The organism is Acinetobacter legionensis, from assembly GCF_048552295.1.
Lineage (GTDB): Bacteria > Pseudomonadota > Gammaproteobacteria > Pseudomonadales > Moraxellaceae > Acinetobacter.
Window position 1 is genome coordinate 1 of the sequence record NZ_JBIMCW010000030.1, and the last position, 48,024, is coordinate 48,024.

Genomic DNA, 48,024 nt, shown 5'->3' on the forward strand with positions numbered 1-48,024 from the left:
GTGCCAGATTGGTGACCACTGCCTTAAATCAACTTGAACAGATCAAGGGGCAATATGCCCTATGTTCAATGTGTATCGGTGTCGGGCAAGGGATTGCGTTAGTTATTGAAAAAATTAATTAATTGTAAATAAAAAGTCATATCCTGCTTTATGTAGGATATGACTTTTTATTTAAAAATTTTACAAAGAACAATTCATTATTATCCTACTTGCTAAAATAGAGATTTTTTATTTTTATTCTTCCAATAATGAAAATATATTTTTCTAAATCAGTGTTTTTAAAATAAAAAAAATCGTTAGGATAAAATTATGTTTGATAACGAAATGTAATTAATATGGAAGATATTTTGATTAAACTTCTGGAAGATGAGAGATTTAAATCTATCGTTGAGAAACGATATGAAGATTTTTCGAAATTAGCTCACCCAGATATGATTTATACACATACAAGTGGTGTAACGGATACCAAAGAATCATATTTAAATAAGTTATTTGGAGGGGTTTACGATTACAAATGGATTACCCATCCAATTAATAAAATTAAAGTTTTTGGTGATCTTGCCTTAGTTTTTGGAGAAATGCATTCTGAACTTGTTGCAGGTAGCATTGAGAAAAAACTTCATAATAAATCCTTAGCTGTTTGGAAAAAAGAAAATAACAAATGGTTATTTTATGCTTATCAGCCGACCCCACTACCTTAAGAGAGAAAACTATGAATACTGATTTTATTTATGATATTCCTCAAAGCAGAGTCATTTTTGGTGCTGGTTCTATCCAATTTCTTCAAAGAGAGATTGAGCTATTAGGTGCAAAAAAAACTTTAGTCTTGTGCACACCAGAGCAAATTGAATTAGCCGAAAAAATTTCTTCAATTTTAGGGGATGTTTCAGTAGGCATCTATTCGAAAGCTGTAATGCACGTACCCATTGAATCAGCTAAAGAAGCTCGAGAAGTAGCTAAAGAATTGGGCGCCGATTGCGCTATTGCTGTTGGTGGCGGCTCTACAACGGGTTTAGGTAAAGCTATTGCTTTAGAATATGATTTACCTATTTTAGCAATTCCTACTACATATGCTGGTTCCGAAATGACTCCAGTCTATGGAATTACTGAAAATGGTATCAAGAAAACAGGGAAAGATCCTCGCGTCCTTCCTAAAACAGTTATCTATGACCCCGAATTGACACTAACTCTTCCACTAGAAATGTCAATTACTAGTGGAATTAATGCGATTGCACATGCTGCTGAAGGTTTATATGCACAGAATGGTAATCCAATTATGTCACTATTGGCTGAAGAAGGAATACGTGCTTTAGCCGATGGCCTACGTAAATTAAAAAATAATGCTCAGGATGTTGAGGCAAGAAGTTTATGTCTTTATGGAGCATGGTTATGTGGGTATGTCTTAGGTAATGTCGGTATGGCAATTCACCATAAGCTTTGCCATACATTAGGTGGAAGTTTTAACTTACCGCATGCTCCTACACATACTGTTGTACTACCTCACGCTATTTCATATAACGAGAAAGCTGCGCCAGAAGCAATGCAACGTATTAAAAGAGCACTAAATGCCCCTACCGAAAGTACAGCAGCAAAAGCTTTATTTAATCTAATAAAAGACCTTGACGGTCCCCTCTCACTCGCATCATTAGGTTTAACAGAACCAGATTTGGATAAAGCAACGGATATCGCTTTAGCAAATCCATACTGGAACCCAGAACCTATCGAGAAGAATGCGATCCGTCATTTGCTACAAAATGCTTATAACGGAACTAATCCGAATTAAGTAAATCCCCGTGTCATCCCTCTATCCAACCCTACTTAATTTATAAGTGGGGTTAGATAAACTCATGCTTAAAAAAAGGAATTTAAAATGAAAAGAACCCCATGGATTGTTGGAACAACAGTTTTTTTATTATCTCAGATTGCTTCTGCTGCGGATTTTAGCGGCTATTTCCGTACCGGAATGGGGGTAACTGACAATGGAAAGACACAAGAGTGTTTTCAACTCACTGGAGCACCTTCCAAGTATCGTCTTGGTAATGAATGTGAACAATATGGAGAGCTTGCTGCTTCTCAAAATTTATTGACCCTTTCAGACAACTCCAAAATTAATCTTAATGCTATGGCAGCATTTTATAACCAATATGGTCAAGCCTTAACATTTAATGGTGAAAATGGTTTTACTCGCTTGCCCCAAATTTATTTAGATTGGACTAATGTTTCCTTTCTAAATGGGGGTAATTTCTGGGCAGGGCGACGTTATTACAATCGTAACGATATCAATATGTCAGATTACTTCTATTGGAACCAAAGTGGTACAGGATTTGGTATTGATGACTATAAAGTGAAAGACTTGTCTTTAAGTTATGTGTTTTCCAGAAAGGATAATTTATTCCAGAAGGAATACATAAACCGACATGATTTTACCGTTAAAGGTATCGAGCTTAATAGTACCAACAAGCTCAATACGGGTTTATCGGTTGTCGACGGAGATCATACAGGTTGGGCATTAACCCTTCAGAATATCACCACTAATGTTCTGAACGGTAAGAATACAGTTGCGCTGCAGTATGGTGAAGGTTCTGGAATGGGGTTAAGTTATACAGGTAATCCTGAGCTTAAACGAGATAACTCCTCACTAAGATTTATCGAAGTTCTGGATTGGGAAACTGACAATAAGAAGTTTAATGGGCAGGCCCAGTTCCTATACCAAAAGGATCAATTCAAAAATCAGGATGATAGCGAATGGTTCTCGATAGGTTCTCGTGTCGCATATGTCATCCAAGATCACTTTAAGATTTCAACAGAAATTGGATTTGATCAGATAGATAATAATAACCGAAACCGTAATTTAACCAAATTGACCTTTGCCCCAACTTGGTCAATGAAAGGAACCGGTTTTTATGACCGACCTGAGTTACGTTTATACTATACCTATGCATTTTGGAATGATAATGAGCAGAAGCTGAGAGATTCACTTTATGTTGATAGCAGTTTTAATAATCTCAGCAATGGTTCTAATTTTGGTATTCAATTAGAGTCATCTTGGTAAATATTAGAACTGAAACTATTCTAAATTTTGTGTAAGTGCTTAATTTTCATTTATCCTTCAGAGGATAATTACATAAGGTACTTCACATGGCTGAAGCAACAATCAAAAGTATGGCTGCTGAATTGGCTAAAGGTCTAAAAACTCCAAAAGACTTAAACCAAATAACAGCAGCTTTTAAAAAATTCATGATTGAAACTGCAGTCAATACAGAACTTTCAGATCTTGGACTGCTCACTGCATCCTTCCATTCAGTTGAACAAATCTCACCTCTACTTGCACCAGTCTAAAGAGCTATATGTCATATACTTTTATGATGTTTAGAAAACCCAAATATAGGTAACCAAGCAAGCACCTGTTTAAGTTCGAAATCAGATAATACTCTTGTGCGTTTACTAGAGGTAAGTTTTATTCCCGTTTGCTTTAAACTAGATTTGGCTAGCAAAGCTGGATTAGCAAAACTCTCAGAAAAACAACCTAAACCGATTGCATAATCATAGGCAATGATTAACTCTGATAACCGACACCCTGCTTGTACCTGAGCTCCACGATCAATAGTTTTTTAATAAAATCGACAATGTCCTTTCTCATTACACGGTCAGCTTGTTTATGACCTAAAACCGTAACTACATCAGCATATAAAGTACGTCTTGTTTCAATTTGTTCTTTGAGTTTTCGTGCCCCAACAAATGATAGGATAGTTATCCAGTGTAATTTTTTTCAATGAATTATCTATTGGGCTCCTATCGCGGTAGACGAAACTTTTCAATCTAGTCTTTCCGCAAATCACTATCAAATCATAATATTCACCAATATCACTCTTTACGGCATTCTCCTCTTCATTTTATCAATAGTACGAGCAGATAATGCCACTTTCTTTTTGTTGCTAATTTCCGCACTCATCTTCTGATTCCTTTTTGTGAATCAGCCTCAATTTGTTAAGATGGCGATCGAGAGAAATCAATTTGTTTCCTCACACATTGTTGACTCAATTTTGGCACTAATAAAAGTAAACTAAAGCTATGCTTTTTCCTTTACTTAGGTCAGATTTGCACAGAAGTTGTTAGAATTGGTTAGATAGCCAAACTTTCAAAATAAACTTATTTATTATTTAAATTTAGAGATTTAATATACATGAATAGCATGGAAACAATGGCTGACTTATCCTCCCACACTCCAATGATGCAACAATATCTAAAAGTCAAAATGCAGCATCCACACTCTTTAATGTTCTATCGCATGGGCGATTTTTACGAACTGTTTTTTGACGATGCAAAAAAAGCCGCAAAACTTTTGGGGATTACCCTCACTCATCGTGGTAAAGCCAATGGTGAACCTATTCCAATGGCGGGTGTTCCATACCATGCGGCGGAAGGTTACTTAGCTCGTTTGGTTAAAAAAGGCGAAGCTGTCGTTATCTGTGAGCAGATTGGTGAAGTGACTGGTAAGGGTCCTGTCGAACGCGGTGTGGTACGAATCATTACCCCTGGAACATTGACCGATGATGCCCTCTTAACCGCAACCCAAGCATCTAATCTTGTTGCAATATGCTTTCAACAAAATCAAATTGGGATGGCACTGCTGGATTTAAGTGCGGGTATTTTTAAAGTTCAACAGCAAGATTTCAAGTCTGAGAGCTTGGCAATTGAATTGGCACGTTTAATGCCAAGTGAAATATTGGTGGATGAAGATATTGTTGACCCCAATATTATTGAAGACATTAAAAGACAAATTGAATGTCCAATTACCAAACGGCCAAATGTCGATTTTAATTTAAATAATGCACAAAAAACCTTATGTGACCAATTCTCAGTTTCTACACTTTCTGGTTTTGGTATTGACCACTTACCACTGGCTAAGGCAGCTGCTGCTGCATTGATTCATTATGCCAAAGAAACTCAAAAAACGGCATTACCGCATATCCGCTCAATTAAATTAGAACAAAGCTCGGATTTTATTGCACTTGACCCAGTTACACGCCGCAATTTAGAAATTATTGATCCTTTGTTTGAGCATGGTACGTCACTGTTCAGCTTGATCAATGACTGCCAGACTGCAATGGGTGGACGATTGCTAGCACGTACATTGATGCAACCGATCCGTGATACTCAAATTTTAGATTCACGTTTAGATGCGACAGATACTTTACTCAAAGGCTATCATGAAAGTCCTGTTCGCTTAGTTTTAAAAGAAATTGGGGATATTGAACGTGTTTTGAGTCGCATTGCGCTTGGCAGTGCGCGTCCTCGTGATTTGGTACAGCTTCGTCAAGCTTGTGCACAAATCCCGTTCCTAAGAGATGCTATTCGACCTATTCTTGAGACGCAACAATCTAAATTGATCATTCAATTAAATGAAGAATTAGGCGATTTTAATGGGTTACATCAACGATTGCTGTCCGCAATTGTTGAACACCCGCCTGTATTATTACGCGACGGCAATGTAATTGCAGAAGGCTTTGACGCTGAGCTTGATGAATTGCGTAAAATCCGTGATCACGCAGGTCAATTCCTGATTGATTTAGAAATCCAAGAACGAGAAAACACGGGCATCAATACCCTGAAGATTGGTTATAACCGTGTCAGTGGGTACTATATCGAACTTACCCGTGCTCAAGCTGAACAAGCACCTGATCATTACATCCGCCGTCAGACGCTGAAAAATGCCGAACGTTATATCACGCCTGAGTTAAAATCCTTTGAAGATAAAGTTCTTTCAAGTGAATCGCGTGCGCTTGCTCGAGAAAAACTACTCTTTGAAATGTTGTTAGACGAGTTAAGAGCTGATATTGGCAATTTACAAATGATGAGCGCATCAATTGCCCATATCGACTTATTGGCAAACTTTGCTTATCAAGCCCGTTTGAATAATTGGAATCGGCCAGAGTATAGCCCAGAAATCGGGATTAAAATTACAGCAGGTCGTCATCCTGTAGTCGAATCACTCAGTAAAACGCCATTTACCCCCAATGATACCCTACTCGATTTCAATCATCGAATGGCGATCATTACCGGGCCGAATATGGGCGGAAAATCAACCTTTATGCGTCAAACTGCACTCATTAGTTTACTAGCCTATTGTGGCAGTTTCATTCCTGCTAAAACGGCTAAGTTAGGACCGATTGACCGTATATTTACTCGAATTGGCTCTGCTGATGATTTATCTACAGGTAAATCTACCTTTATGGTGGAAATGACAGAAACTTCTCAAATTTTACATCATGCAACCAATCAATCTTTGGTACTTATGGATGAAGTTGGTCGTGGTACAAGTACTTATGATGGGCTATCTCTAGCTTGGGCATGTGTGCTTGATCTGACCAAACGAATCAAATGTCTATGCCTCTTTGCCACGCACTATTTTGAATTAACTGAGCTTTCAAAAGAAGTGGCTATTGATAACTACCATGTGACGGCCAAAGAGTTAAATGGTAATTTGATTCTATTGCATAAAGTGCAACAAGGTCCTGCCAGTCAAAGTCATGGCTTACAAGTTGCTAAACTTGCAGGAATTCCTGCAGGAGTGATTAAAGAAGCCCAAAAGCGGTTAAAGATTTTAGAGAAACAACAACAGCAACAGTTGCAATCCGTTGTGCAAAATGACTTATTTGCTGAAGTTGAAACCGTTGAACCTGAAAAGTTTGAACAAATCATTGAAATTGAAAAAGTCGTCGAAGTTGAAAAGTCATCCCCTATACTCGATGCTTTAGCAAATATTGATGTCGATGATTTAACGCCTCGCCAAGCACTTGATCACCTCTATGCATTAAAAGCGGCACTAAATGCATAAGCAATAACAACTACCCAGTCTAAGCAGGTTTAAAATTCCTTTACTTAGACTGGAAATAACTTGAGTCTATTGATCTTTAAATACCAATCTAGACGATAATTAAAAGCACTTCATACTAGGTGATTGAGTGCTAAGTTTTAGGAGAATAATATCAATATTTCACTCAAGCCCCTGCAGCTTTCTGACATAGACTTCATTTGGAAGCACATTGATCGACGTGAATTAATCACTCAAATGTATCTACAACAAAAGCAAAAATTACATTTAGTCGATTGTTTTTATGATGTGCAAAGTTGGGATGAATATCATTTAGCAAATGATCCCCCTGTATTAAAGCAACATCTTATTCAAGGTGGGCTATGTGTGGGTGCATTCAATCAATTGAATAGATTAATTGGTGTCCAACTGGTATCTAATCAAGTCATCGCAGATTATCCAGAAGCAAAGCTATTACAGTATTTTTATGTTGATGCAAATCATCAAGGCCTTGGTCTTGGTACACAGCTGATGCATTCAGCGATAAAATCAGCCGATCAACTTGGTGCAAAACAATTATATATTTCAGCAACACCAACCCAGCGCACTGTCGACTTTTATCTTAAACAAGGCGCGCTTGTCTTAGAAAAACCTGATCAGCAGTTATTGGAATTAGAACCTGAAGATATTCATCTTATCTATACGTTGTGATGACATTACTGATCCTGAAAATACAGTTCCAAATAATTCTAAAAATGATAGCTGACTAAAAAAACAACACATAAAAGTAATTACCCCATTTCACTTATGTGATTTAGTCTCATATTTATGTTCTTTTTTGAATATATTTAGCATTTTTTCACCTATGGCGACATCAAAATAATAGCGCCTATTTTTAAAAATGTATAACTCATCACAAGTTAGAAGAATTTTCTATAAAAAAAATTGATTTAGCAGGTTCTTCTATATTAAATATCAATAAAAGCAATTGTTAGTTTGCGACGTTTTCCCTAAAATACAGCATTATTAATTAGAACCATATTTTTAGGTAGCTGACGCCATGACCTTTGTTGTCACTGAAAATTGTATTAAGTGTAAATATCAAGACTGCGTAGAAGTATGTCCAGTAGACTGTTTTTATGAAGGTCCAAATTTCCTAGTTATTAGTCCAGACGAATGTATTGACTGTGCGCTATGTGAACCTGAGTGTCCTGCAAATGCAATTTTCTCTGAAGATGAACTCCCTGAAGGTCAAGAGGTATTTATTGAATTAAATGCTGAACTTGCTCAAAAATGGCCAAACATTACTCAAATCGGTGATCAACCTGAGGATCGTGAAGAGTGGAATGGTAAAGCCGATAAATTACAATACTTAGAAAAATAAGTATTGTATAAAAAAGATCAGCTTAGGCTGATCTTTTTGCATTTTAATATGTAAATTGTACATTTATTTGCAATTTATCCATATTACACGCACCAAACTAGACTAAAATAACCCGTTACTTGCTTTTAGCTAATATTGAGAATGAAATTTATTTTGAAAGGTTTACTTGCTGTCGGTGTTACTACAATGATTCTGGCTGGATGTACATCTTCCCCTCAAAAGAATCCAACAATTAGCACGTCGCATGGTCAGCGTATTTACATTCCCGAAGAAAAAATTACGATTGAGCGACCAATTCCTCCTAAAACGATGCCTTCATCTTATCGCCAATGGTTGATCTATGGAGACAATCAGTCACGTGCACGTGATTATGAACGTTTCCTTGAACAAAATAATGCTGGAAATATTATTCCTAGTTTCGAGTTATTTAAAACTGCGCGTGATTGGGACAAGTGTGGTAAGTCTGAATATATGATTCCAAGCCGTGAGCTTTGGAGTAATCAATTACCGACATTAAAAGTATTTAAATATTTGGTTGCATCTAAAGTTCTGACTGATTTTACCGTAACCTCGGTATATCGAGACTTACCTTTAAACCAATGTGCGGGTGGTGCTGGATCTTCACGTCACTTATTCAATTCAGCCATTGATTTCCGTATTGGGCCGGAAAATCCGCAACCTCAAGATTATGCGTATATTGAACATACAAAATTCAAATTATGTCAGTTCTGGTCGCAGTATGGCCAAAGTTTAAACATGGGCTTAGGCTTATATGCTTCAGGACAAATCCATATTGATACTCAAGGTTATCGTACTTGGGGACCTGATCTTACCCGTAATAGCTCAATGTGTAATTTTTAACGCCCCATACTCAATAAAAGAGATCGATGAGATCTCTTTTTTATGAACAAGCATTTGATCATAAATAAAGCTTATGTTTCTGTATGAACTTTAAAAACTAGGTTATCAATTCGTTTTTTGTTCTTTTGGATTCTAGATGGTTATTCTACCGTGGGGCGACATGGATGTCGTTGTTGGGTGGAGGTACAAGATGTACCTCTCACCCAACAAAAGATTTTTGTCATCTTTTCATCTCTGAAAAGTGAGGCATCGCCTACGCAAAGGTATTTAAACTTTGAATGTAAGATGTAGCATTGCAAGCTTATTTATAAGCAAATAATTCATTCTTACAGGCAATTGATTTAATTAAAAGAGATTATATTCTTGCTTCTAAGTTTTTGACAGATTGACTATATTTTAGATCAAAACACCCTTAAATAAAAAACGCCCAATGAAATACATTGGGCGTTTTTTTAAATAAAATCAATCAATTTCAAGCATCAAAATCAACTGGATATCAATCTAGTCAATTGCAGGCGTATAAGTACCATCAGCAATCGCATCTTTAATTCGGTCAGCTTCTTCTAACACCAAGGCAAGAAGATTCTTAACGTTTTCTAAAGTTGCAACTGGACTTAAAGTCGTCATTTTCAAAGATTGAAGCTGTCCAACTTTAGTTACACCGATATTGGCTTCACCGCGCGCAAATAATTCATCTGCAACGTTTTGGTTCAAAGTATCAAGCAATTCAACTGGATAATTATCAGGTATTACACGGAATAATACCGATGCAAATTGTGGATCAACCAGCATTTCCAAGCCAGCAGTAGCATTAATGTAATCTGCTACTTCACGAGTTAGCTTAACGCCATGGTCAATCATTGAACCATAAAGCTCTTCACCTAGATTTTCAATCGTCATCCACAATTTCAACGCATCAAAACGACGTGTAGTTTGTAGAGATTTAGACACTAGATTCGGTACACCATGTTCTTCATCATAAGCAGAATTTAAATATTCAGCTTCATAATGCATGAAACGATAGTTTGCTTCATCTTTCAACAAGAAAGCACCACATGAAATACTTTGGAAATAATGCTTATGGAAATCCAATGTAATCGAATCAGACAATTCAATACCATCAAGCATTGAACGGTAGTCATTCGATAAGATCAGTGCACCACCCCATGCTGCATCGATATGCATCCACGCGCCGTATTTATTGGTGATTTCACGCACTTTCTTCAATGGATCAATCGCACCAGCGTCGGTTGTCCCAGCAGTCGCAACAACACAAGCAACAATTTTGCCTTCAGCCTGTAAATGCGCCATGGTTTTTTCTAGCGCATCAACATCCATCTGTGCATTTTCATTGACTGGAACAGTCACAACTGACTGGAAGCCCATGCCCATCATCGCCATGTTCTTTTGTACAGAAAAATGTGCATTTTCAGAACAGATCACTTTGACATTACGCATGGCGTCACTTGGAACACCATCACGTTGCACAGACCAAGGCAGACCATTTTCGTCTTTCCAGTTCTTGGCAATACACCAGTCACGTGCTAACAATACACCCATCAAGTTAGATTGGGTACCGCCAGAAGTGAATACACCTGCCTGACCTGCACCATAACCTACTTTTTGACGCAGCCAGTCGATCAATTGAACTTCCATCAAAGAACCTGCTGGGCTTTGATCCCATGAGTCCATTGATTGGTTAGTCGCATTGATCAACACTTCAGCAATTTGACTTGTCACCATAGTTGGGCAATGCAAATGTGCCAAAGAGTGCGGATGATGTACTTTTAGACTTTTGTTCAGGAAAAGCTCAACCATACGCTCAAGCGATTGGTGTAAACCTAGACCTTGTTTAGATGGTGCAAAAGAAATCGCTTCACGAAGTTCTTTAATGCTCCCACCTGTGTACATTTTGTCATTTTGCAACCATGCTGCGACCGCTTTAGTCGCCTCACCCATTGCTGACTCATAGTCAGCAATAGATTGAGCATCATTGCAGAGTAACGCTTTACGATGTTCTGCAAAATCTACCATGAATTAAGCGCCTCGAACTGCAATAAGAGCCTCTGCAACTGCTTTCTTAAAGCGCGCAATAGCTTCTTCACATTCTTCTTGGGTAATGATCAATGGGCAAAGTAAACGAATCACTGTACCGCTACGGCCGCCCTTTTCTAACAATAATTTATTGTTAAAACATGCTGTTTGAATTGCAGCAGCCAATTGTGAATCCGCAGGAAGAGAACCCATATGATCCGCTTGCTTACGTTCATCCACAATTTCGATACCGATCATTAAACCGCGACCACGAACATTACCAATACATGGGAATTCTTGCGCTAATTTTTTCAATTCAGCTTGTAAGAAATCACCACGTTGTTGCGCATTTTGTGCAAGATTTTGCTCTTTAATGGTATTGATCGTTGCAAGACCAGTACCCATTGCAAGTTGGTTACCACGGAAAGTCCCTGTGTGACCTGCAGGTTGCCAAGCATCGAACTTCCGTTTAATACCCAAAACAGCCAATGGTAAGCTACCACCCACTGCTTTTGACATCACCACAACATCAGGTTCAATACCAGCATGTTCAAAAGCAAACATTTTGCCTGAACGTGCAAAGCCCGCTTGAACTTCATCCAAAATCAAAACAATGTTATGACGCTCAGTCACTTCACGGATTTTTTGCAACCATTTCGCTGGTGCAGTAACCACACCGCCTTCACCTTGAATTGCTTCAAGAATCACAGCTGCAGGTTTAGTTACTCCGCTTTCGACATCTTCAATGAAGTTTTCGAAATAATAAGTTAAGGCATCAACACCTGCTTCACCGCCAACACCCAATGGGCAACGGTATTCATGCGGGTATGGCATAAATTGTACGCCTGGCATTAAGCCATTTACCGCATTTTTAGCAGATAAATTACCTGTCATCGCTAACGCGCCATGAGTCATCCCGTGGTAACCGCCAGAGAAACTGATAACTGTATTGCGACCTGTATAGGTTTTCGCCAATTTAATCGCTGCTTCTGTACCATCTGCACCAGATGGGCCACAGAATTGTAAGCAATACTCTTCTTGCCCACCCGGAAGTTGTGCAAGCAATGCTTCAGTGAAAGCATCTTTTAAAGGCGTTGTTAAATCTAAAGTATGTAAAGGGAGACCACTCGCTAAAGTGTCTTGAATACTTTTAATCACCGCAGGATGGTTATGGCCTAATGCCAATGTTCCTGCCCCAGCTAAACAATCGAGGTACTTTGTACCTTCAACATCGGTAACCCAACAACCATGTGCTTCCGCTATCGCTAACGGTAATTTACGTGGATAACTACGAACATTCGATTCCATCTGACTTTGGCGAGTCAAGTAGTATTCGTTTGTGGAAGTGGCAGCAGGATTTACAGAAGTAACGCTCATATCGAATTACCATCTCTGATATGGGTTGAAAGAAATAAGTCGGGTGACTTGTGGTCCTTTGACTCGGTGCTTTATAGAAATCTAGTTAGAGTGCTTTTAATCTTCATAACTAGGAGCGCGATAATACAGTTTTTTACAAGAAAATAAATATCTTTTATGTACTTATCCACACTCCATTTATCGAAAAAAACATTTAGCTAAATCTAATTAGTTATTATCATCATACTATGTGACAAAGCAAAGAAAAGCCGATAATTAAAATGAATTTCTAAATCTAGCTCAATTCCACAAATTTCCATTACAACGAAACTCGATAAGCTTTTAATTTTTAAAAAATTTTAAACAAAATAAAATTGCAATTTATATGCAAATTATTACAAATGCACCACAAAATCTGCCATAGTTTTCCGCAAACCAGATTTATGATTAAAAACAGATTCAATTTAAACAATATATCTTTAGGTCATAAATTTTAGTCAAACAATTTTAAGGATTCATTATGCGTTATTTAGCGTTAACTACTTTACTCTTGGGAACTACACTGAGCACAATGGCGATGGCAGCAGAAAATGACCCGTTAAATTACAATATTGTCAATGTTCAAGCAGATGCGACACGTCAAGTGTCTAATGATGAAATGCATGCAGTACTTTTTATTGAGAAAAACAACAAGCAACCTGCTGAGTTATCTTCTCAAATAACCCAATTAATGAATCAAGCCATTAGCATTTCAAAAAAGTATCCACAAGTTAAAGTCGAAACAGGCTCACAAACTACTTACCCAGTTTACGACAATGACAATCAAAAACTGAAAGAATGGCGTGGTCGTGCAGAAATTCAAATTGAAAGTAAAGATTTTAAAGCAGCAAGCCAGTTAATCAATGAGTTGCAAAACAGCTTTCAAACACAATCAATTAATTTCACAGTGTCTGATGAACAACGTAAAAAAGTTGAAAATGAATTGATGGTTGAGGCTTCAAAGAATTTCCAACAACGTGCGCAAATTTTAACGCAAGCGTGGAATAAATCATCTTATAACTTGGTCAATATCAACATCAATACTAGCAACTCTTATCCACAACCTGTTTATGCAGCGCGTGCATCTATGGCTAAGTTTGAAGCTGCCGATGCCGTTGGTGGTCAGAATATGGCCGCTGGCGAATCAAAAATCACAGTCAATGCTAATGGTTCGATCCAGTTTAAATAAGTTTTTGATCAGGGTCTGTAGACATTTCATAAATGGCTTGCGTTGTAGACGAATTGTCAACAGACCCTAATATAAAGACCGTGCTTATGCACGGTTTATTGCTATTGCGCTTTATAAATTTGCCATTGCAAAATAAAAAAGTGAATATTTGATTAAAAAATCTATTAATTTGAATTAAACAATAGTTTTAAATGATAATCATCCTGATTTAAAAATATGTTTGAAGAGATTAAGATACGCACAATTCCAAATGCCTATTTTTTTTATGAAAATTTCAAGCCAAAGAACACCTGACTTCACTCTGTTTAAACCCTCACATCTCAGCCTTGCAATTGCTGTTTCACTTAGCTTTATATCCAATGCTGCCTTTGCCGAAGACAATCAAGAAACGTCAACACAAACACTTAAAACAATCACCGTACAAGCTGAAGGAAACTGGCTTGAAGCTGCCAATGCTGAAAAAGTTCACAAGCATGCAGGTGCACGTACCATTATCGATCGCAAAAAAATGGACGAATCTGCGGTAACCTCTATCCGTGATGCGTTAAAACAAGTGCCAGGTGTTCAGGTTCAAGACAGCAATGGCACAGGGGGTAGTGATGTTTCTCTCAATCTAGGTGTCCGTGGCTTAACCTCTCGCCTATCACCTCGTTCTACAGTATTGATGGACGGTGTCCCTCTATCCTTCGCACCTTATGGTCAACCACAATTGTCTATGGCACCTGTTTCAATGGGCAATATTGAATCTGTAGACGTTGTTCGTGGCGCAGGTTCAGTCCGCTTTGGGCCTCAAAACGTGGGTGGGATTATCAACTTTAATACCCGTGCAATCCCTGAAAAACTATCAGGCTCTGTTGGTTTAACTACAGAATTCGCCACAGGTACCGATCAACTCAAGTACAGTCCAAACCTCTTTATCGGCGGTACTATGGATAATGGTTTAGGCCTTGCGCTACTTTATTCAGGAACCAAAGGAAATGGCTATCGCGAAGCCAATAACGACATAGATATCGATGACGTGATGTTAAAGTCGTCATATCAATTTACAGATGCGGATTCGATTGCACTTAATCTGCATCACTATGAAGGCCGTGGCGAAATGCCCGAAGGCTTAACAACTGCAGATTATGCCAAAAACCCATACCAGTCGAACCAATACCGTAACTATTTTGCAGGTCGTCGTTCAGATGTTTCTGTTAAATATAGCCATAAAGATGAATTAAATAACTTTGAAATCCTTGGTTATTATGTCGATTCATTTCGTACCAGTGATCTGGAGTCTGCTGTAGAAGGTACTGCAAATAGTCGAATTAGTAACTCTCCACGTGATTATAAATATTTTGGCATTGAACCGCGTTATTCACGTGCCTACACTTTGGGCAATATGAATAATGAAGTCACGGTAGGTTATCGCTACTTGCAAGAAGACAGTTCAGAGTTTTCTGGTCGTACAGCACAATATAACACTGTTACAGGCACACCGGGTGAACGCCTTGCCAACACGAGCAGTGAAGGTGGAACTAAAGCCCATGCTGTGTATATTGATAACCGTTTTGGTCTCGGTGCATTGACCCTTACTCCAGGTGTTCGTTTTGAGTCAATTAAAACCCATAATGATTATACCGCGTACCAAAATGGTAAATTCATAAATACGGTGCATCCAAAAATTAATTCTGATGAGTTTTTACCAAGCCTTGCAGTGCAATACAATTTCAATGAACAATGGAATGTCTTTGCTAATGCAGCGGTTTCTTTTGGTCCTCAGCAATATAACCAGTTGGCTAAAGTCGAAAGCAACAAAGCTATAACCACTTTAGATGGTCTCCATCCTGAAAAATCCAACAACTATGAAATCGGTACCAAATACCTAGGCAATGGTTTAAATGCAGAATTTACAGTGTTCTATTTAGACTTTGATAAAGAATTATTACTTGAACGCCCTGATAATATTGGTACGGGCATATGGACCAATCTAGGTGCAACCAGTCATAAAGGAGTAGAGCTTGGTCTAAGTTATGACTTTGGTAATCTCTACGACTCGCTGCAAGGCTTAAAAGTCTACAGTAACTATACATTTACCAAAGCAGTGTCTGAGGCAGGTAAATTTGATGGTAAGGACTTACCTTATTATTCAAGACATGTTGGAAATTTAGGCCTTGGTTATAGCTTTGACAAATGGTCTGTCAATGCTGATATGTTTGCTCAATCTAAACAACATGCGCCGGGATCAGGCAATGTTTACCAAACTGTTGAAACAGCAGATGGCCGTAATGGTGATATCCCTGGTTATTCAACTTTTGCGGTACGTACAGCTTATGATTTTGGTCAAGATTTTTACGGTTTAAAAGTGGCAGGCGGGATTAAAAACCTATTTGATCAAGAATATTTTACTCGTTCCTCTGACTCTACAGGTGGTAAATATGTAGGACAGCCGCGTACTTTCTATCTACAAACGTCTGTTGATTTCTAATTTTTGAAAAACGTGTAAATTTACAAAGCATTTAAAACGAAAGCGCTAATCTCATAGATTGAGATTAGCGCTTTTTAATTACTTTTATTTGAATATATTCTATGATTATTCTCTTGAATAACAGTTAGAACAATCTGTAATGGAATACGAGACAATACTTCTGAGTTTAGGCTTCTTCGCTTTTTGTGCTGGTTTAATTGATGCTGCGGTGGGTGGAGGTGGATTAGTTCTACTCCCAGCGCTAATGCATGCCTTTCCCAATCAAAGTCTCGCCACAGTTTTTGGAACCAATAAAATCATTGCCATGGCAGGTACTGTATCTTCTGCATTTGCTTACTTTAAGAAAGTTACGATCAATTGGAAACTTATACTACCGACAATGTTGGCAGCATTTATATTTTCTTTTTTAGGTGCAATGTCCGTTTCGTTGATTCCTAAAGAGTTGATGCGTTATATAGTATTCTTTTTACTTATCTTGATTGCAATCTACACCTTTGCCAAAAAAGACTTAGGTAAAATCCATACTGTTTTACAGACGGGTAAGAAAGAAATTGCGTTAGGTTTATTTTTTGGCGCCTTAATTGGATTTTATGATGGAATTTTTGGCCCAGGGACCGGCAGTTTTTTGCTCTTTCTGTTTGTGAAAGTATTTGCTTTTGATTTTTTAAATGCTTCTGCATCTGCAAAATTGGTCAATGTCGCCACTAATATTTCTGCCATGTTCTTCTTTATTCCTTCTGGTCATATTTTATGGATGGCAGGCATCATTTTAGCAGTTTGCAATGTTTTAGGCTCTCTTGCGGGTACTGCTTTAGCATTTAAATATGGAAGTGGTTTTATTCGTATTTTCTTTTTAATTCTACTGGTATTTTTAATTAGTCGCATGGGCTATGACTTATTTATCAATTAGTCATTCATACTAAATATACAAATTGAAAGAAGCCCGCCAAAATTCTATAGTTAAACCACCTAATTATTCATAGAATTAATTTTAATCAATTCATTGAGCATAAATAAAGCTTATGTTTTTGTATGAACATTGAGAAACTGTTGATTATTAATTCGTTGTTGTGCTTTTCAATCATAGATGGTGATCCTACCGTGGGGCGACAGGGATGTCACCGTTGGGCGGGGGTATATGAGCAAAAATAAAGCACTGCTTTGTTTGCAGCGCAAGAGCCCTGTTAAACGAAAGATTTTTGTCATCTTTTCATCTCTGAAAAGTGAGGCATCGCCTACGCAATGGTATTTAAACTTTGAATTTAAGGTGTGGCATTGCAAGCTTTTTATAATCAAACAATTTATTTTTCCATGCAATTGAATTAATTTAAAATATTAATTAAGAAGAATTATATTCTTGTGTCTGAGTTTTTGACAGGTTGACTATATAATTAATGATCAAATGCTTGGTCATAAAAAATGTTCAATAAACATTTTTCCAAAAATTTAAATCTTTTCAGCTTTATCTAAAAAGTATTGTGTGGCTTCAGTTAAATCCATATCTAATTCATTGGCAATAATGGCTAACCACCAGACACATTCACCTAACTTATGCTGCAACTCTTGCTGAGCATCGCCTTTGTGGAACCACTTCCCCGTCTGCGCCATCACTAATCTCCCAACCAATCCAGCATCAGATAAAAATGCCAACGCATCCTCTTGCACTGTCCATTCAGCATGATGATTTATTCGCTCTAGCTCATGATAACGTTCTCTGATTTTTACTGAACGTGCTACAACCTCATCAACCGTTATTTTATGATTCATCATTTTGCTCGTTTAAAAATTAGAGCTTACTTAATTTTGTAAAATTGATTCGATTAGAAATGTAATGCGTTCAAAATTGAGTGTGTAGCAATAATCGCCATTGATATACTTTTTACTAGTAAAGCTTTCAAACATAATTTTATAAAATGATTTTTCTAAAAAAAGCTAAGTAAAATCAGGACGCGCCCAGCGTTCACTCATATGCCAATTGACCAGATCAATAGCTGCATCACTTTCTAAAAACTCATTTTCATCTTCTAAAGCATCTTTATTCAACTGATATAAGTCATTGTCTAAATCATCTGAAAATTGTTGAAGAAAATTGGTAATTGAGTTAGCGACCAAAATCCCAACATCATATTCATGATCAATAAAGATCACTTGTCCAATTTGACCTACGGCGGTGGGTACTAAATCCACATACAAACCTGTTCGCCCACCATCGTGCGCAAACTGAACCCAATCTCGATGGTGGGCATTGGTTGGATTGATTTGTGGGTCAGCATGTTGAAGTACAAACAACTCATCAACGAGATCTGCAAGATCGTCGCGTTTAGTTTCAATATTAGTGAGCGATAAAAATTCCATGCCATAAAATAAACTGCCTAAATTTTCCTCTTCATTCATCCCATTATGCCAACAGTACAACTGTTTAAAATCATCAGGTAAGTGTTTAGAAAGCCTTTGTTCAAATTGTTCTATATCAGCAATACTTGCCGCGGGATTAAGTGATTGATTTGCAATCTTTGCCGCATGTTGCACTAACCAATTTTGTATATTTTCTAATTGTTTTTGAATCATGTTCTTCTCATTAACCCTAGTAACAGTCAAATAAACTTTACTGAAAAACCCAATCATTAACAATAAAAAAGCCACTTAAAAGTGGCTTTGGCTTTAGGAAATCAACTACTTTTTAAATGGAAATGCATATTTCACAATACGTCCAAGGACTTGACCATACTGCTTAAACAAACTTGCATTGTTGTAGTTTAAACCATACTTTTTACACACCGCTTCAACTTTGGGCGCCATTTTGCGATAGCGACGAGCAGGCACTTCGGGGAATAAATGATGCTCGATTTGATGGCTTAAATGTCCGGTCAAAATATGAAATGCTTCTGAACCGGTTAAATTCGAAGAACCGCGAATTTGGCGCATATACCAATGTCCACGACTTTCATCCTGTAAAACAGTTTTAGGGAATACTTCAACATCTTTGGTAAAGTGACCACAGAAAATGATACTAAATGTCCAAATATTACGGATACCGTTGGCGACTAAATTACCTGTAAATACAGGTAAAGCTGCGGGGCCAGCAATCAGAGGGAAGAACAGATAATCTTTAAAAAATTGTCTACCAATTTTCTTCTGAGTCGGCTTCCACTCTTCTTTAAACTGCGCCCAAGTTTTGCGTTTATAAACCAATTTACCAATTTCAAGATTTTGAATCGCAACGCCCCATTGGAACAATAGACAGAACGGAATTGCATATAAAGGCTGCAATAAAAAACCCGGTTTCCAGCGTTGTTCTGGGAATAAACGCAATAAACCATAGCCGATATCATCATCCATCCCTTTGATATTGGTATAGGTATGATGCTTATAATTATGGGTCTGGCGCCAGTTGTCAGAGGTTCCAACAATGTCCCATTCGTAAGTTGTACCTTTAAAGCGTGGATCATTCATCCAATCATATTGCCCATGCATAACATTATGACCGAGTTCCATGTTTTCCATGATCTTGGCAAAGCTCAGTAAGCCTGTACCAAGTAACCATGCAGGTGGAAACCAACCCGCAAATAAGCATGCTCGGCCTAAAATACTGCTATAACGAATCGCGGCATATACTTTTTTGATATATTTGGCATCTTTTTCGCCAATATCATCTAACACTTCTTGCTTAATTGCATCCAACTCACGCGCTAAAGCATCCAGCTCAGTTTGGGTCAGTTCACGGTTTTTGGTGTTTTTAAAATATTGAATTTTAACTGGCATATTCATGATAAAACTCGCTTAAAGATCAATAACTAAATCAGTTTTGGCAGTATTCACACAAATTCTCAGTAAATTATTCGGTTCAAAATTTTCTTGACCATTGACTAAGTTTTTTGTGGCACCCTGTGCTTTATTACACGCGCATTTATTGCAAATCCCCATTCTGCAACCATGTTCTGGTTTGATATTTTGTTGTTCTAAGCCAACTAAAATGGCTTGACCTTTAGGGATTACAACCACTTTATTGGATTTGGTTAAAGTGACATTGATAAAGCCTGTGTCATCAGAAATCGCTGGACTTAGACTAAATGCTTCGCTTTTAAGTACTTTGGCCTGTTCAAACAATTGTTCAGCTGTTGCCACAAAACCTGAAGGGCCACATACATACACTGTGCTTTGCTCAAGATTTTTAATAATATGTAAATATTCATTATTTAAACGTGCATCCGCAGGTACTTCTTGGGTATAAAATACATCAAATTTAAAATCGGGATGTTGTTGGGCTAATTGCTCAAACTGTTGTTTAAAGGCAACGTCTGCATTTTTTTTAACCCAATACATTAAATGTACTGGTTGACGATCAAGCTGCTGGTTCGCTGCCAATGCCTGAATCAAACTATACATCGGTGTAATACCGCTGCCCGCAGCGACCAGAATCAATGAACTGACAACTTGAGGCAATAACATATCACCATAAGGTCGGCCAAATTCAATCACCTCACCCACTTGGGCATGTTCAAATAACCAGTTACTCACAACGCCTTTTTCTACTTTTTTTGCCGTGAGTAATACATGTTGCGTATCTAATTGAGTCAGACTATAGGTACGTTCATAACGACGACCATTGATTTCGACAGTGATCGGATGATGTTGCCCTGCTAACCCCATTTCAAACAAGCGGTTAATTTTGATGGTTAAGCTGATCGTATCTGCGGCGGATTGTTCTTTTTCAACAATTTTCCCCAAAGCTTGTTGAACTGACCATAATGGATTAATTTTCTGTAGCCAAAAATTAGTCGCATTATTACCTAATACCATATCAAATATAGTGTTTACGGGAGATTTTTGCTTTTCAATAGCGTGCATACTAGGCTCACCATCTGAGTGATTTTTAATTATTATACACATGTATATATATTTGTATATACGTGTGTATTGTATCTAGACATTTCATTTATGTAATGACAAAGGCTATAATGAAAAAAATATTTTAACTATTTGATACTTTATGAATCCAACGTCCGTATTACCTCAGAACCCAGCTACCCTTCAAGATCAAATTCATGAGCTTGAAAAAGTTTCTGTACGTACTGTTGGACGCAAAGCGACTATTACTAAAGAAGAATTATTCCAAGCTGCCTTAAATCTGATTGGACCGCAAAAAAGTATTTCCTCTTTAAGTTTAAGAGAAGTTGCCCGTGAAGCTGGGATTGCGCCAAATAGTTTTTATCGTCACTTTAAAGATATTGATGAGTTGGCGATTGAACTGATTGATCGTTCAGGTGTGGTGCTCCGTCAAATTTTGCATGAAGCTCGAATTAAGGCAATCAGACAAAGCAGTATTATTCGTAGTTCAGTTGAAGTATTTATTGAACAACTCGATGCCGATGAAGGTAATTTGAGCTTACTCCTGCGTGAAGGTTATACAGGATCAAAACAATATAAACTTGCTGTAGACAAACAACTTAATTATTTCCAACAAGAACTCCAAGAAGATTTGATTCGAATAGAACGCATCAATCACAGTAAATTAACCCATCCTGATTTAGTCGCCAAAGCTATTACTCAGTTGGTATTTAATATGGGTGCCAAGGTGATTGATTTGCCGATTGCTGAACGTAAAGAAGTCGCTGAACAAACCATGGTGATGATTCGTATGTTACTCGAAGGCTCACGTCATTTAGACGAAGCGCAAATTAAATAATACCTATTCTTTCATAGCCTATTAAATACAAGTATCAGTACCCTATGATCAATCACAATCAACAAAACATTCGTGTAGGCATACTTGGTGTGACTGGTCGCATGGGACAAATGCTGGTTCAGGCCTGTCTCAATGCAGGACTAAACATTACTGTTGCTACAGCAAGAGTTGCAAGTGCAGCGATTGGTCATGAACTAGGTCAGTATCTCAATCTAGCACCATTAAATGTGCTTATTTCAGGTCGTTTGGAAGACATCATTCAGCATTGTGATGTGGTGATTGATTTCACTACAGCAAAGGCATTATCGCAACATTTAAAAATTTGCCAGCACGCTAAAAAACCGATGATTATTGGTATCACTGGTTTATCTGAGCAATTAAATCAACACATTGCTCAAGCCGCGCAAGATATTGCTATCGTTCATTCAGGCAATTATTCCATTGGCGTCAATCTCAGTGTTGATCTGGTTCGAGTTGCTGCCCAATTATTAGGTGCAGGATTTGAAGCTGAAATCATCGAAGCACACCATCGACAAAAAGTAGATGCGCCATCAGGCACTGCATTGATGTATGCAGAAGCGATTGCTCAAGTCAGAGCGCAATTGCTCAGTAATTTAGCGGTCTATCAACGCCATGCTGTGGTAGCTGAGCGAGTACCCCAACAGATCGGTTTACAAGCTATACGTGGTGGTGACATTGTTGGTGAACATAACACGATATTTTATGGTCATGGGGAACAGGTCGAAATCAAACATATTGCAAGCAATCGGATGAACTTTGCGACTGGTGCAATTCGAGCCGCAATGTGGTGTATTTCTCAACCCGCTGGCTTATATAACATGCATGACGTGATTCATTTGAACCACTCACTTTAATAGCGTTCTATGTACTATTCAATATACTGCTCAATGTACGCAGCATTGAAATTTTTCTGATCAATCTCACGATAGTGATCTTTTATCTTTATAACGTTTTTAAAGACTTTTCACACAGTATTCAGGCCAAATATTTTCACATTGAATTAAGCTTTGTATTTAAAAATAGCTATCTCGCCGCGAGTTAGAGTGATATAAATCTAACTTGGTATTTTTATATTCCCCTATACATCAATTGTATAATTGAGCTCTATTCACATGAAACTGTTAAATGATCGTCAAAGTATTATTGCAAGTTACTTACTCATGCTGATCTTTTTGTCTTTACTGATTCCCTTGCATCTTTTAGCGTCATTTTTTGCAGGTTTTGTTGTTTTTGAAATTATCAATAGTTTAGGTAGCATTACGGAGAGATATATTGATGGTCAAAGAGCTCGCTTGACCATCAGTATTATTCTAGCCATCTTTATTATTTCTTTGATTGTGCTCAGCATCACAGGCTTAATCAGCTTTGTTCAACATGATTTGCAAGGTGCGGGAATCAATGCCATCAGTGACCAAGTCGATAAAACCTTACAAAAGCTACAACTTGAAGTGGCACAATATATTCCCGGATTTATTCCTTATTCACTCACTGAATTAAAAGATCAAACTTTTGACTTAATCAAAGATAATTTATCAACCTTAAAAAGTACCGGAACAGGCTTTTTACATAATTTAGCCACCATGTTGATTGGTATGATTGTGGGGATCCTTGTCTCATTAAACCAACTGCGCCCACAGCCGGATCAGCCAGAATTTAAACGTGCCATGATCACACGTATTGAAAATCTTTCGTCATCTTTTAAAAATGTGGTGTTTGCTCAGTTTAAAATTTCTTTAATCAATACATTTTTATTTTTGATTTTCTCTCACCTGATCCTCCCTGTTTTTGATATACATTTACCTTTTGCCAATACCTTAGTGATCCTGACTTTTATTTTTGGATTAATTCCAATTGTCGGAAACTTACTCTCCAATACTATTATTGTTATGGCAGGTTTAACCATTTCAGTATCTACCGCAGGTATCGCATTACTTTATCTAATTTTTATCCATAAACTAGAATACTTTATTAATGCCAAAATTATTGGCACAAAAATCCATGCAGCATCATGGGAAGTCTTATTGGCAATGTTAGTCTTTGAGTCGTTCTTTGGCTTAGCGGGTTTAATTGTTGCACCCATTTTCTATGCCTATATCAAGTTAGAACTTAAACAAGCCGAAATGATTTAAAGCGCAATTCACTTGTGTCATCAAGAACCCCTTCTTTTAAAGGTGTGCAGTATTAATTTGTAAAAGAAGAGAATTAAAAAGCCTGAACTGATCAACGTTACAATTCAGGCTTTTTTCCTAATAATACGAATGCAGTTAAAAACTTTTATTCCCAGACCACTTCTCGTTTCTGTTGTGCCCAAGCATCTAAAAATGGCTCATAACGACTTTCAATTTTATTACGTTTAATTTTCATCGTTGGGGTAAGTAAATCATTTTCCATGGTCCATGGTTCATTGACTACGACAAAGAAGCTGATTTTTGCATGGGGCTCAAGTTCTTCATTGATCTTCACTCTTAATGCTTTTAAGGTGTTTTCAATTTCATCTCGCTTCGGGTTCTGCTTCAGACTGTTACGAATATCTTCAGCCAACATAATAAAGGCAACTGGTTGTGGTTGGCTTGAACCACCAATACATACAGATTCAATTAATGCCTGATTGCCGATTTTTTGCTCAGTCGGAACTGGCAGGATGTATTTGCCTTTGCTTGTTTTAAAAATATCTTTAATTCGACCAGTAATTTTTAACCGACCTTCTGCATCAATCTCGCCCAAATCCCCCGTACGTAAAAATCCATCTTCGGTCATATCTTCTGCAGTTTTTTCAGGATTTTTATAATAACCCAACATAGTTCCCGGGCTTTTTACCAGAATTTCACCATTTTCATCAATTTTACACTCCACTTTAGGTTGGGCATGCCCCACATAACCACTGGCAAACTGCCCCACACGTGTCACATGCGAATAACCACAATTTTCAGTCATACCATAGACTTCAAGTAACTCTAAACCTAAATTGCGGTACCATAAAATAATATCTGTAGGTAACGGTGCCGCAGCAGTGAAGGCATAACGGACATGATTTAGCCCGAGTTTAGTGAGTAATTTCTTTTTAACCAACTTACCCAACACAGGTATTTTAAATAAAACCTTTTGTATATGGAGCGGTATTTTTTCATTAACACCCAAATAAAACTTGGTCCATAAGCGTGGTACCGAAAAGAATAGTGTGGGTTTGGCACGATTCAAATCTTCGACAAAGGTTTCAATTGAATTTGCAAAATATACGGTAAAACCGCAAACCATCAGTGAAGATTGAATAAAAATACGCTCAGCAACATGTGCAAGTGGTAGATAAGATAAGGCCCGATCAGATGTTGTCACTTGATAAGTTAATCTGAACTCACGAGCGCCAGATAAAAGCGTCGCAAAACTTTGCATAACCCCTTTAGGTACACCAGTACTGCCAGACGTATAAACGATGGTCGCTAAATCATTTTTATTGGGTAATACTGGGTTTTCTAGTGGGGCAATTGATTGCACAATATCATTCCATTGCGGTGCATCGAATTCAGGTGATAATGCCAAACGCACACAAGCTAAATCTTGTGGAATGATTATTTTTACCTCATTCCAGCTATCTGCTTTACCGTCCAATTTTCCAATAAATAAGAGTTTTGCTTCACTGTGGTTGAGTACATAAGCTGCACCATCTGCATTGAGTGTTGGGTAGAGTGGGACTGAGATATGACCAGACATCCAAATCGCTAAATCTGCCATAAGCCAATGCGCACTATTTTTGCCATAAATTGCGATCGCACTCTTTTCAGGCAAATTTAAAGACTGTAAATAACTCGCCATACTGCGAACTTGTTGTGCGACTTCCGACCATGTGTAATGCACTGCATTACCATTGGCCAATGGTTGCACAAATACATCTTTTTGCGGCAATTGCTTTTCCCAATGAAGTAGATAGTGCACATGGGTATCATGAAACTCAACAAAATCCTTGTTTTCCATATCATTTCTTCCATTATTTTAAGTTTTTATCTTGGTTATAGACTGTTGCTTTCGAACTTGTCTATTTGGATACACAACACTGAATGATCAAATTACATGGTGGGTAAACCCTATCTCTAAAAGAACAAATCGAGATCAAAGTAGACTATTTTAATAGCATAAAAACGGTTGCGATGTATACAACAATCTCCCTGTAAATCCTTCATTGATTATTGTTGTAAATTAGATCTCCTCCAATGATACATGGCGTTTTTATGGTGTGTTAATATTGATGAATGGCCTACAGCGTCCCCATGTAAGATATGAGCGTATAAATGTTACAATGATAAGAATTAATTTTTATAAATTGCTATAGGTTTTACATTTAAAATCGAATAAATAAAAATAACCCAATAATTGACTATTTAAATCTGGATAATTCATATATCAAAAAAGCTCCCGAAGGAGCTTTTACCATCTAGATAAAATTACACTAAATTAAGGTTTAACCACAACCAATACTTGAATTGCTTCTGGTGTTACAGAAATACCTTCTAATAAGCTTAAACCTTCTTTCTGGAATTTCTGTAAACGTTCAATTTCATCAGTACGAATACTTGGATTAAATTGCTTTAAATAGCTTAAACGATCAATTTCATATTGCCATTTATTACCATAAATTTCTTTAGCTTGTTCTTTTAACTGCGGTAAAACACCTTTTGCAATATCTAAAGCTTGTGCATAGCGTTCTTCAATCACTTCACGGCGTGCTTTCACCACTTGACGGCAGCTGTTGCTATCTAAATGATGTAGATACGGTTTAATAATTTCAGGATCAAGCTTGGCAGTAATATCTTGACCCGTTTCAGTCAATAACACTCGAATCAATTGTGTCGGCAAGCTTGAAGGTAAATTTAATGCCTTAGGCGCAACCACATCTACTTTAAACCAAACTTCCAACAAGATCGTGCCTTGTTTAAGTGCATTGGTTTTTAGAATTGCAACATTGGTACTACCAAAAGATTGGGTACGGATAATTTCCATCACACTTTCAGTAAACGGATGTTCAAGTGTTAAATATTGCGCGTCTTCACGGATCTGTGCCTGATCACGATAGAAGGTTGCAGTCATACCCTCTTCGTCAATATCCAAGCCTTGCACTTGCATTTGATCGGTTGGTTTAATAATCACCGTACCATTACTTTGCTCATCAAAGTCAATGTTGGTTGATGCCATAAACCGCTTCATAAACATTGGCAACAAAGTATTGTCATCATAGTCTTCAAGCGCTGTAACAATTTCTTGTGCCACGATCGGACGACATGAGTTGTATTCCAATAAACGGTCACGACCATCTTGCAATTCAACTTCAAGTGCTTGACGCTGTACATTGACCGCTTCAAGAAGCTCTTCAAAAACTTGCCCTTTATCATCCAATAAGCAATCTTTTAAATCGACAATAAAGTTTTCTTGTAAGGTTTGTGCTGTAGGCGAAATATTACTGAAAATATTTAGCGCTTCATTATACCAACGGAACATACGCTCTTGCGCTGTACCTACAAGATAAGGCACATGAATCTGAATACGATTTTCCTGACCAATACGGTCTAAACGACCAATACGCTGTTCAAGTACATCTGGATTTGCAGGCAAATCAAACAACACAAGGTCAGAAGCAAACTGGAAATTACGCCCTTCTGAACCAATTTCAGAACACAGTAAAATCTGTGCACCATAAGAATCTTCAGCAAAATAAGCCGCTGCTTGGTCACGTTCCAATAAGCTCATGCCTTCATGGAACATTGCGGTGCGGATACCCGCGTGGATGCGTAAAGCATTTTCAAGTGCTTCAACAACTGGACCACTACGTGCAATCAGCAATACTTTTTTATGTTTTAAATCAGAACGTAATCGTTCCATCAACCACATCACACGTGGGTCTGTTTCCATCCATGCGCCATCAAGTTGCAGCTCTTCTGGCCACATTTGTTCGCGTAATTTTCCATCTTTAGACCAATTTTCTGGTGCTGGTAATGGTGCTGGTTGGCAATCACGTCCAGGGAAACCTTGAATTGCTTCACGGGTATTACGGAACAAAATACGACCTGTACCATGACGGTCTAAAAGCTCATGAATTGCACGGAAACGATGTTCAGGCTGATCTTCAATCGGATGACCTAATAATTTTTCAACTGCTGCCAAATGTTCCGCTTCAAGTGGCAAATCTGACATCAACACTTCAGCAATTTTAGCAGTGTGATGATATTGCTCTTCTTCATCAAGGAAACGATCAAGCGAACTAAAACGTTGTGGATCAAGTAAACGTAAACGGGCAAAATGGCTTTCTACACCTAACTGTTCAGGTGTTGCAGTTAAAAGTAGCACACCTTCAGTTTTTTCAGCAAGCTCTTCAACAAGGTCATAACGGTCATTACCGCCTTCCTCTTCACTCCACATCAAATGATGCGCTTCATCGACCACCAGCAGATCAAAACCAGCTTCAATGGCTTGCTCACGCAAATCATCATGGTCAATCATCAAATCTACTGAAGCAATGATACATTGTTCAGTCAGGAATGGATTGAGTTCAGGATCATGCTCTTTGATTGAAGCTGTACGAGTAAGATCAAACAATGAGAAATTCAAATTGAAACGGCGACGCATTTCAATCATCCATTGATATTGTAATGAATCTGGTACAAGAATCAGAATTCGCTCAGAACGGCCCGTTTTAAGTTGTTGATGGATGATGAGTCCCGCTTCGATTGTTTTACCTAAGCCAACTTCATCAGCAAGTAATACACGAGGTGCAAATCGTTTACCCACTTCATGTGCAATATACAACTGGTGTGGAATCAATCCTACACGCGCACCGACCAAACCACGTAATGGTGACGTTTGCATATTGGCTTGCATTTGCATCGCTTCAATACGTAAGTCATACCATTCTTTATAGTCAATTTGACTTGCCAATAAACGCTCTAAAGGCTTTGATAATTGGATTTGTGCGCCAATACGCGTTTCGTTTAGCGCTTTTTTCTCTTGTTCGCCACTGTCCAATGTACGAATAACATTGTAACGAATTACTCCACTGCGATCATCTAAAGACTCAACAATCCACTTGATGCCTTCTTGGTCTTGAACTTCATCATTGATATTAAAAACAATACGAGATAATGGTGCATTATTACGTGCATAGACACGAGTTTCGTCACTTTTTGGAAAAAGAATACTGATTGAACGTTCATCGACATCAATCAGTACACCTAAACCTAACTCAGTTTCTGTGTCCGATAACCAACGTTGACCTATAGCAAATTGTTGCAATTTTTCCACCTTTATCTCATGTTAGGGCTAAAACATGGTTGCTCAAATCAGGAGAATATTTGAACAAAGTTTATACCCATTACGCAATACTTTTTGACATAAAGCTCATTAAATTTTGAGCCACTTAATTTCAACTTAAAAATCTAAACTAAAACGGAACTGGACAATCAAATTGTACAAGCTCCTCTGTTTTAGGATGATGAAAACTCAATTGTTGTGCATGTAAACAAAGTCTTGGCATAAGTTGCTGTTGCTCTACAGTGGCATATAAAGTATCACCAATAATTGGATGACCTAAATATTGCATATGCACACGTAACTGATGTGACCGCCCAGTAACTGGTGTTAACTCAACACGAGTCACCGCCTGTCCTAGAATTTGAAAATGTTGAATTGCTTTCCAATGCGTTAATGCAGGCTTGTTATGCTCTGGAGCTGCAATATGTAATGGAGGGTGTTCTGGATCATAAATCACAGGCACATCTACTGTACCTTCACCCTGTAAAGTTCCAGCAACAACAGCTTGGTAGGTTTTAGAGGTTTGACGTTCTTGAAACTGTCTAGAAATACTTTTTTGTCCCCATTTACTCAAGCCAAATACCAAAATGCCAGAGGTATCACGATCTAAACGATGAATGAGTAAAGTATTCGGTTCGATTTTTAATAATCTATTGATTACACAATCTTGTAAGTCTGCTGTTTTTCCTGGAACTGTGAGTATGCCTGCTGGCTTATGGATCACCATAAAATCATCATCACGATGGATCAGGTGTTCGGTTAGAAAATTACTCAAGGTTCAGTTCCAATGATCACGCAAACAAGCAGGCAATTCTAAGAATCTTGGAATGAAATTACAATCAAAATTATCTGATTTATTCGATTATTCTAAATAAAGAATAATAAATCGTACAATCGGTTTAAATTCATTGGCATTTTACAAAGTAATCAAAACCTATAGATACATTTTGCCAATCAATTGTGAGGAAATAGGATTAATTCATTGAAAGAATAAATTTTTGTCAGTTTTTTGGTAGCCTAGAAACTTAACAGCTTATTTTTTTAATGGTATAAACAATACCTTAAGATTAAATGAGCAGAATATGAATAAATTAAATTATAAATCTACATTGTCCATTTGTATTATTTCAGCATTTTCCATGACAGGCTGTGCCACTTCAACCCTTTTAAATAAAGACAATGGCGTTCGCACCCGTAACGTTCAAACTGTATTGGTCAATGATTCTGTTTTAGCATTTGGCAAACCCTCACAGGCTATTTCTGCACTACCTTCAGACAGCATTGTAATTGCTGGACAAAAAAATAGTTATGTCATTACCAATGGTGGTACTCGATTTGCTAAAGTGATTACAGGACTAGATCCAAAATTTATTCAAATTGATAAAGCGCTTACCTTCAATTCAGAAAAAAATGATGGTCATTTTTCAGGAACCCTGCCACTCAAATATGTCAAACTTTCTGAGGATGTCACTAAACAAGATCGTGCATTCTTTATTGAAAATGGCGCAGAAGAATGTACCACCTCAAGTGATCACCGTCTAAAAGCACAACGCTTCTGTTTTAACATTGCCCTATCTGGTCTAATTTATCCTTCTGCTTCTAATATTTCATCCCTAAAAGCACTAAGCAAACCCTATCAAGTCAGTATCTATAGCACCCAAGAGGTAAAAGATTACTCAAAGGCAGGCAGTAAAACTGCAGATAAATTAGTGTTATTTCCATTTGCAGTCGCTTTTGATGTGGTGACGTTACCGTTCCAAGCGCTTCATAAAATTTTTGATTGATTCAAAAGATTCAGGATAATGCATATAATATCCTGAATCTTAGCAAATATAAAAATACGACTCTCAATCGCATGATTCCACTTTCTTTTAACTATCTTTGGATTTTCTTTGTCGCTGGCTTTGGGACCATTATTTTTAGTCTATTTGCGATTGGATTAATATCTAGCTCAAAATTCAGAAATACCCTTAGGCATGGCAATATTTTTATTCAGTCTCTATTTGTCTGTAGTGTACTCTGCGTTTTTTTGAGCTTGATACTTTATTTCCTTGTTCTATTTACAAAAAATGAGATTAAAAAAGAGCATCATTCCATACATAAAACATTAAGTTCGCCTGAGAAAATTTTAGGCATTCAAATGCCACAAGGGACTGAACTTGAATTATTTGCACCCGATCAATTGACCTCATTGAGACAAGCCAAATTTCCCCAACCCGTATTATTTGGAAAGCTGCAAATTAACAGCATGAAAATTCCTCGTGGTATTGATTTGGAACTTTTTAATGATCGTTCAACCACATTAATGGGTACAGGTAAGGATACGATCGAAGGTTGGAATTGTCAGCTGATGAGCTATATTCAAGTCTATTTAGATGATGCTGGCAACATCATTGGTTTAGAGCACTGTAATCTTGCTCAAGATACGCAGCTAGAAAATATTATACTTGTGGCACAGGCAGATATTGAACGTTCTAAATATCAAAAATATCCAGACAACTTTGTTTCTACAGATTACTGGCGGATTCACAATCCTCTCACCCAATACAAAGCTGTTTCCCTACAATGGGCAAATGTCTATTTGGATCAAAATAAACAACTCATCGGAATTGAAAATGGCACACTGACAGAAAAATTAACCTTAGGCGATATTCAATATCCAGCAAATACTGAATTCAATTTATTGGTTCATCCTTTAACACAAAATGAAACTTGGTTATTTACCCCGCCCAATGATCAAAATGCGGTTGCTCGCAATGGCAAAGTCTATACGCATGATCAAACGATTCTTCAGCGCCCTAATGGCAAAATTGAACAAATCCTCAATAGCAATGATCCTAGAATTTTACCCCGAAGAATGAATCACTAATGCTTAAATATTGATATTCCCAACAGTATAGGCATTTTTCAAGGTCTTTTATTTTTATCTCTAATATTTATTTACAATTATTCATTTCAATTTTCAAATTCTTGACCACACGCTTCGTGTATAACAACTCACTGCCATTTAAAGATAAATAGGAGTCTGCTAGCCTAACCAACAAGGTCCATAACTGATTTTTAAACTAGATCATTGCCGATAAAATTAAACGCAAAGTACCAAAAATTAGATATTTTTTTTAACCTTTAAGTCGATTGATAAAAAAACAAACAAATTCACAAAGATTCTGTTGTAAAAAACAACAAAATCTTTATAATCCAACTAAACAGACAAGTCTGTATAATTTGCTGAGAAAAACGAATGACATGTGCATTCAGAGGGTATAAGAATAAATATAAGAAGATGCTTCAAGCATCTCTTTACCTGATGATTTATCGTTATAACAATAAATGATCAGGTATATAAAAAACTTATCAGCAAAGCGCGATTCACTTCAAGTGGTCGCGCTTTTTTATTTTCAAGTTTAAGTAGTAAATTAAACAGATCAGCAAGCGCAAATCAATATTGCTTACGCTTGCAACCTAAGATTTCAACAAACTTAAAGGTTAAACTGAACTCGGTTGAGCTAAAGCCAATTCCATCTGAATCAGGGTTTCTACCCGTCTCCAATAATCATCCAAACACACTTGCTGAGGATCTATTTGCGCCTGAATCGTCATTCCGTCAAGAAGACTCGACAAGAAAGAAGCAAGTTGAATATCTTGTTTAACACCTAAATGACGCAACGCATTACTCAAATGCCCTTTTAACCACTCTTTATAGTCAGTTGCAGGTTGGAGTGATGACGGATAAACTTTTGAAATTTCTTCTACGGCTTTTTGGAACATACAACCATTAAAATCTTCGCTATGAAACCATGCGTTGTACCATGTGAAGATGGCTTTAATATGAGATAAATAATCTTGTGGATCACATTTAGCGATTGCAGCATCTAATGATTCTTGCAAATTGAGATTTCTCGTGACCAAACATTCTTCAATCAATTTGGCTTTAGATGGAAAATATTTATAAAAAGTCATTTTTGCAACGCCAGACTCACTAATAATTCGGTCTATACCGATAGAATTATAACTATATGTATTAAAGAGATTCAACGCTGTATTAATGATGTCCTCTTTTTTTGACATTTGTTTTTACCTGATGTACAAAAATTTAAGATTAAAATTAAAGCATTAGCTTATAAGAACAGCACATAAATACGAATTACTTCAAGTGTATGCTAAGAATTATATCTTAAATTCATATGAATACTGAGTTTTTATAGAAAAACATCAAAACTACAAAGGCAAGTATATGAAATATAAAATATTAAACCTGCATAAATACTAGCAAAACATATTGTTTTTTACTATTATAAAAACGGCAAAATTAAAATTTTAATGCAGCATATGAGCATATTATCTTTCACGCAATCTGAACATACTCGTTTCGAGTTGCTGCATTTCATTCAAAATTCCTTACAACCTGAATTATGGCAGCAAAATACTCAAGCTATCGCAAACTTAAAGCGACAAACACACTGTCATGTCCTATTCAAGCATCCAATACTAGTACAGTTGAATCAAAGTCAACTGACGCTTGAACAGCTTAAATTTATTCATATTAATTATTTTACCGCCATTGTTAAAAATTTTACAGATGCACTCAGCATGGTGATTTATCAAGCCGTCAGTCTTGAGAAAAACAATAATATTCATCCAGAAAATAGGATTGCGGCAAAAATATATGCACGCTACTTACTGTCGCTTAACTTAATTGATGAACTGGGTTTCAATACACATCAACTCGAAAAAAGCGCTGCATCCAAATCACATCTGGTTTATTTTTTAAAATTGATGCAGCAATTAGAACTAGATCCAATGAACCAGCAACAGACTGAAATAGAAGCTTTTGCACTGACTCAATTTATTCACCATCATATCAATTCTTATGCAGAATTATTGCTTATTTTGGCTTGTACAGAATTGCAAGTCATAAAGTTTAGTGAAGCACTCCGCAACAACATGTCCATTTATAACAGTAAATTTATTGAAGGTTACTATGCTTGTCATGGTCTGGCTGATCAAAATGACGTAACCCTTGCCAATGATGACAACCATCAAGATGACATTTGGACCCTACTGATACAATGTTATGATGAAAATAATCAACAATATTTGAAGCAAGTTCAGTCTGAGTATTTGCAACTCTGGGATAATTTCTGGAGCAAAATGGCAATTCGTATAGCTGAAATTTAAGTACTTGCTTCATGATGGTTGTTTGATCCCATTTCTGAGATCAAAAATACCTTATTGTAGTTTAGATAAGCGTCATTGTAGGACTTGTTGAGTTGGCATATTTTGTTTACGCTCTTGTAATGCTTTCTTAATCACCTGATAACCACCTGTTAGGCCTAAAGTCGCCATAATCACAGCCACAATAATATCTGGCAACATGCTTCCTGTACCAAACACTCCAATTGCTGCAAAGATTACTGCGACATTTCCAATCGCATCATTACGGCTACACAGCCAAACAGACTGCATATTAGAATCTCCATCTCTAAAAGTGTAAAGCACAAGTGCTGAAATCACATTGGCGATTAAAGCCAGTACACCAATTGCCCCCATAGTAATCGCTTCTGGCGCAATCCCTTTCGTATAGGCATAAATCGTTTTGCCGATCACGACAAAACCAAAAATTGCCATGATTGCCCCTTTAAGCAATGCAACAGTTGCTCGCCAGTATAAACTTGCGCTTAACACCGCTAAAGAGACAGCATAATTGACCGAGTCACCAAAAAAATCCAGAGAATCTGCCCAAAGTGCAGAAGAATGTGTATATGCCCCACCAATCAGTTCAATAAAGAACATGGCAAGATTTATAAACAATGCAATCCACAAAGCTGTTCTAAACTTGCTATTTGGTTTCTGTGGTGCAGGTTCATGACTACACGTACACGCCATGACACTTCTCCTTGATTCAATATAAATGGACTTATCTGCTTATTTTTCAGTCAAGTTGGCGTTTTAAAGAAAATCAGTACATGCTTCAATAATGATGAAAAAATCAGCTATACTGCTATTTAAAACTATGGAGTTAGTCCAAGGTCAAGTTGATTCAGGAAAATAAACTATGCAGCAATACTTAATTAGTGATCTCGCTAAAAAAACTCAGCTGTCGACGGATACTGTGCGTTTTTATGAGAAAAAAAATTTGATCAGATCCAGTTACCGTGCAGATAATAATTATAAATATTATGATGATGAAACATTAAAGCGGCTTATTTTTATTAAACGTTGCCGCGCATTAGATATGACCTTACATGAAATTACTCAACTTTTAGAGCATCTACAACATCCTGAACAAGGTTGTAAAATCATTGACCAATTGATTGAAGAACATATTCGACATGTAGAAACTCGAATATATGAATTACAGCATTTTAAATCGCAACTGCATGAATTACGTCAATCCTGCTCTTCGAACACCACCATTGATCATTGTCAGATTGTCAAAAAACTTGAAGCATCGGAATAATTTATAGTTAAATCAACTAATTATTCATATAAGTGATTTAAATCAAATCATGGATCATCAATAAAGCGTATATTTTTAAATGAACTTTTAAAAACCATTAGTTATTAACTCATTTTTCCTTTTAAATCATACAAGGTGCAGCTATCACATGACGACATGGATATCGACGTTGAGTGGGGGGATATAGGACGTCCCTCTCGCTCAGCATGAGCAAACACAAAGCAAGGCTTTGTTTGCAGCGCAAGGTTTGTCATCCCCTAAGAAAAGGGAGACATTGTCTTCGCAAAGTTATTTAAATTTTGAATAAATGGTGCGGCATTGCAAGCTTTAAAACCTAAAACCCCCCATACAATTGATTTAACTAAAAATATTTATTAATAAAAATAATATTCTTGTACCTAATTTTTTGACAGTTTGACTTTACATTGTGTTAAATAAGTCTTTCGACTATATCTGTTACTGATTGTGCCAATACATTTATCTAAAAACAGTTTTACGCAGCCATAGCGATACACTGACCAAGGCAATCAATATGGGAACTTCAACCAAAGGACCAATAATCGTGGTAAATGCGACAGGTGAAGCCAATCCAAATGTTGCAATCGCGACAGCAAGCGCCAATTCAAAGTTATTTCCTGCTGCAGTAAAAGAAATCGCTGTGGTTTTAGGATAATCATTGCCCATCCATTTGCTCATAAAAAAGCTCAGGAAAAACATCACCACAAAATACAGGGTTAATGGGATGGCAATTCGCAGTACATCGAATGGTAAGCTAACTACATCCGCCCCTTTTAAACTAAACATCGCCACAATGGTAAATAACAATGCCAATAAACTCAGCGGACTGACTTTAGCGATAAACGTATGTTGATACCAATCTAATCCTTTACGTTTAACTAGAATGATCCGGCTTAGAAAGCCCAATAAAAATGGGATACCTAGATAGATTAAAACCGCATGTGTAATCGTCCAGAAGCTAACATCAATAACTTTTCCTGCTACACCAAAATACGGTGGTAGAACTGTTAAAAACAACCAAGCATAAGTACTAAAAAAGACAATTTGGAAAATACTATTAAAAGCAACCAAAGCTGCGACATATTGGTTATCACCACATGCTAAATTATTCCATACCAATACCATCGCAATACAACGTGCTAAACCAATAAGAATTAAACCCGTCATATATTCAGGATAAGCATGTAAAAACACAATCGCTAAGGCAAACATCAGGCACGGCGCGATTAACCAGTTTTGTAGCAAAGATAAAGTCAGCGTTCGTTTATCTTTGAAGACTTGCGCTAAGGTCGCATAATCCACTTTGGCAAGTGGCGGATACATCATCAAAATTAAACCTATCGCAATGGGTATATTGACTGAATCTAGGCTTAAACGATTTAAAGCCACCGAAGCCTGCGGGAAATATACGCTGATGCAGATCCCCAATCCCATCGCAATAAAGATCCATAAAGTTAAATTGCGATCTAAGAAAGAAAGCCGCGAAGTTGGCTGATTTGAATTCATTACAGCTTACTCACAACAGCTGTTGATTTGGATCGAGTCTGAATGCCCCATAACTGAATTCGCAGTTTGCGCTGCAATTATGTTTAATACAGCATTGGCCCATTCTGGTAATTCAGGATTTAAACGGTAATACACCCATTGGCCTTTACGTTGATCAAGTAAAATGGACAAATTCCTCAACAAGGCCAAGTGTCTAGAAATTTTTGGCTGGCTTAAATTTAAGGCTTCGGTGATTTCACAAACACAAACATTCCCCTGTGCCAAGACAATTTTTAAAATATCCAAACGAGTTGGATCTGATAAACACTTAAAGAAATCGGGTTGATCCATCACAATTACTCAATTTTATGGTTTAGTATATTCACTATTGCGAATATACGCATATCCATATATAAATGCAATATTGCTTTTTAACAGAGAGTCGATCGATGTCATCTCAAATTAAGATTTATCATAATCCTGCCTGTGGGACTTCACGCAATACCCTTGCACTCATTCGAAATGCAGGTATCGAACCTGAAGTGATCGAATATTTACTGTATCCACCTAACAAAACTCAGCTCATCGATTTAATTCAGCAATCTGCTTTGTCGGTACGAGATGCACTGCGTAAAAATGTTGATGTTTATAAAACCTTAAAACTAGATCAAACAGAGTGGACTGACGATCAACTGCTTAATTTCATGTTGCAATACCCGATTTTAATCAATCGCCCCTTTGTCGTGACTGAATTGGGTGTTCGTTTATGTCGACCCTCTGAATTGGTTTTAGATCTCTTATCTGTGCCACAGCGTGCTGCTTTTATTAAAGAAGATGGTGAAATTATTATCGATCAGCAATTAAAAAGGCTTAAATAATTTTTTAGGGTTTTTCAAAAAACCCAATTAATTAAACATAAGATATTGAATAATATATATTTTAATACAAATTAACCCGATTAATCCTGAGTGTTTTACTAGGTTGAATCTTATTTTTAAACCCTTACAATAAAACCATATTTTTAGTATGCCTTTTAAATTTATATGAGCATCTCACATATTACTGAACTCTTATCACCAGCAGGATCATTGAAGAATATGCGTTATGCATTTGCTTACGGTGCCGATGCGGTGTATGCAGGTCAACCTCGCTATAGCTTACGAGTTCGTAATAATGAGTTTGATCATGATCATTTAAAAGTGGGTATTGCTGAAGCGCATGCCTTAGGCAAAAAATTTTATGTAGTGGTGAATATTCAACCGCATAATGCTAAATTAAAAAATTTTATTCGCGATCTTGAACCTGTGGTCGCCATGCAACCTGATGCACTGATCATGTCAGATCCTGGCTTGATCATGCTGGTTCGAGAAAACTTCCCACAAATATCCATCCATCTGTCTGTACAGGCAAATGCGGTCAATTGGGCAACCGTAAAATTTTGGAAAAATATGGGACTTACTCGTGTCATTTTGTCACGTGAGTTATCTATCGAGGAAATTGAAGAAATTAAACAGAATGTACCCGATATGGAAATCGAAGTTTTCGTACACGGTGCACTCTGTATGGCTTATTCCGGTCGTTGCTTACTTTCAGGCTATATGAATAAACGTGATGCAAATCAAGGCGCTTGCACCAATGCATGTCGCTGGGAATACAATATTCACGAAGCAACAGAAGATGCATTTGGGGATGTCATTCCAGTCCAACAACTGGAGACAGCATCAGACTGTTGCAACAATAAAGATGCCGACGAGCAACACGCCATACAACAACATCAATTTGGCGAACCGGTTTTATTACAACGTCATAAAGAAGACATGTTTGCTGCTGAAGAAGACCAACATGGCACTTACTTTATGAACTCTAAAGACTTACGTGCAGTTCAGCACGTAGATCGTTTAACCAAGATGGGCATTCATTCCTTAAAAATCGAAGGACGCACCAAATCTTACTTTTATTGCGCTAGAACAGCACAAATTTATCGCAAAGCGATTGATGATGCTCTACAGGGAAAACCTTTTGATCGGGCGTTAATGTCACAACTCGAAGGTTTAGCCAATCGAGGTTATACCGAAGGTTTCTTACGTCGCCATGTCCATACCGAATATCAAAACTATGCAACTGGCTCTTCTCAGTTTGACCATCAACAATTTGTTGGTGAAGTACTTGAACGCAATGATGATTACATCAAAATTGAGGTAAAGAATCGTTTTGTTGTGGGTGACTCTATGGAACTCATGACCACATCTGGCAACATCACATTTATTCTTTATGAAATTTTAGATAAAAACAGACAACCGATCATAGAGGCAAAAGGCTCAGGATATATTGTAGAAATTCCAATTCCGGCTGATATTGATATGCAATATGCCTTATTAATTAGAAACTTACCAAATTCGACTACTGAAATTTCAGCATCATCATTGGCTTACCAAGCAGTTTAGGATATCGAAATGGCTTTAATGATTACAGACCAGTGCATCAATTGTGATATGTGTGTACCAGAATGCCCCAATCAGGCAATTTTTGAGGGAGAAAAGTTCTATGAAATTGATACACAGCGTTGTACTGAATGTGTCGGGTTTTATGAACATCAAACCTGTGTGGATGTCTGTCCGATTGAATGTATTGTTCAAAATCCACAACATATAGAAAGCAAAGCGCAATTATTAAATCGCTTTCATTATCTAAGTTTGTTTGGCTAAGACAAAATCCGACACCAATTCTAATCTTGGAACGTATTTTGCTTAGTTAACGCATTGGTCCAAATAACAATAACAATAAAGAAAATGGAGCTGAGCTGTATGGCAACACAGCTCATAAAAAGGGGAAAACAACAATATTAGGGAAAAGCCAAGGTGTATTTGGGGAACACTTTGGCTTTTTTCTTATTGAAAAAAATCATGTTTGATTTAAATTTTAATTTCAAGATAGGTAATATAAGCAAAAAGCTAAGCGACGAAAAAACTCATAGATCTTCATTCATGGGCAAAATTTTGCGAAAACTTCTCCTTACACCACTGTTTGACTTCATTTACAATAAAATCAGCATCTGGCAAAGTTAAAAAATAGTAATTCCATGCCGTTTCAACACATGGAGATACAATTTTCAGCCGCCCTTGTTGTAAATCATTGGCAATTGAAATGCGGCTTAATAATGCAATACCCTGCCCAGACAATACAGCCTGAATTGCATGACTTTCTTGTGTATAAAATACCTGCGCTTGCCCTGCTTGAATATGTAAGCCTTGTTTTTCAAACCATTTCTGCCAATTGACTCGATTTGGACAGTATTCGTCTCCCCAGGTAAAGTGAATCAATGGCACAGTCGTCCAGTTCATAGTTGCAATATCCAAAGAAGGATGCCCGACTGCAACATATTCATCAACTGCTAATAATTCCGCATCAACATCTTGATAGCCCCCTGAACCATACCGAATCGCCAAATCATAGAGACCTGAAGTCATATTAACGAGGTCATAACTTGCATGTACCCGAAACATAATATTGGGAAAGCGACTTTGTAACTCTGGCAAATAAGGAATAATCCACTCACTTGCAAAGGATGGTGTTGTGGTAATGGTCAATAATCTTTGTTTATTTTGCTCAAGTTGAAACAAAGCCGTTTGAATCTGCCCAAAACCTGATTGCACATGCTTAAGTAAATACTCTCCTTCTGGCGTTAGGCTGATCGAGCGGGTACGTCGTTCGAATAATTGAATATTCAATTGCTGTTCCAGCTTCTTAATACGATGACTTAAGGCGGTAGGTGTTAAAAACAATTGGTCTGCTGCTTTTTTAAAGCTGAGTTGTTCAGCGACATGCTGAAAAGCCAACAATTGCTCCAAGGAATTATGCAAAATCACAGAAGATCACCGCGCAAAATATAAATGAATTTCATTCAGTTATAACATGTATTTTTATCGTTTGTTGTTTTTTTCATATTCTATAAAAATCAATTTGAACAAACAACAAATTGAGTAACAATCATGACAAATATACTAAAAATAGATACTAGTTTAAGAACAGGTATCTCAGGTACGCACCCCCATGGTTCTTTAAGCCGACGCTTAACCGAATTATTTATTGATCAATGGAATGAAATTGATTCATCTGTACAAGTTAAACATCGTGATTTAGGTCGAAATCCACCCCCTTATATTGATGAAGAGTGGATCATTTCTGAATTTGGCTATGCAGAATCTGAAGAAAAGGCACAACAACGCCTACAACTGAGTAATGAGTTTATCGAAGAATTATATTGGGCAGATATTATTGTGCTTGGCGTACCGATGTATAACTTTGGGACACCTGCTCATCTAAAAGCCTATATTGATCACATCGTGAGAATGAATAAAACCTACTCATTTGATCTTAGCAAAGAGCAACCGTACTCAGGGCTTTTGGATCATCAAAAAACTATGATTATCCTTTCTGCCCGTGGTGGGCATGACTTTGATTCAGCTGATGCGCCATTTCCCAATCATGCTGAACCTGCAATAAAAACAGCATTCAATTTTATAGGTATCGAAAAATTTCATGAAATCGCAATTGAGTATCAGGAATTTGGTGGCGAGTTGTTAGCGCAATCGATCCAAGCCGCAGAACGAAAAACCATTGCGCTTGTTCAAGATTTACAACATTAACAAAGCTTATTTTCGCAAGCTCTATTCAATAGTATTCAACCTTCAACACAAAAAAAGGAATTGAGCTGTTAGCAACTCAATTCCTATTAAGGGTAAAATATGGGATAAATGTTAAGGCAAGCCAAAGTTGTCATTACGGCACTTTGGCTTGCTTTTCAACGTGTAATCATTGAAAGATTATTGACCTGAACGAATGATGTAATCGAATGCAGATAAAGACGCTTTTGCACCCTCACCAGCTGCAATGATGATTTGTTTATAAGGTACTGTTGTACAGTCACCCGCAGCAAATACGCCTTTTACATTGGTTTCATTACGATCATTTACCACAATTTCATTCCGGTTTGAAAGCTCTACAGCAGTTGCTTTTAAGAAATCTGTGTTTGGCAATAAACCAATTTGTACAAAGATTCCCGCAAGTTCAATGGTATGCAATTCGTCTGTTGCACGGTCTTTATACTTCAACCCTGTCACAATCGAACCATCACCAATCACTTCTGTAGATAGTGCATTCAAAATCACAGTGGTATTTGGCAAACTATTCAATTTATCTTGAAGCACTTGGTCAGCCCGAAGTTGAGTATCAAACTCGATCAATGTGACATGTTCAACAATACCAGCAAGATCAATTGCGGCCTCTACACCTGAGTTACCCCCACCAATCACGGCAACCTTCTTGCCTTTAAATAATGGACCATCACAGTGTGGGCAATACGCAACACCACGTGTTTTGTACTCTTTCTCACCAGGTACATTCATCTCTCTCCAACGTGCACCTGTAGATAAGATGACCGTTTTTGATTCAAGTTTTGCACCATTTTCCAATTCAACTTCAACTAAACCATTAGTTGTTTGATCAGCACCAACAATGTTTTTCACTTTTTGTAAATTCATAATGTCCACACCGTACTCACGAACATGTGCTTCCATATCTGAACCAAACTTAGGGCCTTGTGTTTTTTGTACTGAGATAAAGTTTTCAATATCCATGGTGTCCATGACCTGACCACCGAAACGCTCAGAAACAATACCTGTCCGAATCCCTTTACGTGCAGCATATACCGCAGATGTTGCACCAGCAGGTCCACCACCAATCACCAATACATCAAACGCTTCTTTAGCATTCAGCTTTTCAGCATCTTTAGCCGCAGCACCACTGTCCAATTTCGCAACGATTTCTTCCAAAGTCATACGACCTTGACCAATATGTTCACCATTTTGGAAAACCATAGGTACAGCCAAGATTTTGCGCTCTTCAACTTCATCTTGGAAGAATGCACCATCAATCATGGTTGCCGTAGTACCAGGATTATTAATTGCAATCAAGTTAAGTGCTTGAACAACATCTGGACAGTTATGGCAACTTAAAGAAACGAATACATCAAAATTCGCAGTCAAATTTAAACCTTTGACTTGAGCCAAGATTTCATCAGAAACTTTTGGCGCATAACCTGATACTTGTAATAAAGCTAAAATTAATGAGGTAAACTCATGCCCCATCGGTAAACCAGCAAAGAATACACGAGGTTGTTCACCTACTTTTGCAATACCAAAGCTCGGTTTACGATCATTCTGACCATCGTAACGGGCAGTCACTTGATCTGACAGTGCAGCAATTTCGGTCACCAATTCTTTAATTTTATCTGACTTATCAGAACCATTTAAAGAAGCAACAATTTCAATTGGGCTTTCAAGGCGCTCTAACAAGGTTTTTAATTGAGCAGAAGTATTTGTATCTAACATGCTAACAATCTCCAAGGGAGTAAATTTCTTTCGTTGAATGTATATTACGTCTATTTAAAAAATAGATAAAACAGTTTGTTTTTATTAAATCAATCGGTTTTTTAGTTTAACAAAAATCAGCCACCTTCTCATCAGCATATCCCCCTATTCTCAAATTTAAATTCTCTAATGCTGGTATATATGGGCATTGGCAAGAAAATCAATAGACATCACCGACTTCCTCGAAACTTAAAATTAGATTAATTTTCAACAAAAATAATATTTTCTTCGACCATCTCTCTACAAAAAATCATGCGCAGCTAAGCCACAAAGTTTTAAGCTAAATTTATGTTGTGGTTTCTCCAATTAAGTACAACAAGGTGTACTTATTCACAATTCCTGTATAAATAAGTGAAGAGGTAAAACAATGAAAATAGAGTTCGTATTCGATATCGTCTATCCAATGAGTTATGTGGCGTTTGAAAAACTCAAACAACATTGGAATCAACCGATGGCGAAAAAAATCGAATTATTACCTGTGCAAGTTTTACCCGAAATTCCAGAACAAGGCTTAGATGTTTATCAATACCTGACTGAAAGATATGGAACCAAAGAAGCCAATCGTAAACTTGATATGGCAAAATTTGCTGCTTATAGTCAAGATTTAACCGTGGATATTGAGCATATGAAGCGTATGCCCAATAGCCGTTTAGCCCATCAGGCGATATTGGCTTTAGACAATATCTTTGACCAATTCGCATTAACGCAGGCTTTATTCCACGCCATATTCGCCCATGGTAAAGACATTGCCAACCCAGAAGTTCTGAAACAAATCATTGAAGGTATGGGCTTGGATGGCACGAAAGTTCTACGTTCTATTCAACATAAGGAAATCGCAGACAAACAAACTGAGATCACCCAGTATGTACAAGGTTTCGGCAAACATCCTACTCCCTACTATATTGTAGATGGTGAAATTTGGGATAAAACCTTTGACACCTTAGAACTGAAAGACCTGATTACCAACCGAGCGAAAGATGTCGCTTAGTACAACGAGATTTAATTTTCGAACAATAAAAAGTACTTTTGTGATCAGCAAAAGTGCTTTTTATCAAGATTTTTACAAATTATAAGCTTTGTGGCTACATTAACCGATGCGATGGCCAATTCGATGTAAACGTTTCGCAATTCGACTTGCCACCCAATAAATCATCAAGCTAAAAAATAAACTGAGTGCTGAAATTCCCCATAAAACCTTTTCAACAATGTTCGACCAGAAGCTTGCACGATTCACTTGCGCTTCAACACCTTGCGCAATCGGGGAAAGCGCTCGATTAAATACCTGATATTGAATTGTCCATAATTGCTCCGGTTTAAAGCCGTATTCTAAAAAGCGGGAATCAAATTGCTCAGCTTTAATTAATTTTTCTGCGTAAACCGTAGCCACAACCTTATCAATAGGTTTATGCATCAAGGCGGTTTGTGCCAATAAATAGCTTTGTACTGTATCAGGCGCATCCGATCTTTGCAGATATTGATAAATGTCGCTTTGCTGAATGTTTTGATCATACTTTATAAATGATTTTAACTCTTTATCTTCATCATCTTTTAGATCATATTGCACATAAGTCAAACCAGACCATAGCACAATCAAGGATAAAAGCCATGCAACAAATTTAAGGATAAAAGATTGCAAGCGCACCTTAAAAAAGCGAATTTTTCTTAATATACCAACAATAATAAATGCACCAATAAAAGATACAATTAATTTTAAGATCAGCCAACCAAACCATGACAATGCATTCATAAGATAGTCTGGTTGATGGATATATTCTCTTAATTGCTGATCTAGAATATATGGCAAATGTAACTGATGAACCTGTTGTGCCACACCGAACAAGTTAAAAACCAATTCCTGTTGAAAAAAAACAGAAACAAAACTTGCGATACCGACAGAGGATAAAACCACAGCAGAAACCATCAAATTCCGTTTTCGATGCTGAAGTATTTTTAGTCCGTGTTCGATCTGTTGAATATCTACAGGATATTGCGTTTTTTCAGTCAACCTTTACACCTTTAGATGAGATTGTGCCAAGATTTAAAATTTGGCTTAGGATTGATGCGTACTGGTATCTAATACCAACTGTTGCAAATTCGATTGAAGCGCTTTAATCCGAGTCGAAGCCTCTTCACGTTTTTGCATACCCTCTTTCTGAATTTGAATAACATCATTTACAGTTTTAATCAGGGTATTTTGAACATGTTCAAGCGTTTCAATATCAATCACTGAACGTTGATTGGCTTTGGCAGTATCCACAGAATTTTGATGAAGTAAATCTGCATTGCGTTTTAATAGCTCATTGGTTGCATCATCAATCGTGTTGGCAAGCTGCACACTATTTCGTTGTTCATTTAAAGAAATCGCTAAGCTGATCTGGTTTTTCCATGCAGGTAAAGTAATATTTTTTATGGCATAAAATTTATCGACCAACATCATATTATTGGATTGAATAATACGAATCATCGGTAAGGTTTGCATTGCAGATTGTTGCAAGACTTGTAAATCACTCACCCGCTTTTCTAGATTGTTGGCTAAATGGTTAAGGTCATAAACACGCTGATTGATTTTAGGATCTTGCTCTTGCTGAGATAAAGTCGCAATTTCTTGCTGCACTTCTACTTGCTTAATTCGACCTGCGGCAATATAAACACCCAGCTGTCGATATTCCTCTTGAACACCATTAAACATACGATCTAATGTTTCTACCCGTGCTTTTAAACCTGTTTGTGATGTTTCAATTTCTTTGACCAATGAATCTATTTGCTCTTTGGTGGTATTAAAATGTTGATCGAAACTTTGTTTAGCACCTTTAAACTTACTGAGTATGCTTCCAATAAATCCTGAATTTTTTGATTGATTTAAAATACTCGATGTATTTAATTGCTGAGCAACTTGAACGACTTCATTTAATTTTTGCCCAGTGACATCTAAGTCTTTATTTTTGACTAAGTTGAGTAATTCATCAGTATATGAAGATGTTTTGGTCGCAATATTTTTACCGTATTCAGCAACGGAAGCATGATTAATATTGGCCAAGTCTTTATGCGCATTTACAACCTCATTAAAATCTTCAGTATTTAAACCTATTTCTTTCAAATTCAATTGTTCAAACTTTTGTAATTCCAATGGCGTATTGGATTGTGCGCTTAATGCTTGATAATTCGAATCGCTCATACATGTATCCTATTTATTTTCTAATGATTTCTTTAATGATTGAATTAATTTATCACGACTTTTATCAAGTTCTTCCGTCATTGTAAAAGAATTCTGGGTACTGCTCTGTTTTACATGATACTGCCATGCAGGAATCAGAACATTTTGGGCTTCATTAAATCGATCAAGTAAGCTCAAGGAAAGCTGTTGTGTTAACTGCATTTGTGCTAACGCAATATCATTACTGGATTGTAGCGTTTGTAACGTGTTGACTTTTTTAGACAGCCGATCAGAAAAATTATCTAAAGGATGGCGATGGTGTATAAAATCAGGATATTCATGTAAAAATTCCTGAGCGGCGCGAATATATTTCGCCATTTGCTCTCTTAAGCCATTGGCTTGTTGAAATCTTGCTTCCGACTTTTGAATTTCCACTTGTAATCTTTGACTCAAATGCTTTGCTTCATCAATTAAACTTTCTAATTCATGTAAATATTTGACTTGTCCAACGCTAAACTCTAAATCTAAACCTAACCATTTTTGTATAGCATTAAATTTACGTTGATTGAGTTTTTTTTTGGATGTAGATAATTGATGAATGATTTGTGCAATAATTTGACTCAGTTTTTGCGTTAAACTTGGATCAATAGCTTTTAACAGAACCGATTGTGCTTGAATTAACTGATCAGCATATAAATTCAGTCGTGTTTGATTGTCGAGTAATGGAACCAAATCATTTCTTTTAATCGAAAGTAATTCATCAGAACTACATGGGATCTTTTCAAGGGGTGTAAGTACAGTAAATTGTTTCATATCAGTTCAAAATGAATAACTTTTCAATGATTTAAGGGAAATCAATTAACAAACCCTTCCTATTTAAAACTTATAATACAAATTATGAAGAAAGCCTATATAAATAGCAAAAAACATACAGATACAAAAAAACCAGTTTCTAAAAACTGGTTTTTTTGTACACACTAAGTTGTAAAATTCATTAATTTGCCAGTTTATTTATTTGCCTATTATTGCTTTGGTTATCTATTTGTTTGATAGCGGCGATATCCTGTCAACCCTAACAGTCCAAGAAGACTGAGCCAACCCAATGCACCACCACCACTTGTACGCGTACTTCCGGGCGCTGTACCTGAGTTTTCTAATTTTACCGTCGCAGTATTGGAAATTACACCATCTGCATCATACACATAGTAGGTAAATTTGTAGCTAAATGGGTCCAGTGAACCGTACCGGGTTTGTCGGAGACTTTTTTATTTAAGTTAGGCCACCTGACCTAACGGGTTAATCTTATCATAGTACATTGCTTCAAACTCAAAA

At 37.1% G+C, this 48,024-nt stretch carries 42 protein-coding genes and 1 pseudogene; 24 read left to right on the top strand and 19 right to left on the bottom strand.

What is annotated here, in order from left to right; all coding sequences use genetic code 11:
- The 9 genes and pseudogenes from ACG916_RS18120 to ACG916_RS18160 form a co-directional block, all read left to right on the top strand.
- Positions 1-122 (top strand): hypothetical protein (locus tag ACG916_RS18120; RefSeq protein ID WP_419328973.1); only part of this gene is annotated, 122 nt, incomplete at its 5' end.
- 213 nt (positions 123-335) lie between these two features.
- Positions 336-701 (top strand): nuclear transport factor 2 family protein, encoded by a 366-nt coding sequence (locus ACG916_RS18125; RefSeq protein WP_336954159.1) that lies wholly within the window; start codon positions 336-338, stop codon positions 699-701.
- 11 nt (positions 702-712) lie between these two features.
- Positions 713-1,783 carry a maleylacetate reductase gene (locus tag ACG916_RS18130; RefSeq protein WP_336954160.1) on the top strand — a complete coding sequence of 357 codons (1,071 nt, stop codon included), beginning with the start codon at positions 713-715 and terminating at the stop codon, positions 1,781-1,783.
- 87 nt (positions 1,784-1,870) lie between these two features.
- Positions 1,871-3,052 carry a maltoporin gene (locus ACG916_RS18135; protein WP_419328969.1) on the top strand — a complete coding sequence of 394 codons (1,182 nt, stop codon included), beginning with the start codon at positions 1,871-1,873 and terminating at the stop codon, positions 3,050-3,052.
- Between the two features lie 86 nt (positions 3,053-3,138).
- Positions 3,139-3,273: pseudogene (locus ACG916_RS18140) on the top strand (IS256 family transposase); the annotation flags it as partial.
- Between the two features lie 910 nt (positions 3,274-4,183).
- Complete coding sequence (gene mutS, locus ACG916_RS18145; protein WP_419328967.1) at positions 4,184-6,838, top strand: DNA mismatch repair protein MutS; 2,655 nt, start codon at positions 4,184-4,186, stop codon at positions 6,836-6,838.
- A 156-nt stretch (positions 6,839-6,994) separates the two neighbouring features.
- Positions 6,995-7,525, top strand: coding sequence for a GNAT family N-acetyltransferase (locus ACG916_RS18150; RefSeq protein ID WP_419328971.1), 531 nt, complete (start codon positions 6,995-6,997; stop codon positions 7,523-7,525).
- A 349-nt stretch (positions 7,526-7,874) separates the two neighbouring features.
- The gene (gene fdxA / locus ACG916_RS18155; protein WP_004721686.1) at positions 7,875-8,198 is read left to right on the top strand and encodes a ferredoxin FdxA; all 324 of its coding nucleotides are present in this window, start codon (positions 7,875-7,877) and stop codon (positions 8,196-8,198) included.
- 141 nt (positions 8,199-8,339) lie between these two features.
- Positions 8,340-9,059 carry a D-Ala-D-Ala carboxypeptidase family metallohydrolase gene (locus tag ACG916_RS18160; RefSeq protein ID WP_004721687.1) on the top strand — a complete coding sequence of 240 codons (720 nt, stop codon included), beginning with the start codon at positions 8,340-8,342 and terminating at the stop codon, positions 9,057-9,059.
- 501 nt (positions 9,060-9,560) lie between these two features.
- On the opposite strand, the gene ACG916_RS18165 is transcribed toward ACG916_RS18160, so the two are convergent.
- Together ACG916_RS18165 and ACG916_RS18170 are read right to left on the bottom strand one after the other, a co-directional pair.
- Positions 9,561-11,093: a pyridoxal phosphate-dependent decarboxylase family protein gene (locus ACG916_RS18165; protein WP_419328965.1), complete on the bottom strand. Its 1,533-nt coding sequence runs from the start codon at positions 11,091-11,093 to the stop codon at positions 9,561-9,563.
- A 3-nt stretch (positions 11,094-11,096) separates the two neighbouring features.
- Positions 11,097-12,470 carry a diaminobutyrate--2-oxoglutarate transaminase gene (locus ACG916_RS18170; RefSeq protein WP_004721690.1) on the bottom strand — a complete coding sequence of 458 codons (1,374 nt, stop codon included), beginning with the start codon at positions 12,468-12,470 and terminating at the stop codon, positions 11,097-11,099.
- A gap of 499 nt (positions 12,471-12,969) precedes the next feature.
- Here ACG916_RS18170 and ACG916_RS18175 point away from each other — a divergent pair, with 499 nt between their 5' ends.
- The 3 genes from ACG916_RS18175 (at position 12,970) to ACG916_RS18185 (ending at position 17,057) form a co-directional block, all read left to right on the top strand.
- Entirely contained in the window at positions 12,970-13,677 is a 708-nt protein-coding gene (locus ACG916_RS18175; protein WP_419328963.1) for an SIMPL domain-containing protein, read from the top strand.
- Between the two features lie 265 nt (positions 13,678-13,942).
- Positions 13,943-16,147, top strand: a complete 2,205-nt coding sequence (locus ACG916_RS18180) for a TonB-dependent receptor family protein (protein WP_419328961.1) — start codon at positions 13,943-13,945, stop codon at positions 16,145-16,147.
- Between the two features lie 139 nt (positions 16,148-16,286).
- Positions 16,287-17,057: a sulfite exporter TauE/SafE family protein gene (locus ACG916_RS18185; protein WP_336954166.1), complete on the top strand. Its 771-nt coding sequence runs from the start codon at positions 16,287-16,289 to the stop codon at positions 17,055-17,057.
- Positions 17,058-17,593: 536 nt separating this feature from the next.
- Here the strand turns inward: ACG916_RS18185 and ACG916_RS18190 are convergent.
- The 4 genes from ACG916_RS18190 to ACG916_RS18205 all read right to left on the bottom strand — a co-directional run bounded on the left by ACG916_RS18190 (position 17,594) and on the right by ACG916_RS18205 (position 20,995).
- The gene (locus tag ACG916_RS18190) at positions 17,594-17,914 is read right to left on the bottom strand and encodes a nucleoside triphosphate pyrophosphohydrolase family protein (protein WP_336954688.1); all 321 of its coding nucleotides are present in this window, start codon (positions 17,912-17,914) and stop codon (positions 17,594-17,596) included.
- Between the two features lie 165 nt (positions 17,915-18,079).
- Positions 18,080-18,715: an SMI1/KNR4 family protein gene (locus ACG916_RS18195; protein WP_336954689.1), complete on the bottom strand. Its 636-nt coding sequence runs from the start codon at positions 18,713-18,715 to the stop codon at positions 18,080-18,082.
- A gap of 105 nt (positions 18,716-18,820) precedes the next feature.
- Positions 18,821-19,915, bottom strand: a complete 1,095-nt coding sequence (locus ACG916_RS18200) for a fatty acid desaturase family protein (RefSeq protein ID WP_336954690.1) — start codon at positions 19,913-19,915, stop codon at positions 18,821-18,823.
- A 12-nt stretch (positions 19,916-19,927) separates the two neighbouring features.
- Positions 19,928-20,995 carry a ferredoxin reductase gene (locus ACG916_RS18205; protein ID WP_419328959.1) on the bottom strand — a complete coding sequence of 356 codons (1,068 nt, stop codon included), beginning with the start codon at positions 20,993-20,995 and terminating at the stop codon, positions 19,928-19,930.
- A gap of 142 nt (positions 20,996-21,137) precedes the next feature.
- On the opposite strand from ACG916_RS18205, the gene fabR reads away from it, so the two are divergent.
- From fabR to ACG916_RS18220, 3 genes are all read left to right on the top strand, one after another.
- Positions 21,138-21,833, top strand: a complete 696-nt coding sequence (fabR, locus tag ACG916_RS18210; RefSeq protein ID WP_004721706.1) for an HTH-type transcriptional repressor FabR — start codon at positions 21,138-21,140, stop codon at positions 21,831-21,833.
- 44 nt (positions 21,834-21,877) lie between these two features.
- Positions 21,878-22,708: a 4-hydroxy-tetrahydrodipicolinate reductase gene (dapB, locus tag ACG916_RS18215; protein ID WP_419328957.1), complete on the top strand. Its 831-nt coding sequence runs from the start codon at positions 21,878-21,880 to the stop codon at positions 22,706-22,708.
- A 258-nt stretch (positions 22,709-22,966) separates the two neighbouring features.
- Positions 22,967-23,983 (top strand): AI-2E family transporter, encoded by a 1,017-nt coding sequence (locus ACG916_RS18220; protein WP_096733677.1) that lies wholly within the window; start codon positions 22,967-22,969, stop codon positions 23,981-23,983.
- A gap of 145 nt (positions 23,984-24,128) precedes the next feature.
- On the opposite strand, the gene ACG916_RS18225 is transcribed toward ACG916_RS18220, so the two are convergent.
- The 3 genes from ACG916_RS18225 to ACG916_RS18235 all read right to left on the bottom strand — a co-directional run bounded on the left by ACG916_RS18225 (position 24,129) and on the right by ACG916_RS18235 (position 29,922).
- Complete coding sequence (locus ACG916_RS18225; RefSeq protein ID WP_419330684.1) at positions 24,129-25,823, bottom strand: AMP-binding protein; 1,695 nt, start codon at positions 25,821-25,823, stop codon at positions 24,129-24,131.
- Positions 25,824-26,300: 477 nt separating this feature from the next.
- Entirely contained in the window at positions 26,301-29,138 is a 2,838-nt protein-coding gene (gene rapA, locus ACG916_RS18230) for an RNA polymerase-associated protein RapA (RefSeq protein WP_419328953.1), read from the bottom strand.
- Between the two features lie 139 nt (positions 29,139-29,277).
- A complete protein-coding gene (locus ACG916_RS18235; protein ID WP_419328951.1) occupies positions 29,278-29,922 on the bottom strand; it encodes an RluA family pseudouridine synthase in 645 nt (214 codons plus the stop codon).
- A gap of 307 nt (positions 29,923-30,229) precedes the next feature.
- On the opposite strand from ACG916_RS18235, the gene ACG916_RS18240 reads away from it, so the two are divergent.
- Complete coding sequence (locus tag ACG916_RS18240) at positions 30,230-30,931, top strand: YidX family protein (RefSeq protein ID WP_419328949.1); 702 nt, start codon at positions 30,230-30,232, stop codon at positions 30,929-30,931.
- 356 nt (positions 30,932-31,287) lie between these two features.
- Positions 31,288-32,016, top strand: coding sequence for a hypothetical protein (locus ACG916_RS18245; RefSeq protein WP_419328947.1), 729 nt, complete (start codon positions 31,288-31,290; stop codon positions 32,014-32,016).
- 617 nt (positions 32,017-32,633) lie between these two features.
- Here the strand turns inward: ACG916_RS18245 and ACG916_RS18250 are convergent.
- The gene (locus ACG916_RS18250) at positions 32,634-33,215 is read right to left on the bottom strand and encodes a TetR/AcrR family transcriptional regulator (protein ID WP_004721722.1); all 582 of its coding nucleotides are present in this window, start codon (positions 33,213-33,215) and stop codon (positions 32,634-32,636) included.
- Positions 33,216-33,476: 261 nt separating this feature from the next.
- Between ACG916_RS18250 and ACG916_RS18255 the strand changes: the two genes are divergently transcribed.
- Complete coding sequence (locus ACG916_RS18255) at positions 33,477-34,325, top strand: hypothetical protein (protein ID WP_419328945.1); 849 nt, start codon at positions 33,477-33,479, stop codon at positions 34,323-34,325.
- Between the two features lie 72 nt (positions 34,326-34,397).
- Here the strand turns inward: ACG916_RS18255 and ACG916_RS18260 are convergent, their stop codons facing one another.
- Complete coding sequence (locus tag ACG916_RS18260; RefSeq protein ID WP_419328943.1) at positions 34,398-35,033, bottom strand: cation efflux transmembrane domain-containing protein; 636 nt, start codon at positions 35,031-35,033, stop codon at positions 34,398-34,400.
- Between the two features lie 169 nt (positions 35,034-35,202).
- On the opposite strand from ACG916_RS18260, the gene ACG916_RS18265 reads away from it, so the two are divergent.
- Entirely contained in the window at positions 35,203-35,607 is a 405-nt protein-coding gene (locus ACG916_RS18265) for a Cd(II)/Pb(II)-responsive transcriptional regulator (RefSeq protein WP_004721728.1), read from the top strand.
- A gap of 477 nt (positions 35,608-36,084) precedes the next feature.
- Here ACG916_RS18265 and arsB read toward each other — a convergent pair whose 3' ends face one another.
- Together arsB and ACG916_RS18275 are read right to left on the bottom strand one after the other, a co-directional pair.
- Positions 36,085-37,131, bottom strand: coding sequence for an ACR3 family arsenite efflux transporter (arsB, locus tag ACG916_RS18270; protein WP_419328941.1), 1,047 nt, complete (start codon positions 37,129-37,131; stop codon positions 36,085-36,087).
- 6 nt (positions 37,132-37,137) lie between these two features.
- The gene (locus ACG916_RS18275; protein WP_336954704.1) at positions 37,138-37,461 is read right to left on the bottom strand and encodes an ArsR/SmtB family transcription factor; all 324 of its coding nucleotides are present in this window, start codon (positions 37,459-37,461) and stop codon (positions 37,138-37,140) included.
- A gap of 98 nt (positions 37,462-37,559) precedes the next feature.
- Between ACG916_RS18275 and arsC the strand changes: the two genes are divergently transcribed.
- From arsC to ACG916_RS18290, 3 genes are all read left to right on the top strand, one after another.
- A complete protein-coding gene (arsC, locus tag ACG916_RS18280) occupies positions 37,560-37,988 on the top strand; it encodes an arsenate reductase (glutaredoxin) (RefSeq protein WP_419328939.1) in 429 nt (142 codons plus the stop codon).
- Positions 37,989-38,153: 165 nt separating this feature from the next.
- Complete coding sequence (gene trhP, locus ACG916_RS18285) at positions 38,154-39,554, top strand: prephenate-dependent tRNA uridine(34) hydroxylase TrhP (RefSeq protein ID WP_419330683.1); 1,401 nt, start codon at positions 38,154-38,156, stop codon at positions 39,552-39,554.
- A gap of 9 nt (positions 39,555-39,563) precedes the next feature.
- Entirely contained in the window at positions 39,564-39,815 is a 252-nt protein-coding gene (locus tag ACG916_RS18290) for a YfhL family 4Fe-4S dicluster ferredoxin (protein WP_004721738.1), read from the top strand.
- Positions 39,816-40,088: 273 nt separating this feature from the next.
- On the opposite strand, the gene ACG916_RS18295 is transcribed toward ACG916_RS18290, so the two are convergent.
- Positions 40,089-40,946 (bottom strand): LysR substrate-binding domain-containing protein, encoded by an 858-nt coding sequence (locus ACG916_RS18295; RefSeq protein WP_419328935.1) that lies wholly within the window; start codon positions 40,944-40,946, stop codon positions 40,089-40,091.
- A gap of 153 nt (positions 40,947-41,099) precedes the next feature.
- Here ACG916_RS18295 and ACG916_RS18300 point away from each other — a divergent pair, with 153 nt between their 5' ends.
- On the top strand, positions 41,100-41,756 hold the full coding sequence (locus ACG916_RS18300) for an FMN-dependent NADH-azoreductase (protein ID WP_419328933.1): 657 nt from the start codon (positions 41,100-41,102) through the stop codon (positions 41,754-41,756).
- A 177-nt stretch (positions 41,757-41,933) separates the two neighbouring features.
- On the opposite strand, the gene ahpF is transcribed toward ACG916_RS18300, so the two are convergent.
- On the bottom strand, positions 41,934-43,499 hold the full coding sequence (gene ahpF / locus ACG916_RS18305; protein ID WP_419328931.1) for an alkyl hydroperoxide reductase subunit F: 1,566 nt from the start codon (positions 43,497-43,499) through the stop codon (positions 41,934-41,936).
- 406 nt (positions 43,500-43,905) lie between these two features.
- Between ahpF and ACG916_RS18310 the strand changes: the two genes are divergently transcribed.
- A complete protein-coding gene (locus ACG916_RS18310; protein ID WP_336954714.1) occupies positions 43,906-44,526 on the top strand; it encodes a DsbA family oxidoreductase in 621 nt (206 codons plus the stop codon).
- A 99-nt stretch (positions 44,527-44,625) separates the two neighbouring features.
- Here ACG916_RS18310 and ACG916_RS18315 read toward each other — a convergent pair whose 3' ends face one another.
- From ACG916_RS18315 to ACG916_RS18330, 4 genes are all read right to left on the bottom strand, one after another.
- A complete protein-coding gene (locus ACG916_RS18315) occupies positions 44,626-45,543 on the bottom strand; it encodes a hypothetical protein (protein ID WP_336954715.1) in 918 nt (305 codons plus the stop codon).
- Between the two features lie 45 nt (positions 45,544-45,588).
- Positions 45,589-46,713, bottom strand: a complete 1,125-nt coding sequence (locus ACG916_RS18320; RefSeq protein ID WP_419328929.1) for a toxic anion resistance protein — start codon at positions 46,711-46,713, stop codon at positions 45,589-45,591.
- A 9-nt stretch (positions 46,714-46,722) separates the two neighbouring features.
- A complete protein-coding gene (locus ACG916_RS18325) occupies positions 46,723-47,505 on the bottom strand; it encodes a tellurium resistance protein (protein WP_336954717.1) in 783 nt (260 codons plus the stop codon).
- Between the two features lie 221 nt (positions 47,506-47,726).
- Positions 47,727-47,894 (bottom strand): GlyGly-CTERM sorting domain-containing protein, encoded by a 168-nt coding sequence (locus tag ACG916_RS18330; protein ID WP_419330681.1) that lies wholly within the window; start codon positions 47,892-47,894, stop codon positions 47,727-47,729.
- Positions 47,895-48,024: the final 130 nt, after the last annotated feature.

Excerpts from the sequence above, each read along its gene's own strand:
- ACG916_RS18290 (WP_004721738.1), top strand. The coding sequence starts at position 39,564 with ATGGCTTTAATGATTACAGACCAGTGCATCAATTGTGATATGTGTGTA.
- ACG916_RS18245 (WP_419328947.1), top strand. The coding sequence starts at position 31,288 with ATGCCACAAGGGACTGAACTTGAATTATTTGCACCCGATCAATTGACC.
- ACG916_RS18255 (WP_419328945.1), top strand. The coding sequence starts at position 33,477 with ATGAGCATATTATCTTTCACGCAATCTGAACATACTCGTTTCGAGTTG.
- ACG916_RS18320 (WP_419328929.1), bottom strand. The coding sequence starts at position 46,713 with ATGAGCGATTCGAATTATCAAGCATTAAGCGCACAATCCAATACGCCA.
- ACG916_RS18130 (WP_336954160.1), top strand. The coding sequence starts at position 713 with ATGAATACTGATTTTATTTATGATATTCCTCAAAGCAGAGTCATTTTT.
- ACG916_RS18250 (WP_004721722.1), bottom strand. The coding sequence starts at position 33,215 with ATGTCAAAAAAAGAGGACATCATTAATACAGCGTTGAATCTCTTTAAT.
- ACG916_RS18165 (WP_419328965.1), bottom strand. The coding sequence starts at position 11,093 with ATGGTAGATTTTGCAGAACATCGTAAAGCGTTACTCTGCAATGATGCT.
- ACG916_RS18325 (WP_336954717.1), bottom strand. The coding sequence starts at position 47,505 with ATGAAACAATTTACTGTACTTACACCCCTTGAAAAGATCCCATGTAGT.
- ACG916_RS18185 (WP_336954166.1), top strand. The coding sequence starts at position 16,287 with ATGGAATACGAGACAATACTTCTGAGTTTAGGCTTCTTCGCTTTTTGT.
- ahpF (WP_419328931.1), bottom strand. The coding sequence starts at position 43,499 with ATGTTAGATACAAATACTTCTGCTCAATTAAAAACCTTGTTAGAGCGC.
- ACG916_RS18275 (WP_336954704.1), bottom strand. The coding sequence starts at position 37,461 with ATGGATCAACCCGATTTCTTTAAGTGTTTATCAGATCCAACTCGTTTG.
- ACG916_RS18225 (WP_419330684.1), bottom strand. The coding sequence starts at position 25,823 with ATGGAAAACAAGGATTTTGTTGAGTTTCATGATACCCATGTGCACTAT.
- ACG916_RS18180 (WP_419328961.1), top strand. The coding sequence starts at position 13,943 with ATGAAAATTTCAAGCCAAAGAACACCTGACTTCACTCTGTTTAAACCC.
- ACG916_RS18125 (WP_336954159.1), top strand. The coding sequence starts at position 336 with ATGGAAGATATTTTGATTAAACTTCTGGAAGATGAGAGATTTAAATCT.
- trhP (WP_419330683.1), top strand. The coding sequence starts at position 38,154 with ATGAGCATCTCACATATTACTGAACTCTTATCACCAGCAGGATCATTG.
- ACG916_RS18205 (WP_419328959.1), bottom strand. The coding sequence starts at position 20,995 with ATGCACGCTATTGAAAAGCAAAAATCTCCCGTAAACACTATATTTGAT.
- ACG916_RS18135 (WP_419328969.1), top strand. The coding sequence starts at position 1,871 with ATGAAAAGAACCCCATGGATTGTTGGAACAACAGTTTTTTTATTATCT.
- fabR (WP_004721706.1), top strand. The coding sequence starts at position 21,138 with ATGAATCCAACGTCCGTATTACCTCAGAACCCAGCTACCCTTCAAGAT.
- dapB (WP_419328957.1), top strand. The coding sequence starts at position 21,878 with ATGATCAATCACAATCAACAAAACATTCGTGTAGGCATACTTGGTGTG.
- ACG916_RS18260 (WP_419328943.1), bottom strand. The coding sequence starts at position 35,033 with ATGGCGTGTACGTGTAGTCATGAACCTGCACCACAGAAACCAAATAGC.
- ACG916_RS18220 (WP_096733677.1), top strand. The coding sequence starts at position 22,967 with ATGAAACTGTTAAATGATCGTCAAAGTATTATTGCAAGTTACTTACTC.
- ACG916_RS18175 (WP_419328963.1), top strand. The coding sequence starts at position 12,970 with ATGCGTTATTTAGCGTTAACTACTTTACTCTTGGGAACTACACTGAGC.
- ACG916_RS18195 (WP_336954689.1), bottom strand. The coding sequence starts at position 18,715 with ATGATTCAAAAACAATTAGAAAATATACAAAATTGGTTAGTGCAACAT.
- ACG916_RS18170 (WP_004721690.1), bottom strand. The coding sequence starts at position 12,470 with ATGAGCGTTACTTCTGTAAATCCTGCTGCCACTTCCACAAACGAATAC.
- ACG916_RS18200 (WP_336954690.1), bottom strand. The coding sequence starts at position 19,915 with ATGAATATGCCAGTTAAAATTCAATATTTTAAAAACACCAAAAACCGT.
- ACG916_RS18310 (WP_336954714.1), top strand. The coding sequence starts at position 43,906 with ATGAAAATAGAGTTCGTATTCGATATCGTCTATCCAATGAGTTATGTG.
- arsB (WP_419328941.1), bottom strand. The coding sequence starts at position 37,131 with ATGAATTCAAATCAGCCAACTTCGCGGCTTTCTTTCTTAGATCGCAAT.
- arsC (WP_419328939.1), top strand. The coding sequence starts at position 37,560 with ATGTCATCTCAAATTAAGATTTATCATAATCCTGCCTGTGGGACTTCA.
- ACG916_RS18300 (WP_419328933.1), top strand. The coding sequence starts at position 41,100 with ATGACAAATATACTAAAAATAGATACTAGTTTAAGAACAGGTATCTCA.
- ACG916_RS18265 (WP_004721728.1), top strand. The coding sequence starts at position 35,203 with ATGCAGCAATACTTAATTAGTGATCTCGCTAAAAAAACTCAGCTGTCG.
- ACG916_RS18240 (WP_419328949.1), top strand. The coding sequence starts at position 30,230 with ATGAATAAATTAAATTATAAATCTACATTGTCCATTTGTATTATTTCA.
- mutS (WP_419328967.1), top strand. The coding sequence starts at position 4,184 with ATGAATAGCATGGAAACAATGGCTGACTTATCCTCCCACACTCCAATG.
- fdxA (WP_004721686.1), top strand. The coding sequence starts at position 7,875 with ATGACCTTTGTTGTCACTGAAAATTGTATTAAGTGTAAATATCAAGAC.
- ACG916_RS18160 (WP_004721687.1), top strand. The coding sequence starts at position 8,340 with ATGAAATTTATTTTGAAAGGTTTACTTGCTGTCGGTGTTACTACAATG.
- ACG916_RS18190 (WP_336954688.1), bottom strand. The coding sequence starts at position 17,914 with ATGAATCATAAAATAACGGTTGATGAGGTTGTAGCACGTTCAGTAAAA.